This window comes from Paenibacillus tundrae, assembly GCF_030812775.1.
Lineage (GTDB): Bacteria > Bacillota > Bacilli > Paenibacillales > Paenibacillaceae > Paenibacillus > Paenibacillus tundrae_A.
Genome location: NZ_JAUSTI010000008.1, coordinates 173,015 through 230,685 on the forward strand (window position 1 = coordinate 173,015; position 57,671 = coordinate 230,685).

50 protein-coding genes (2 of these 50 running past the window's edge) are annotated in these 57,671 nt (G+C 44.7%); 10 read left to right on the top strand and 40 right to left on the bottom strand.

Annotation, left to right across the window (positions count from 1 at the left end):
- The 8 genes from J2T19_RS15945 to J2T19_RS15980 all read right to left on the bottom strand — a co-directional run.
- Window positions 1-1,520: the 5' portion of a rhamnogalacturonan lyase gene (locus J2T19_RS15945; protein WP_307217666.1), read on the bottom strand. Its footprint begins 817 nt before the window's first position; only the first 1,520 of its 2,337 coding nucleotides appear in the window; the start codon lies at window positions 1,518-1,520; its stop codon lies off the left edge, out of view.
- 447 nt (window positions 1,521-1,967) lie between these two features.
- Window positions 1,968-4,415, bottom strand: a complete 2,448-nt coding sequence (locus J2T19_RS15950) for a glycoside hydrolase family 6 protein (protein WP_307217394.1) — start codon at window positions 4,413-4,415, stop codon at window positions 1,968-1,970.
- 856 nt (window positions 4,416-5,271) lie between these two features.
- Window positions 5,272-6,348, bottom strand: a complete 1,077-nt coding sequence (locus J2T19_RS15955) for an efflux RND transporter periplasmic adaptor subunit (RefSeq protein ID WP_307217396.1) — start codon at window positions 6,346-6,348, stop codon at window positions 5,272-5,274.
- Between the two features lie 64 nt (window positions 6,349-6,412).
- The gene (locus J2T19_RS15960) at window positions 6,413-7,780 is read right to left on the bottom strand and encodes an ABC transporter permease (RefSeq protein WP_307217397.1); all 1,368 of its coding nucleotides are present in this window, start codon (window positions 7,778-7,780) and stop codon (window positions 6,413-6,415) included.
- A gap of 17 nt (window positions 7,781-7,797) precedes the next feature.
- Entirely contained in the window at window positions 7,798-8,481 is a 684-nt protein-coding gene (locus tag J2T19_RS15965) for an ABC transporter ATP-binding protein (protein ID WP_307217399.1), read from the bottom strand.
- A 242-nt stretch (window positions 8,482-8,723) separates the two neighbouring features.
- Window positions 8,724-9,881 (bottom strand): hypothetical protein, encoded by a 1,158-nt coding sequence (locus J2T19_RS15970; protein WP_307217401.1) that lies wholly within the window; start codon window positions 9,879-9,881, stop codon window positions 8,724-8,726.
- Window positions 9,878-11,344: a sensor histidine kinase gene (locus J2T19_RS15975; protein ID WP_307217404.1), complete on the bottom strand. Its 1,467-nt coding sequence runs from the start codon at window positions 11,342-11,344 to the stop codon at window positions 9,878-9,880. Before J2T19_RS15975 ends, J2T19_RS15970 begins: the two co-directional genes overlap by 4 nt.
- Window positions 11,341-12,054 (bottom strand): response regulator, encoded by a 714-nt coding sequence (locus tag J2T19_RS15980; RefSeq protein WP_307217405.1) that lies wholly within the window; start codon window positions 12,052-12,054, stop codon window positions 11,341-11,343. Before J2T19_RS15980 ends, J2T19_RS15975 begins: the two co-directional genes overlap by 4 nt.
- A gap of 375 nt (window positions 12,055-12,429) precedes the next feature.
- Here J2T19_RS15980 and J2T19_RS15985 point away from each other — a divergent pair, with 375 nt between their 5' ends.
- Both J2T19_RS15985 and J2T19_RS15990 read left to right on the top strand, forming a co-directional pair.
- Window positions 12,430-12,906 carry an RNA polymerase sigma factor gene (locus J2T19_RS15985; protein ID WP_307217407.1) on the top strand — a complete coding sequence of 159 codons (477 nt, stop codon included), beginning with the start codon at window positions 12,430-12,432 and terminating at the stop codon, window positions 12,904-12,906.
- A 367-nt stretch (window positions 12,907-13,273) separates the two neighbouring features.
- Window positions 13,274-16,081 (top strand): DUF5689 domain-containing protein, encoded by a 2,808-nt coding sequence (locus J2T19_RS15990; RefSeq protein ID WP_370874890.1) that lies wholly within the window; start codon window positions 13,274-13,276, stop codon window positions 16,079-16,081.
- 122 nt (window positions 16,082-16,203) lie between these two features.
- Here J2T19_RS15990 and J2T19_RS15995 read toward each other — a convergent pair whose 3' ends face one another.
- From J2T19_RS15995 to J2T19_RS16025, 7 genes are all read right to left on the bottom strand, one after another.
- Window positions 16,204-16,464, bottom strand: coding sequence for a hypothetical protein (locus J2T19_RS15995; RefSeq protein ID WP_307217409.1), 261 nt, complete (start codon window positions 16,462-16,464; stop codon window positions 16,204-16,206).
- Window positions 16,465-16,489: 25 nt separating this feature from the next.
- A complete protein-coding gene (locus J2T19_RS16000; RefSeq protein WP_307217411.1) occupies window positions 16,490-16,879 on the bottom strand; it encodes a hypothetical protein in 390 nt (129 codons plus the stop codon).
- Window positions 16,880-16,908: 29 nt separating this feature from the next.
- Window positions 16,909-17,406 (bottom strand): hypothetical protein, encoded by a 498-nt coding sequence (locus tag J2T19_RS16005; RefSeq protein WP_307217413.1) that lies wholly within the window; start codon window positions 17,404-17,406, stop codon window positions 16,909-16,911.
- A gap of 520 nt (window positions 17,407-17,926) precedes the next feature.
- Window positions 17,927-18,733 (bottom strand): phosphonate ABC transporter, permease protein PhnE, encoded by an 807-nt coding sequence (gene phnE, locus J2T19_RS16010; RefSeq protein ID WP_307217415.1) that lies wholly within the window; start codon window positions 18,731-18,733, stop codon window positions 17,927-17,929.
- Window positions 18,730-19,587 carry a phosphonate ABC transporter, permease protein PhnE gene (phnE, locus tag J2T19_RS16015; protein ID WP_307217417.1) on the bottom strand — a complete coding sequence of 286 codons (858 nt, stop codon included), beginning with the start codon at window positions 19,585-19,587 and terminating at the stop codon, window positions 18,730-18,732. The genes phnE (J2T19_RS16010) and phnE (J2T19_RS16015) overlap by 4 nt, the downstream gene beginning before the upstream one ends.
- Complete coding sequence (phnC, locus tag J2T19_RS16020) at window positions 19,584-20,381, bottom strand: phosphonate ABC transporter ATP-binding protein (RefSeq protein ID WP_056694609.1); 798 nt, start codon at window positions 20,379-20,381, stop codon at window positions 19,584-19,586. The genes phnE (J2T19_RS16015) and phnC overlap by 4 nt, the downstream gene beginning before the upstream one ends.
- Window positions 20,382-20,576: 195 nt before the next feature.
- Entirely contained in the window at window positions 20,577-21,563 is a 987-nt protein-coding gene (locus tag J2T19_RS16025) for a phosphate/phosphite/phosphonate ABC transporter substrate-binding protein (RefSeq protein WP_307217421.1), read from the bottom strand.
- A 284-nt stretch (window positions 21,564-21,847) separates the two neighbouring features.
- Between J2T19_RS16025 and J2T19_RS16030 the strand changes: the two genes are divergently transcribed.
- A complete protein-coding gene (locus J2T19_RS16030; RefSeq protein WP_307217423.1) occupies window positions 21,848-23,608 on the top strand; it encodes a bifunctional metallophosphatase/5'-nucleotidase in 1,761 nt (586 codons plus the stop codon).
- 153 nt (window positions 23,609-23,761) lie between these two features.
- Here the strand turns inward: J2T19_RS16030 and J2T19_RS16035 are convergent, their stop codons facing one another.
- The 6 genes from J2T19_RS16035 to J2T19_RS16060 form a co-directional block, all read right to left on the bottom strand.
- Window positions 23,762-24,076 (bottom strand): hypothetical protein, encoded by a 315-nt coding sequence (locus tag J2T19_RS16035; protein ID WP_307217425.1) that lies wholly within the window; start codon window positions 24,074-24,076, stop codon window positions 23,762-23,764.
- A gap of 255 nt (window positions 24,077-24,331) precedes the next feature.
- Entirely contained in the window at window positions 24,332-25,639 is a 1,308-nt protein-coding gene (locus J2T19_RS16040) for an MATE family efflux transporter (RefSeq protein ID WP_307217670.1), read from the bottom strand.
- A gap of 234 nt (window positions 25,640-25,873) precedes the next feature.
- Entirely contained in the window at window positions 25,874-26,296 is a 423-nt protein-coding gene (locus tag J2T19_RS16045) for a MarR family winged helix-turn-helix transcriptional regulator (protein WP_239290482.1), read from the bottom strand.
- Between the two features lie 467 nt (window positions 26,297-26,763).
- Window positions 26,764-28,602, bottom strand: a complete 1,839-nt coding sequence (locus tag J2T19_RS16050) for an ABC transporter ATP-binding protein (protein WP_307217427.1) — start codon at window positions 28,600-28,602, stop codon at window positions 26,764-26,766.
- Window positions 28,583-30,388 (bottom strand): ABC transporter ATP-binding protein, encoded by a 1,806-nt coding sequence (locus J2T19_RS16055; RefSeq protein WP_307217429.1) that lies wholly within the window; start codon window positions 30,386-30,388, stop codon window positions 28,583-28,585. The genes J2T19_RS16050 and J2T19_RS16055 overlap by 20 nt, the downstream gene beginning before the upstream one ends.
- Before the next feature lie 247 nt (window positions 30,389-30,635).
- Window positions 30,636-31,739: a CotH kinase family protein gene (locus tag J2T19_RS16060; protein ID WP_307217431.1), complete on the bottom strand. Its 1,104-nt coding sequence runs from the start codon at window positions 31,737-31,739 to the stop codon at window positions 30,636-30,638.
- Window positions 31,740-31,977: 238 nt separating this feature from the next.
- Here J2T19_RS16060 and J2T19_RS16065 point away from each other — a divergent pair, with 238 nt between their 5' ends.
- On the top strand, window positions 31,978-32,817 hold the full coding sequence (locus J2T19_RS16065) for a hypothetical protein (protein ID WP_307217433.1): 840 nt from the start codon (window positions 31,978-31,980) through the stop codon (window positions 32,815-32,817).
- Between the two features lie 344 nt (window positions 32,818-33,161).
- Here J2T19_RS16065 and J2T19_RS16070 read toward each other — a convergent pair whose 3' ends face one another.
- From J2T19_RS16070 to J2T19_RS16120, 11 genes are all read right to left on the bottom strand, one after another.
- Window positions 33,162-34,817 carry an extracellular solute-binding protein gene (locus J2T19_RS16070; RefSeq protein ID WP_307217435.1) on the bottom strand — a complete coding sequence of 552 codons (1,656 nt, stop codon included), beginning with the start codon at window positions 34,815-34,817 and terminating at the stop codon, window positions 33,162-33,164.
- Between the two features lie 59 nt (window positions 34,818-34,876).
- Window positions 34,877-35,746 carry a carbohydrate ABC transporter permease gene (locus tag J2T19_RS16075; protein ID WP_056694637.1) on the bottom strand — a complete coding sequence of 290 codons (870 nt, stop codon included), beginning with the start codon at window positions 35,744-35,746 and terminating at the stop codon, window positions 34,877-34,879.
- A 17-nt stretch (window positions 35,747-35,763) separates the two neighbouring features.
- Window positions 35,764-36,681 carry an ABC transporter permease gene (locus J2T19_RS16080; RefSeq protein WP_239290830.1) on the bottom strand — a complete coding sequence of 306 codons (918 nt, stop codon included), beginning with the start codon at window positions 36,679-36,681 and terminating at the stop codon, window positions 35,764-35,766.
- A 269-nt stretch (window positions 36,682-36,950) separates the two neighbouring features.
- Window positions 36,951-38,051, bottom strand: coding sequence for a response regulator (locus J2T19_RS16085; RefSeq protein WP_307217438.1), 1,101 nt, complete (start codon window positions 38,049-38,051; stop codon window positions 36,951-36,953).
- Window positions 38,052-38,056: 5 nt separating this feature from the next.
- Entirely contained in the window at window positions 38,057-39,877 is a 1,821-nt protein-coding gene (locus J2T19_RS16090) for a cache domain-containing sensor histidine kinase (RefSeq protein WP_307217440.1), read from the bottom strand.
- 196 nt (window positions 39,878-40,073) lie between these two features.
- Window positions 40,074-40,955: a hypothetical protein gene (locus J2T19_RS16095; protein ID WP_307217442.1), complete on the bottom strand. Its 882-nt coding sequence runs from the start codon at window positions 40,953-40,955 to the stop codon at window positions 40,074-40,076.
- Between the two features lie 357 nt (window positions 40,956-41,312).
- Complete coding sequence (locus tag J2T19_RS16100; RefSeq protein WP_307217444.1) at window positions 41,313-42,038, bottom strand: nuclease-related domain-containing protein; 726 nt, start codon at window positions 42,036-42,038, stop codon at window positions 41,313-41,315.
- A 307-nt stretch (window positions 42,039-42,345) separates the two neighbouring features.
- The gene (locus J2T19_RS16105; RefSeq protein WP_307217446.1) at window positions 42,346-43,236 is read right to left on the bottom strand and encodes an NAD(P)-dependent oxidoreductase; all 891 of its coding nucleotides are present in this window, start codon (window positions 43,234-43,236) and stop codon (window positions 42,346-42,348) included.
- A 227-nt stretch (window positions 43,237-43,463) separates the two neighbouring features.
- On the bottom strand, window positions 43,464-44,048 hold the full coding sequence (locus J2T19_RS16110) for a hypothetical protein (protein ID WP_307217448.1): 585 nt from the start codon (window positions 44,046-44,048) through the stop codon (window positions 43,464-43,466).
- 15 nt (window positions 44,049-44,063) lie between these two features.
- Window positions 44,064-44,408, bottom strand: a complete 345-nt coding sequence (locus tag J2T19_RS16115; protein WP_307217450.1) for a hypothetical protein — start codon at window positions 44,406-44,408, stop codon at window positions 44,064-44,066.
- A gap of 57 nt (window positions 44,409-44,465) precedes the next feature.
- The gene (locus J2T19_RS16120; RefSeq protein WP_307217452.1) at window positions 44,466-44,834 is read right to left on the bottom strand and encodes a hypothetical protein; all 369 of its coding nucleotides are present in this window, start codon (window positions 44,832-44,834) and stop codon (window positions 44,466-44,468) included.
- A gap of 101 nt (window positions 44,835-44,935) precedes the next feature.
- On the opposite strand from J2T19_RS16120, the gene J2T19_RS16125 reads away from it, so the two are divergent.
- Window positions 44,936-45,472, top strand: coding sequence for a hypothetical protein (locus J2T19_RS16125; RefSeq protein WP_307217454.1), 537 nt, complete (start codon window positions 44,936-44,938; stop codon window positions 45,470-45,472).
- 94 nt (window positions 45,473-45,566) lie between these two features.
- Here the strand turns inward: J2T19_RS16125 and J2T19_RS16130 are convergent, their stop codons facing one another.
- The gene (locus tag J2T19_RS16130; RefSeq protein ID WP_307217456.1) at window positions 45,567-45,848 is read right to left on the bottom strand and encodes a hypothetical protein; all 282 of its coding nucleotides are present in this window, start codon (window positions 45,846-45,848) and stop codon (window positions 45,567-45,569) included.
- A gap of 156 nt (window positions 45,849-46,004) precedes the next feature.
- Window positions 46,005-46,211: a hypothetical protein gene (locus J2T19_RS16135; RefSeq protein WP_307217457.1), complete on the bottom strand. Its 207-nt coding sequence runs from the start codon at window positions 46,209-46,211 to the stop codon at window positions 46,005-46,007.
- Window positions 46,212-46,823: 612 nt separating this feature from the next.
- Here J2T19_RS16135 and J2T19_RS16140 point away from each other — a divergent pair.
- The gene (locus tag J2T19_RS16140) at window positions 46,824-47,036 is read left to right on the top strand and encodes a hypothetical protein (RefSeq protein ID WP_307217459.1); all 213 of its coding nucleotides are present in this window, start codon (window positions 46,824-46,826) and stop codon (window positions 47,034-47,036) included.
- Window positions 47,037-47,058: 22 nt separating this feature from the next.
- Window positions 47,059-47,400, top strand: coding sequence for a hypothetical protein (locus J2T19_RS16145; RefSeq protein WP_307217461.1), 342 nt, complete (start codon window positions 47,059-47,061; stop codon window positions 47,398-47,400).
- A gap of 95 nt (window positions 47,401-47,495) precedes the next feature.
- On the opposite strand, the gene J2T19_RS16150 is transcribed toward J2T19_RS16145, so the two are convergent.
- On the bottom strand, window positions 47,496-48,791 hold the full coding sequence (locus J2T19_RS16150; RefSeq protein WP_307217463.1) for a galactokinase: 1,296 nt from the start codon (window positions 48,789-48,791) through the stop codon (window positions 47,496-47,498).
- 357 nt (window positions 48,792-49,148) lie between these two features.
- Here J2T19_RS16150 and J2T19_RS16155 point away from each other — a divergent pair, with 357 nt between their 5' ends.
- Both J2T19_RS16155 and J2T19_RS16160 read left to right on the top strand, forming a co-directional pair.
- Complete coding sequence (locus J2T19_RS16155; RefSeq protein ID WP_307217465.1) at window positions 49,149-49,637, top strand: hypothetical protein; 489 nt, start codon at window positions 49,149-49,151, stop codon at window positions 49,635-49,637.
- A gap of 159 nt (window positions 49,638-49,796) precedes the next feature.
- A complete protein-coding gene (locus tag J2T19_RS16160) occupies window positions 49,797-50,309 on the top strand; it encodes a DUF2268 domain-containing putative Zn-dependent protease (RefSeq protein WP_307217467.1) in 513 nt (170 codons plus the stop codon).
- Between the two features lie 1,505 nt (window positions 50,310-51,814).
- On the opposite strand, the gene J2T19_RS16165 is transcribed toward J2T19_RS16160, so the two are convergent.
- Window positions 51,815-52,147, bottom strand: coding sequence for a DUF3139 domain-containing protein (locus tag J2T19_RS16165; protein WP_307217469.1), 333 nt, complete (start codon window positions 52,145-52,147; stop codon window positions 51,815-51,817).
- Window positions 52,148-52,219: 72 nt separating this feature from the next.
- Between J2T19_RS16165 and J2T19_RS16170 the strand changes: the two genes are divergently transcribed.
- Window positions 52,220-52,825, top strand: coding sequence for a C40 family peptidase (locus tag J2T19_RS16170; protein WP_307217471.1), 606 nt, complete (start codon window positions 52,220-52,222; stop codon window positions 52,823-52,825).
- A 650-nt stretch (window positions 52,826-53,475) separates the two neighbouring features.
- On the opposite strand, the gene J2T19_RS16175 is transcribed toward J2T19_RS16170, so the two are convergent.
- From J2T19_RS16175 to J2T19_RS16190, 4 genes are all read right to left on the bottom strand, one after another.
- Entirely contained in the window at window positions 53,476-53,958 is a 483-nt protein-coding gene (locus tag J2T19_RS16175; RefSeq protein WP_307217473.1) for a copper amine oxidase N-terminal domain-containing protein, read from the bottom strand.
- Window positions 53,959-54,332: 374 nt separating this feature from the next.
- Complete coding sequence (locus J2T19_RS16180; RefSeq protein WP_307217475.1) at window positions 54,333-54,998, bottom strand: hypothetical protein; 666 nt, start codon at window positions 54,996-54,998, stop codon at window positions 54,333-54,335.
- Window positions 54,999-55,192: 194 nt separating this feature from the next.
- Window positions 55,193-57,646, bottom strand: coding sequence for a DEAD/DEAH box helicase family protein (locus J2T19_RS16185; RefSeq protein WP_307217477.1), 2,454 nt, complete (start codon window positions 57,644-57,646; stop codon window positions 55,193-55,195).
- A protein-coding gene (locus tag J2T19_RS16190) for a nucleoside triphosphate pyrophosphohydrolase (RefSeq protein ID WP_307217479.1) crosses the window boundary here: on the bottom strand, window positions 57,630-57,671 show its end. Its footprint extends 285 nt past the window's final position; 42 of the gene's 327 nt are visible here — the last part of the coding sequence; the start codon falls outside the window, past its right edge; the stop codon is at window positions 57,630-57,632. The genes J2T19_RS16185 and J2T19_RS16190 overlap by 17 nt, the downstream gene beginning before the upstream one ends.

A 57,671-nucleotide genomic window follows, 5' to 3' on the forward strand; every position in this document is an offset into this window, starting at 1 on the left:
TCAGCCACACTGAAATAGTGCGCACCTTGCGTCGTTATTTCACCATACGTTGGATCTGTACCATCTACGCCATGAGGCCCATCATTGAATGGATTTTTCATTGGCGTCCAGCCACTATCTACCTTCCACTCACGTTTGAGCTTCTTGCCATCCCAATTATAAGCAACCATCGTGGTGCGGGTATAATACCCACGCGCGAAGATCGCAGATGGCTTCTTCCCATCCAGATACGCGACACCTGCCAGGAAACGATCTACACGGTTTGCCGGTTCGATGCGGTTCATCGCATAATCTCCCCACATCAGACCATCATCGTGACGTTCCGGTTCATAAGGGATCGTTTCCAGCTCTTTGCCTGATTTCCCTTCAAAGACCGTTACATACTCGGGTCCATCCACTACGAATCCTTCAAATTTGCGCAGCTCATTGCGGTCACTACGGCTTGGCGCATACACATCAATGAAGTAGTCAGCGAGACTCTTCGCATCGGCTTCAGAGAGCGGATAGTTATACTTTTTCTCTATACCAAATGCCTCTTCCAGCGTAGCAGGCCAGTTGCCTTTGACCACTTCTTCGTGCTTGTGCCAGTTCTTGAACATGTCTACAACATGATTGTAGTAGTCCGTTGCACTCATACGGTAGTCATCCTCGTGGGAATAACCTGCTTTGCGATCCTCTTTAGGCATCGTAATAAACTTCTCGGATGTCACTTTTCCTTTTTTGTTATACTTCAAAATCTTCGTACCTGGCGCCGTCTTGAACATCAATTCAGCCTTACCATCCCCATCAAAATCATAAACCAGCATCTGCGTATAATGGGCACCTGAACGGATGTTAACCCCGAGGTCAATGCGGTATAACAGCTGTCCATCGAGCGTGTAACAATCGACATAAGTATTACCTGTATAGCCTTTTTGGGATACGTCCTTGGAGTTGGATGGGTCCCATTTCACAAAGAACTCATACTGCCCGTCCCCGTCTACATCGCCAACGCTCATATCATTAGCCGAATACGTGTATTTTTCTCCAGCAGGAGTAACCCCATCGGCTGGTTTTTGCAAAGGTAGATCCACATAACCATTCGCCCAAGGCTTAACCGATGAACTGCGTTTACTCTCTTTGCCTTTGGCATTCACTGCGGCAACTTCATAACGAGAAGAAGCTTTGCCTGACTTATCTACATAATTAGTGCTGTCCGTAACGGTAGCGATTTTCTTCCCATCTCGATAGACGTTGAAATTAGTGCCTGTCAGTCCTTGGTCACTGTAACCCGTCGCTTCATCCCCAAGCAAACGCCAACTGAGAAAAACCCCTTCCGAAGTCGATGCCGCCACGAGACCGCGATCCAAGTATTCCAGTTGAATATCCTTCACATGCCCGCCTCCCTTACTGGATTGCAGACCTACCTCTGCTGAACCTGCTCCGTTTGCAGCAGCAGTTGTCCCACCGATTCCGGCCGTTCCAGCAAAGAGCAACGCCACACTAAGTGCAGAAGAGAGCACCTTTGCCGCGAGTGGCATGCCCGTTTTTTTACGGTTGCCATACTGCCCTGAAGCCGATCTCTGTTGCACCTGCGTTGTTGTTTCTGAGTTCATCCACATTCACTCTCCTCAAGACAGAATAGTGACGCCAAAGAAATGATTGCGCTTACAATAATTGGATCAACCTAGCCCTTATCTGACTTAATTCAGCACTGTCCCCCTTCGATCTCATCAGTCAGGAGCAGTAAGATCCTGCCATCGGGTACTATTATAGACATCCTATCGTTTCCACCATAGGTAATTATCCGTTGAAAATGATCAATATTCAGTGTTTTTTAGCCAAGAGTTGGACATATGTATTGACCGTTCTAATATGACATAGAGAAAACCGCAATCCTCCAACGCTCGGAGAATTGCGGTTACCCTGATTAAAACAGTTGTTTCAGTGCGTGTTCATAAAGATGGATTTTCATTTTCAACAATCTCTTAAGGCTCGATTCCCCATACCAGGTTTCCACCTTGATAGAGCGTTACCTTGCTCCAGTCCTGATACGATGTTTTGGTTGGATCAAAGGAATAATCGTTAGATTCGTCAAAGCTCGACCAATCCGTCTTATACATCCGAAGTTGAATCTCTCCGGATTGTCCACCAGGCTGGATGCTTCCAGCTCCTGATGTGAAGCTGAGCTCCACATAGGAATCCGTGAAGGTGCGTTGAATGTTGGATGCACCGATCTGTGCCCAGTCAATCGCGGAATCCATCGCGGCTGTACCCTCTTTTGAGAAGTAGTAACGGATCTTCAGATCGCTCAAGTCCACAGCGGTTGTACCCACATTTTTGATATTAAAATATGGCTTGATCTGGCTGTCTGTCGCATTCGTATCCCCTGCACGATATTGCAATACGAGATCACTTGTTGGCACAACTACACTCTGAGGTGTAGCAGAAGCCGCAGCTGAATTAACACTTTCACCTGCTGTATTCACAGCCGTTACCACATAATGATAGGTTGTCCCATTTATCAGCCCTGTGTTGGCGAATGAGGTTCCGCTCACATTAGCTGCAATGGTAGTGAATGGGCCTGCTGCACTTGTTGCGCGTTTCACATTGTAGCCTGTCGCTCCTGCAGATGCCGTCCACGTCAGGTTAACTTGTGCGTTGCCTGCCGTTGCGGTTAAAGCTGTCGGCGCTGCAGGCGTTGTCACACCCGCTACCGGAGTAGCTGTAGCTGTCGTAGAATTAACACTTTCACCTACTGCATTCTTGGCGGTCACAACATAATAATACGTTGTTCCGTTGATCAGTCCAGTATTGTTGAATGATGTTCCACTTACATTCGCTGCAATGGTAGTGAACGGTCCGGAAGGACTTAGCGCACGCTTCACACTATAACTCGTTGCACCTGCAGAAGCAGTCCAAGTCAATGACACCTGAGCGTTACCCGCAGAAGCAGTCAATGCGGTTGGCGCTGCCGGAGCTGTGTCACCGCCTCCTGGAGGGTTACCTCCACCATTACTTGCAGGCAGAACCGGGAATGAATTTTTCACCAAGGTTACGAATTGATCATGGAACCAGTGACCCGAGACTGGAGCATTAGGTAATGCACCTGTTAATACGCCATCCCGCGTGATGAAGGTAGGATCACACATGCGGTCGAAGCCTTTGCCTTCATTATTCGGAATTTCGGAACTGGAGCCATCCGATTCACCTGGAGGTTTCACCCATACATAGGCATCCAGATGTGCCGGACCTGGAGCAGCTTTAGGTGCTTCCCCTATACCTGCGCCACTGTTATTACACCAGTTGCCTCGGTGATCACGACGATCGATCCGTCCAGAATTCACATAGTCGTTGATGTTGCTGCCTGTAGCCGATGTTGGACGGTTCACCCCGCCCCATCCGTTACGGCTGGTATCAATGAGGAAGCCTGTGCTGGTCGGCCATCCTGCTTGAACGAATCCAGAATAGAGCGCTGCAGTGAAGTCCGTCTCATCAAAGTACGGGTTCCACTCATAGAAACTGGAGGATCGAATCGGTTGTCCACCAATGTTCAGATCCGGATTAGGCAGATTTGGTTCATGCAGAGGTGTTGTATTGGCTGTATTCGTGATGAAACCATCAGCACTTTGCAGACCTGCTGCTGTATCTTGTACTACACTAGTGTAAAGAGCGATGGCAGGTGCACGATTGGTATCCCATCCAAGCCAGCCGGAATGTCCGATATCCAGATAATTGTATACGTTTGGAATGGCATGCAGCTTGTCCAGCGCATATTTGATGCCATCTTCATAGATACCTGTTGAGCTCGCTTGAGCACAGGCTGGTGTACTCAGGTTCGTTACAAGGTTTGGCAAGCTATCCGGTTCAATAATCGCAACGATTCGAATATCCTGATATTTCGGATCTGCGAAGATATCTGCAATGACATCGATGTAATCCGTCTTATATGTCTGTAGTGCAGCCTGTGTTAGGGGAAGTTCTCCGTTAGATGCAAGGGCATGACAATCCCGGCCTGGCAAGTTATAGATAACAAAAGATGCTGTTATAGGTACACCAGGTTGCTTCTGCGCAAGGACGGCATCCAGATGCTGCTCGATGCTTTTGCGCCCCGCGTTATCCGCACCACCATAGATGGCAGCAATCCGGTCGATCCAGACAGCCGTTGGGTATGATTTGACGGTTTCCATCTTCGCTTTTAGCGTTGCATCATTGGTCAGGGCAATGGATGTATCCACGAGAGCCGAATAATCCTGATTCAGATAAGCCGTCGCTCCAACAAACGGGTTGTCCACACGCGCCTCTGCCGCCTGAGCTATACCCGAAGACATCCCAGGGAATATGCCCGCTGCAAGCAGCGTAGCTGCGAGCATTTGTTTTACACCCTTGCGCAGCGCGTTCTTACCTCTCGATTTAGCTTTCAATTTAGTCTTCATAGTTCCACCTTTCCTTTAGTTAGATTTGTTCAACTAAAGAAGACATACACTAACCATTTCGATGACAGAATAACCTTCTGATCGCTGTTATCCCCAGATTTTTTGATTCCCTTTTCTAAAGGGAAAATCCGGTGATAGCTTATGCTTCCGATGTAGCTTCCTTTCAGAAAGCTTTCAGCCGACCACTTCGCTTCTTCACGTTATTTCTGTCCTCTCCATTAGCGTGTAAATAAATTTAGTTGAACCTATACAAATTGGTTTATACTCATTTTCTGATCCTCTGTGTTAGCATGATGCATAGCACGTAGAGAACGTTCGGATGAGCTGAAATACACCTCCATGCAGAATTCATTCATGTTGAAATACAACCAAGGCCATAGCCAAGGAACGTAGAACGTACCATAAACTTAATCTTAAACAGAATTCAAAGGTGTTTGTCGTAGGTCGGAATGACTGGAATTGTGGGTAACTAAGGATGTGTGGGGTCGAACCATGTGGTCATCATGTGGGTGATGTTGATTGTGTGTGTATAGACGTAACGAAGATGAAATGGTGTGACGAACAGACGAACGAACGAGCCTACTTCATTTTAGTAAGCGCTTACTTATTGAGGTTTTAAAAAAGGCTCATCGCCTGCAAACCTCCCATCGCGTGTTCACCTCCTTATAGATTGATTATACGACATGTAAATATTACTGTAAATTGAATTAACTAAAATTAATTATATTTTTTTCCATAAATTTGGCAGGAATTCGAGAATCCCTTTCCCAGAGCCAATAAAAGGCTCATCATGGCCTATTTTGCCACAATGAACCTCTCATTGGAACACTCCTCTGTCTAATAGTAAGCAATTTTCCTAAGGGATAACTACAACATCTCCCGGTTTTAGACCGCTGAGCACCTCTGTTTTGTCACCTGACTCCATCCCGGCTTTAATCGTCAGTGGCTCGGTCTGTCCATTTCCTTTGTCGAGTAATACATAAGGCTCCGCCTGATCACGCATAACGGCTATGCTGGATACAACCGTGGCATTGTCTTTGCGCGTTGTCTCAATATCACCCTCAAGACTTACCCCGCCAAACATTTTTGCGTCTGGCTTCAAGTCAATCACCACATCGAATTGGGAAGCTTGTTTCAGATCTGTATCCGTACTCTTGCGTGCAAATTTGGACACTTTGCTTACCTTACCCGTAAATTGGAGATCTTTCTGTGCTGTCATGCGTACCTGAACGGGCATACCTACCTTGAGCCGGAACATCTCTTCTTCTCCAACGATCGTCATAAATTTCAGCTTGCTCGTGTTCGTAATAGACCCGATCAGTTGCCCCTCTGTCACTGCACGTGTTTTGCTGTCCTCGTCATTCATCTGGAATATACCAGACGCGGAAGCATAGACAACGGCTTTGCTCATCACATCTTTCTTCTTCTGGATCTCCTGCTCCTTGAGAACTAATGCTTTCTGACTCAACTCGTTTGTCAGGCGTTTGCCCTCCCGTTCAACAAAAGCCTTCTTCCGTTCTTCCTCGGTTACACCAAGCGTTTCCATCATCCCTGTTTGCTCAACGCTAACCTGATTGAGTTCATAATCTAACCGAGCCTTTTCCAGATCGCTTTCCAGTTGCTGAACTTCTGTTTGTTGCGCTGTAGTATCTAACGTGAACAGAATATCTCCCTTCTTCACCTGATCTCCACTTTTCACGTGCCATTGCTTGATGCTCGAAGCGTACGGAGCGAATACATCCGTCTGGTCGGTATATACGGACTTTCCCTTCACCTGAATGGTCTGCGTCATCGTTTCCTGTGTCACGTCAAACGTAATTGGCGGTGGAATCTCTACTGGTAACTCCGGCTTAGGCTTGTACTTCTCATATAACCAGTAGCCAACACCTGCTAATAGTGCGATGGTGATGATGATTTTAATCCATTTCTTCATGTGCCCATATTCCCTTTCGCTGATAAAGTTTGGGGAGTTTCTCTCTCCTTATACAAGCTGTGTTTCACATCGATTTGATTACGCTCAGTGCGTTCGTTCGGGATGCGCTAATGGCTGGATAGATACCGGAAACAACCCCAACCAGTACAGCAAAAACGATGCCTAGCGGCAGAGCAGACTGCTCAATAATGACCGTCATTGGCCCGTTCTGTTGATCTGCCATCTGGCTTGCCAGCAAACTATTCACACCGTCTAGGGCAGCAAAGGCAATACCGACACCAGCAACACCACCCATCAACCCAAGCATCGCTGCTTCAGTAATAAACATCTGGCGAATCTGCCATAGATTCGCACCGAGCACCTTCATGACACCGATCTGTTTGCGCCGCTGATGCGTAGACATGATCATGGCTACAATAATGGATAGGGAAGCCAGCAGCATAATAAATCCGCCAATGCCCATAGCAGCCTTTTGATACATCGCTAACTGACTCGACATCGCTTCCTCTTGAAACAGATTACTCTGTGTGTTTAACGTCAGCTTCTTGATCTGTTCCTCAACCTGAGAGACATAGCGTTTATTCTCCACCTTGACCAGAGCCGAGTTAAGACGCTTTGCAGCAGAATTATCAGTCTGTTGTATGCCTAGCTCATCCTGCAATGCACGAACGGTATCCAGTGGCAAATATACTTTTTTATCATTTTGGGCAGTAAAATCATCCATATTAGAAGGCTTCGTCAATTCTCCAGATACAGTCACAGATCCGCTCAGTTTGGTTTTGCCTGGATTCGTGTAATCTTCATATCGAAACTGAACTCGCTGCTGTACCAGCTGATCTTGCTTAGATGACATCTCCATATACTGCTGCAAGAGATCGTTATTGTATGGATCGGCATTCAATTGTTCAATTAACTTCTGAGTTACCTTGGGATCAACTAGACCAAACGCAGCCCCATAACTCGTCACCGCAATTCGTCCATCCTCAGCCCCGCGTCCTTGCAAATAGCTGTATCCGAATCCTCGCAGTGCTTCAAGCTCTGTTCCAATGACTTCAACATACGTACTGCGTCCGTCTGGCAGAACCATTTCTAATGTTTCCAGCTTCAACATCGGTGCGACAGCAACCACATGTGGAAGTCTTTGAATGATCTGAATCTTCTCTAACGTCAGAGCTCCCCGTTCAAAATTAGACTTCTGCCCTCCACTACCGCTGCCGGTGCGAATACCTTCATTAGGCGAAATCGTTATCTCATCCATCTTATAATTGGCATTTAACGTTTGCTCGCTAAAGGTCTGTACGGATTGCCCTACACTAAGCGCAATAATCATTGCCGCCGAGCCAATGGACAGACCAATCATGCAGAGCAGCGTTACCATCTTCCTACGAATGATCTGTCCCCAGGCCATACGTAATACATCCAGTAATCTCACAATTTCTCTCCTCTACCTCAAGCTTCTCGTGCCGTCTCTTCAACCAGCACACCCTTATGTAAGGTAAGTACAACCTGCATCTGCTCAGCGACCTCTGCTTCATGCGTCACAATGACAAAGGTGGTGTTCATCTCCCGATTAAGCTTCTGCAAAATCGCAATAATCTCTTCCTCGGTCTCCGTATCCAAATTCCCTGTAGGCTCATCCGCGAAAATAACCGACGGCTCGGTAATGAGGGAGCGCGCAATACTGACCCGTTGTTGTTGACCACCAGATAATTGGGAAGGGAACAGATTCACTTTCTCACCTAAGCCCACCTGCTCCAACAACTGAAGCGCCTTCACCTTACGCTTGGAGGGACGAACGCCCATAAATACCAGTGGCAGCTCTACATTTTCCCGGATCGTAAGATTGGACAATAGCTCATAGGATTGAAAAATAAAACCAATATGGCTGCGACGGAACTCAGCCAGACGATTTTCGCTGAAGCGAACAATATCCTGATCATTGATGAGAATCCTCCCTTGATCCGGCTTCATCAGCCCAGCCATTAGATTAAGTAGGGTGGACTTTCCTGAACCTGAGCTGCCCAGCAGAGCAACCATCTTGCCTTTCCCAATCGTCAGATTAATATCTTGAAGCACCGGCACGCTTCCCTGTGCGTTGCGGAACGAGTGGGATACATGTTCAACTCGTAGCATTCCTTCTTGTCTTCCTTTCAAGCTGCTGATTATGTATAGCTTCAATAATAAAATAAATGTTCAAAAATTCGGTTTTCAGTAGCGGCGACTTTTTGAACTTCCTTTAAATTATAGGATGGAGATGTATCTTAGCCGTCTATAGTTGTATCTAAGTTGTAAAATGTGGCACAAAAAAGACCTTGTCCGCGGGTGGGCTACAACCACCTTTGTGCAGATCAAGGTCTTACAGAGGTTAATCAGAACTACCAGGCTCTGAAGCTAAACCGATATAACTCACTTTTATCTAACGAGCTGCCTACTACGAATAGTTCATCATCATTCCACTTCAGCTTCATAAAGTTCTCAATATTACGGTAGATGACCGTATCCGAGCTTAATTCATTATCATTCAGATAAGCAATATGCACTTCATTGTTCTGATTGTCCATCGGGATGACGTAGGCCAGACGGGATTCGTCTGCATCCAGATCGAAGTTCCAATATGTCCCCTTTAACAACAGATGCAATTGCCCTTGCTCCGCGCTGTACCGATACAATCCCTGCACATTGTTGTCCTCACCTTGGACAATCATATCCCCATTTTTCAACAGCCTAAATTGCTGAATGTCTTTCATTTTCATAACCATGGTTACTTCATGATCATCTTCAAGAGAAATACGATAGATCGCGAAGCTGTCTTTGAGCATGACGAGGATATAAGCTTGCTTCAAATCCGGACTCACTTCGAATGCATCCATCACGATAAACGTGTCACTTGCATTCTTCACATCACTCGCATCCGTGAGCATGGACATTAACTCTTGGTGTGTGTATATCACACGAGCCTTACCTGTACTCATGTTCATCTGGCTAAAGGCAAGCTCATCCTGACCGATATAGGTGTTGTTTCCCACAAACATTCTGTAATACGAGTTATCCTGTCCAAACTTGCTACGCTCCCCAGTACTCAGATCATAGCCAAATGTAATGCGCTGAACCTGACCTGAACGGTACTGTGAATAGACTAGCTTCTTCCGATCTGGACTTAGGAAAACGCCATAGTCGGTATTGCCGCCAATATCCTTCACCTTATTATCATCCAGAGATAAGAGAGACAATTTCAAGCCAGTATAGGACTTCTCCGGACCATTCACGACCAACGTATTCCGATCGACCACGTCAAAATCATAAATCCCAAAGTCATTCGGAATCTTCGTAGCAGATTCAATCTGAATCGTACTGCTCGGGGGTGGTGCCAGAGCGCTATTGAATTGCTCACTCGGCAGAATTACCGTTCTGGGCTTAAGGTTTCCTATGCTAAACAGACTGCCAATACCGAAAATGCCACAAGCAAATACGATCAACAGCCCGAACAGCATCAATCTATCACGGTGATTACGCCAAAATCCTGAAGGCCTCATGCGTTCCTTTCCCCCGGAAGACGGATATGCACTTGTGTACCTTCATGTATGATGCTCTTCATTTCTACTGTTCCCCCATGACGCTCAACGATGTTTTTCACAATGGATAATCCGAGTCCAGCGCTTCCTTTCTCCGTGCGATTAATCCCTTTATCCTGATAGAAAGGCTCGAATACATACTGGAGCGCTTCCGCACCAATTCCCTCTCCCTGGTCGCGAATGACAATATCGATACTGTCGCCTTGACGAGAGGACTGTACCTCGATAATCGAGTTCACATCGCTATACTTCACCGAGTTATCCAGAACGTTGAGAAATACCTCCTTGAGCTTGTCGCGATCTCCGTGAAGGTAGAGCTCTTCCTCCAGCTCATAGTGGATACCAATGTTGTACTTGCCTGCCTTGATGGACATGTCCTCACAAGCTTCGCGAATAATATCGGATACTTCGATGCGCTCGAACCGATACGCCTGAATGACTGCTGATGACACAGAGACCTCCAAAATATCGGCAACCATCGTATTGAGACGTCGGCTTTCTTTGATGATATAGTTCATCCCTTTATCGAAAAAAGCCTGATCCGTAAACCCATTATCCCGTAAGATCTGGGCGTACCCCAGAATTGTCGTTAAAGGCGTTTTTAACTCATGCGTAACATTATCAAAAAAAACTTTGCTTCGTGCCTGCACTTGTTTCACTTCGTCCCGTTCTCGCTCAATGACATCAATCTGCTCTCGAACTCGGTCAATCATGACTGTAAAGCTTGAGGCCAGCTCACCAATCTCATCCTTCGTAGTAATCTGAATATCTGCATGGAGACTTCCTTGCGCCACTTCAGCAGACCGTTTCGTCAATACACGGATCGGTTGCGTGATTTTCCGGGAAATAAAGATCGATGCGATAAATATAAATACGAAAATAGCCGCCGCAAATAACTTAATCGTATTTTGGAAACGGAGGTTCCGCTTATACAGATCGGTATAATCCTTCTCCAATTGCACAATGCCAATCACTTGCTGACCTGATTGAATCGGAAAAGATAAACTTGCGGTCACTTGACCTTGATCCACCACTGTTGTGTAAGCAATCTTAGACTGCATAGCCTGCTCAACATCAGGAATGTCAGTTCGCCTAACGACGTTAACCCCGCTGTTCGCAGCGCTATATAACGACGCATCCGGACGGTAGACCGTAACTGTTCCACCAACCGCAGAACCGATCTGCTCTGCTAGCTCGCGGCTTCCAGCTTCGAGCGTATCCTTGCTCATTCGTTTATTATGAATCAAGAAATACTGATTCAGCGCAATATCTAGGTTTTTTTTCGATTGAACGATATCCTCATGCACTTCTCGATACATATTCTCCTCGGCTACCTTGCTTGAGAGAATCAAGAGAGCAGCGAATCCGATGAACACGATGGCTGAAAATAACACCACCATTTTGAACTGAATCGTCCACTTCATGTCTGCACCTGAATATTCAATTTGTATCCTACGCCAAATACCGTTTCAATCATCGAAATCCCTTGTGCTCCGCTATCAAGCTTCTTGCGGATTCGTTGTACATGAATGTCCACCGTTCGGGTATCTCCAGCGAATTCAAATCCCCATACCTTGTCCAGCAGCTCGGAGCGTGTATGCACCTTGCGGTGATGGTTCACCAGAAATAACAGCAGATCGTATTCTTTATTCGTTAGGCCTGCACGTTCCCCGTCCTTCCACACTTCACGCTCATCCTTGCGGATCTCGATATGTTGGCCTAACCTTACAACCTCATAAGACTGATTCTCCAGCGTTTCACTAATCAGGTCGATCCGGCGAAAGATAGCTCGAATACGTGCAACAACCTCACGGATATCAAACGGTTTAGTAATATAATCATCTGCTCCAAGCTCCATGCCGAGCACCTTATCTAACATATCGGACTTCGCAGTAATCATGATTACCGGAATTTTGGAATTTACAGATAACTGTCTGCACACATCAAACCCGCTCATGTCCGGTAGCATCAGATCCAGCAGGATCAGATCGGGCTTCGAATGACGAAGCAGTTCTAGGCCTTCTTTTCCAGAAGCGGCTTCCTTCATCTCAAATCCTTCTTTACGCAACGAATACGATAAAATATCTCGAATGGATTCTTCGTCCTCAATAATCAAAATCTCTTTTTGTCTCATGATCCTCTCGTAATCTCCCTGCTCTATGAATTTCCTTCTGTTGCCTCGGTCGTGTCTGAAAACTCGCTGAAGTGCATCTTTTACCGCCTTTTCGCCCCCTACTGCGCCACTTTCCCTTGACGTGCCCCGGCACGCCTACGGAAAACTTCCTTGCTTGGAACGAAAATTCAGCAAAATCTGCTTCCTTCGGAGTTTTCAGTCACGCCCTATTTTGTATCGCAAATTGGCTCCTTGAACAGAGGAATGCGAGAAATGTTACAACTCCGATACAACTCTGAACGGTTTGGAAACAACCGCCCGATATACTTGCATCATAAGCAAGAGTAACCAGACCGGAATCAAGCCTGATCTGTATCCAAGGGGGATTCACATCATATGAACAACACACAGATAAATGATGCGTACATCAACTATAAATCAGAAATTACAAGGTATCTATCTCACATCCTCAAACAACCACAGGATGCCGAGGATCTAGCTCAGGAGTGCTTCATTCGGCTCATGAAAGTGACTGATCCCATACCCGAAGATCGACTTCTCTACTATCTCAAGCGTATTGCTCGCAATCTAGCAATGGATAGCTTCCGTAGACGTACTCGTACGTTACGGCGCGACAGCCGACTGGAAGTACCCACACACCATGTAGACACACTAAGTCTTGAAATTAATGAAGGTGTTAATGATCTTGTCTCCCATATTAACAATACCGAGCATCGTAAAATATTAGAGCTACGCCTGATCCATGGATATTCTATTAAAGAAACAGCCGAGCTGGTCAACCGCAGTGAAGGCATGATTAAATCCTCTGTCTTCCATGCAGTCAATCGAATCCGAGCCAAAGTCATCTCCTAAGAGATGGCTTTTTTATTATGAAAATGAACATATTGTAGCACACGGAGAAGCGATTATATATACCTAAGACCTATACTAATATGTCATAATACCCAATTTTACAAATATCGAGTTAATTTTTACAATTTGGTATGACTATGTTAGATTTTGGTATGGTAGAATATGGACGAACTTATGAATCAACTAGGGCGGGGCTGAAAACTCCGAAGGAAGCAGATTTTGCCGAATTTTCGTTCCAAGTCAGGAAGTTTAACGCAGGCGTGCCGGGGCACGTCAAGGGAAAGTGACGCAGCAGGGGGCGAAAAGGCGGTAAAAGATGCACTTCAGGGAGTTTTCAGGTACGCCCTAATATTTGGGAGGGATTTGGTTGGGTAAATTGAGAGGTTTGCGGGGAGTTTGGTTAAAATCACTCCTAGCATTGTCCATGGCTTTGCCGCTTCAGATTGGATTGTGGAACGGAGATGCATCGGTACATGCGGAAGGGCCGACAGATCCGGCACCATTCATTCAGGCGAAGATCGTTAACGAAAATGCTGGCAAAAAGGTATTGTTCGACAACTCACACGGTCAGACGGCAGGAGCCGCAGATTGGGTAATCGACGGAGGTTTCTCCGACTTCGGAAATGCGTTAGCGAATGATGGATATTACGTAAAGGAACTGCGCAAGACAACCCCATTTACCTATGAGGATCTGAAAGAGTATAACGTATTCGTTATTGCAGAACCTCAGATTCCTTTCAAAACTTCGGAACAAGCAGCAATGAAACAATACGTTGAGCAAGGCGGCAGTATCTTCTTCATCGGAGATCACTATAATGCCGATCGCAACAAAAACCGCTGGGACGGTTCAGAAGCCATTAACGGTTATCGCCGTGGGGCATTTGAAGATCCAACCAAAGGTATGAGCACAGAGGAACGTAACTCTGAAGCTATGCAAAATGTAACGAGCACAGACTGGTTGTCCGAAAACTTCGGCATCCGTTTCCGCTACAACGCACTTGGTGATATTGACGCCAACATTATCGTACCGGCTGACCAATCCTTTGGCATCACGGAAGGTGTATCATCCGTAGCGATGCATGCTGGTTCTACACTGGCGATCACAGATCCAACGCTTGCGAAGGGTATCGTGTATTTGCCAAAAACGAATGCGAAATGGAACAACGCGGTTGACCAAGGTGTATACAACGGTGGTGGAATCGAAGAAGGACCTTACGTGGCTGTATCCAAGCTGGGTGCAGGTAAAGCTGCCTTCATTGGGGACTCTTCCCCGGTGGAAGATGCATCGCCTAAATACTTGCGTGAAGAGACAGGCACGCGCAAAACAACCTATGACGGCTTCAAAGAAGCTGATGATGCGGTATTGCTCGTGAACACAGTGAACTGGCTCGCGACGCAAGAAAACTATACGAGTCTGACTGAAGTGGCTGGACTGGAACTGGATAGTCCTACTGCCCTGTTGCCATTCGAAGAACCAGCAGCTTCTACAGAACCACAAGCTGAACCTTGGGCGGCACCTGCTGCCGGGTACAAGTGGTATGATCGTTCCACATTCAAACCAGGATCATATGGTGGACCTACATCTAGCGCCAATGCTTCTTACAGCTTCGTGAAACAGGATACACTTCCGAATGCGGAAGACTTCCAGGTACGTGTTGTAGTAGAGAACATGCCTCCAAATACAACGGTATCAGGCTATAGCGCAGGGATTTATCTGACGGGTGGAACCCAAGTAGCTATGATCCAAAATGACAGCGGCACATGGCCAACGTCATACGGTTATAGCTCTGCTTTTAGTGTAACCTCAGACAGTAAAGGTCGCGCAATCAAAGACCTCAACGTTCGCATCAAACCAGGTACAAACGGCAATGCAAGCTTGCGCCTACGCTTGAACGGCAGCAACTTGATCACCAATGCCGTAACTGTAGGTAACGTACCAGCTACGCCGCTGCCAGAGGAAGAAGGGCCAATCCCAGCAACAATTACGGTTGCTGAAGCTCGTACCAAAGCAGTTGGTTCAACGGTAACCATTGAAGGTGTAGTTACAACACAGCCAGGTGCATTTGGCGGACAAGCCTTCTATCTTCAAGATGAGACAGCTGGAATCTATGTATTCCAACATACTAGTGGCTTCCAAGTTGGCGACAAAGTGAAAGTTACAGCACCAACAACGATCTATAACAGCGAATTCGAGCTTACCGATGTTGTAGCTATTGAGAAGACGGGTACGGCTTCCGTTCCTGCTCCAGCGTTAGTAACAAGCATCAGTGATGCCAACCAAGGCCAACTGGTTCAATTGAAAGACGTTACCGTTCAAAATGTAATCAGCGCTACTCCTGCTGGATCATTTGAATTTGACGCCGTAGCAGCGGACGGAACAAGCACACATGTGCGCGTGGATACACGTACAGGTGTAACTGAAACATCCTTCCCTTATGCTGCAGGCGACAAACTGGACATCACAGGTGTATCGGCTATTTTCAAAGATGTATATCAACTGAAGCCTAGAAGCTTGAATGATTTTGTTGCTGCCGAGGAACAAGGTGGAGGCGAAGTGCCTTCCACTCCAGCTGTGGGAGCACCGGGCAAACCGGTGCTTTCTTCCGATAATGGCTATACAACAGGACTGTTCGGCGGTTCTTACAACGTAAGTATGAATCTGTGGTGGGGCGAAAACGGCTCAGAGTACAAATTGTATGAAAACGGCGTACTCGTTGACACACAGAAATTAACTGAAGCTACACCTTCTGCACAGTCAACCAAAACTGCGATCGCAGACAAAGCCAATGGCACATATACGTATGTAGCCGAGCTGACGAACAGTAAAGGCACTACACGTAGTGATGAGCTGATCGTGCAAGTAACCAATGCATCACCAGGTAAAGCTACGCTCTCCCAAGATAACTGGGACGGCGATGGCAACTACAGTGTAACGATGAATCTCTGGTGGGGTACCAATGCTACAGAGTACCGCCTTTATGAAAATGATGTACTTATCGATACACAGGAATTGAAGGCTGCAACACCAGCATCTCAGCGTGCTGTAACCAATCTGTCTGGTCGTGCCAACGGAACGTACACGTACCGTGCGGAATTGATCAATGCAGCAGGTGTAACAAGCACTGAGACCATTACGGTTCAAGTCACTAAAGCAGCTCTGCCATTGGCAAGCTAATAAAACAAACCAAAAAACCGAAACCACGAGTAGCCTGGATGGGATCAATCCCCACGTTGAGCTACCTGGATTCGGTTTTTTTACATATATTCATTAATTCGTTAGTTCATCAATTCATTTGTTCATGACAAGCGCTCCGGCTCATTGATCTTTCTGGTTAACAGCATGCCGTTCACTACAGCAGAATACGCTGCGATGGCAATAATGGCAAAGAATACGATCTGGTTCATCTGTATTGAGGAATTGTTACTCCACGTGAAAATAATCAGGATTCCACTAAGTCCGATATTCTCTCTGTTATGCTCCTTAAACTTCTGAAAAATCATTCGATATAGCAATATGACTAGCACAAACACAATCCAAATAATAGTAAATGTCTCCATGTGCTTCACCTTCTTTCTTCTTAATTCACTCTTCATCACTAGATATCGCTGTGTCAATCTGAGAACGGTACTTATCGAGATTACCGTCATGTGCGAATTGAATAATAATGACATTATCTTTGGTATACTCACCGACCTTGGTTAGGAGCGAGATGTTAAAGTTCGCTTTTACCAGCGCTTGCTTTGCTTGTTCAATAGAATCCGTAAAAAAAATAAATACGGTGTCGCTATCCTCCCCATCATGAGAAATGCTGAATTGATGAGGCATCAGACCTTGCATATCAACACTGGATGATGGCTCCATGAACTTAACCTCCAGCCCCTGCTCTTCAAGTGAGGTTTGGAATTGATGTAGAAACTCGTTTGGATCAATGCGCTGATTCTGCCCTGTACAGCCGGTAACAAATGTCAGCAAAATTATGATTAAAATGGTCGCAGTTCTCATTACTTCCCTCTCATCTTCTCTTGAATCTCCACAGCTTCTTCGTAATTGGAAGCTCCTGTAACCACATGCGTTTGTGTTCTCTCATCCCCAGTAGATCCAAGAAACATACTGATCTCTCTCCAATCATCACTGAAATAAATGAGACCAATCAAGCTATAATCGAAAGGAGTTTCCATTTTATTGTAAGTTAAGCTACCTTTGTTAACATGGTTCTTCCTCTCAAGTATATAAATCGTCGACATATAATCCTTCTGGGTTAGATCAATATGATCTACAGACACGTGGCCTTCAAAGGATGCCTGACGAAAAAGAGGACGAACCATCCTTCCTTCCACCTTAATCTTTGTAGTTACTGCAGATACTGGATCATCTTGAGTATATTGAATAGCCTGCCGCTCAATATAAATATCCTTAGGAAATGGATAGAGCCATACAACCAGGCCAACTCCAACTAAAACAGCAATAATAATGAACAAACGTAATTGTGTTAACCTCAACCTAAAGCCCCCTCACTAGATAAGTGAAAGTGAATATATTGAAAATGATACTTTTCAAACATGTATTTATAAAGAAACTATACCACAATTTACATGATGAACTTATCAATAACTAATAATAAAATCTCTCACACAGTAATACTCATGACATGAGCGTGTCTGAAAATCTCTGGAGAAGCAGCATTTGACGATCTGAAGTCACTTCCATTGATCCTTGCACCTTCCATCCCTAACGAACTCAGTCGGCCTTATTTGGCGGAAAACTGCTTTCAGGAAATGCTAACGAATCGTTGACACGTTATTATGCCTTTTAGGTGCACGAATGAGGTCTAGACCGTGGCATTTCGTAATATAACGTTTCTCCGATTCGTTACCCTCTCCATTCGCCGTAAACCGGCCAAATAAGGTCTCTCCGATTCGTTAACACCAAGTGATAGCACATCATCACGTCCTAGATACACACAAAAAAAGAAGACCACTAAATGCTGTATCATACTAGCACTTAATAATCTTCTCCTCATTATACAAGCTTCTTCCGAATATACCCCGAGATCAAGTCAATGATCGTAATCATCACAATAATGCCTAGCAGGATAATACCTACACGCGGCCAGTTCCGGGTACTTAGTGCAAAGATCAACGGTGTACCAATACCCCCTGCTCCAATGACACCCAGGATGGTCGCAGACCGGACATTGATTTCGAAGCGATACAGGGTATAGTTCAAGAATCCAGGCATGACCTGTGGCAATATAGCGAACCATAATTGCTGCATACGATTGGCTCCAGTAGCGAGCAACGCTTCCGAAGGGCCATAGTCGATATTTTCAACTTCATCGGCGTACAATTTACCGAGCATGCCGATGGAGTGTAAACCAAGGGCAAGTACCCCTGCGAATGATCCAGGGCCCACAGCTTTGATAAACATCAAAGCCATGATGATCTCAGGAAACGTACGAATGAAGCTAAGCACCATTTTACCTGCACCCGAGATCGAGCGATGCCCACTCATATTACGTGCAGACCAGAAGGCAAATGGAATACATAATACAGCAGAGATCACCGTACCGAGTACAGAGATGGCGAGTGTATCCAGCAATCCACGCAGCAGATCTTCTCCTTCAGGCAGATAAACAAAGTCCCAATCTGGTGAGAATATACCAGCGATAATCGCCTTCATAATCTGTCCAGCGGTTTCCTTAAACCCGGTAAACGGTACACCGGCAAGAGCCCATGCGTACACCAGAATCAGCAGGATAACAATAACCCAGCGAAGCGGGTTCTTCCGTGGTTTCGGCCGGATGCGGCTTGTTTCATTTTTCATCATAGCAATTTCTCCCGCAGCTTAGTACTTACATAATCGATAATCAGGACGATAGCAAGGGTAAACAGAATGATTACACTGGTCTTGTCATACTCCAGAAATCCAAGTGTAGCTTCATAATAAAGACCAATCCCTCCGGCTCCCACCAATCCCAGAATGGCAGCAGCACGCACATTAATCTCAAAGGCATACAACACATAGGATGTGAATTGAGCAGCCAGCTGTGGCACAACACCATACACAATGAGTTGGATACGGTTCATGCCAACAGCCGTCATCGCCTCCAGCGGCCCCCGATCAATCGTTTCTAACGTCTCATAGGTGAGCTTCGCAATTAGACCTACGGAGAATACAGCCAGTGCCAGGATACCCGGAATCGGCCCTAGGCCAAACACCGCGACAAACAATGCAGCAAGCAACAGATCCGGTACTGTCCGAATCAAGTTAAGTACAAAACGTGCCGGGTAGTAAATCCAGCGGCTAGGCATCAGGTTACCCGCACAGATAATCGCCACCGGAATGGCAATGATCGCACCAATGGTTGTACCAATTAACGCCATGCGAATGGTTTCCAGCATACCTTGAACGATATTATCAAAGTAACTCCACCGGGGTGGAAACATTTCTTTTAGCAGATCCCACATGTTCGGCAAGCCTTCAAAAAGCTCCGTAAAGCTAGCATCGGTCTGCTTCGCACTCGCCCAGAGAAGAAGCAAAATAATGGCTAACGTGAGTAGATGCTTCGTGCGTCCAGGTGGTTTAGGACGCTTAACAACCTGACTCGGGCTGGAACCAGGTTCCTTACCTATGCCTGGCTTGCCTGAATTCTGGAGTGAAACATTGGATTGTCCCTTCATACCAGAACTTCTCCCTGCTCATGCACAGCCTGCTTGTCCAGTAATTCGTCAGCCAGGATCGGTCTGCCGTAAATTTCAGCGAATCGCTCATCCGTTGCCTCTTCGACTGGACCGTCGAATACAACTTTACCTGCCCGCAATCCCACGATTCGGGTCGCATACTCTCTCGCCAGGTCGATAAAGTGGAGATTGACGATTGTCGTAATGCCTAACTCCTGATTGATGTGTTTCAGATCATCCATAACTTGCTTCGTCGTAAGTGGGTCTAGTGATGCCACTGGCTCATCAGCCAGAATGATTTTGGCTTCTTGGGCAAGTACACGCGCAATCGCCACACGCTGCTGTTGTCCACCAGACAATTGATCTGCACGGGAGTAAGCTTTCTCCGAGATGTTAACCCGATCTAGCGCGGTAAATGCCAATTCAACATCCTCTTTCGGGAAACGACCCAGGATGGTTCGCATGGTGGAATGATATCCAACACGTCCACAGAGCACATTACGGAGAACACTAGAGCGTTTCACTAGGTTAAAACTTTGGAAGATCATGCCGATATCACGTCTGATCATGCGCAGACGTTTGCCCTGCGCCTTCGTAATTGAACTTCCATTGATTTTGATCTCGCCTTCACTAATATCATGCAGTCGATTAATGGAACGTAAGAGGGTTGATTTCCCTGCTCCAGACAAACCAACGACCGCAATAAATTCACCTTGCTCAAACTTCAGATTAATATTATCCAGGCCTTTTGTGCCGTTTGCATACGTTTTGGTGACGTTATGAAGCTCAATCATGGCAGTAATCCTTCTTTCATTCGTAATGATCATACAGGTGGAAGCCTTGCTATAATGGCACAAGCCAGCGCAGCGTAGATCACGCTGAACTGGCCTGCCCACTCTGATACGATATAGCTAGTCCCATCAAGAGAGATACGTGAAGCAACAAGGTTGTAAAACGACTTCTAGAGTTGTAGTACTTCTAAGCTACAATTACTCGCCTTTTACTTTTTCGCCATACTGACGAACGATCTCGAACTTGCTATCATCGGACTCTACATAACCTTCATGCGTGTAGATCTCTTTAATGATTTGGTGGCCTTCTGTGTCTTTACCGATATCGATGAAAGCTTGTTTGATCTTCGCAGTCCAATCTGCATTCATATCTGTACGAACAGCAATGGTATCGTTAGGAATTGGCTCAGTGAACGCCAGTACACGTGTATCTTCAAATACCGTTGGGTAATCTTTAGCTACAGTGTTACGAGCATCTTGGAATATAGCTGCTGCATCAACGTCACCGTTCAGTACAGCAATAACACCTTGGTCATGACCTTTCAATGTTACAGGTGATACGTCTTTCAATGGGTCAATGCCATTGTCAAGCAACAAACCTGCTGGCCATACATAACCAGCGGAAGAAGTTACGTTTTGGTAAGCAATTTTCTTACCTTTGAGATCTTCGATTGTTTGAATCGGTGAATCTTTTTTCACGATAAACATCGATTTATAAGAATCAGCCAATTCTTCTGTTGGAGCACCTGTCTCATCATTTACGCCAAAGCGTTGAGCTTGCAAAATAACTTGAGCTGCGCCTTTTTCTTTAGCCAGTACATAAGCTGTCGGAGGCAAGAAACCTACGTCCACTTTGTTGGAAGCCATTGCTTCAATAATTGTGTTGTAGTCTGTGGATACGCTGACTTTAACCGGGATACCCAGCTTGTCCCCCAGCAACTTCTCCAGTGGTTTCGCTTTAGCTTCAAGCGTGTCTGCATTTTGGGATGGAACGAATTGAACCGTTAGTTCTGTTGGTACATAACCTTCGGCTTCTTTTTCTGTTTCTGCCGTTTCGGTAGACGTACCGGACGCATTCGAACTCGTATCAGCCCCGTTAGACGAACCTGTCGTAGCATTAGACCCACATGCACTCAGAAACAGAACCAAAATCAACAATGGTAAAAATAAAGCGGACTTCTTCAAACGAACACCCTCCAAAGAGTTTCTATTTTTCAATACTTATCTACTATAATTGGCAAATATTTGCGCCATGTGAAACGAAATTTGGAGTTTTGTAAAGTTTCTTGTCATGCTGTCAGGGACGATTTCATCTGTTAGAATAGGCTCATTATGGTTGAGAATTGAAGAAGAAAAGCATGGAAAAGGCACGAATATCAGGCATGCATCTATTTCTTCCATTCTTTCTATCGTTCCATTTTTTGGGTCATTCCATATATATAAACTTATATATTAGAGGAGATTGTAAAATGAAACCTACTCACCAGACGACAACCTTCGATATCTTGTTCACCAGTGATCTGCACGGAGCCATCCGTCCGATACATTACAATACCAATGCCTATCGCCCAGCCGGGCTTGCCTTGCTAGCTACACTCATTCGTAAAGAACGTGAGCGTTCACCCGAATTGATGCTGGTGGATAATGGTGACTTACTACAAGGCTCTCCCCTGGCCTCCTATGCGGCTGCCAACGTATCCAAGCATCATATTCATCCTTTCATTACCGTGTTGAATGAACTCGGCTATGATGCAGCAGTCATGGGAAATCACGAGTTCAATTATGGGCAGGAGCTGCTCCATGAAGCCGTTGAAGGCTCTACATTCCCATGGTTGTCTGCTAACATTGTTCGGACTCGTCCGCAAGAAGATCATGAAAGATTACTAGAAAGCGAGCAAGATGCTGCAGGGGAACAGCCGAGCTTCATGACGTATGGGGATGAATCCATTGTGATCCATGCTTACGGAGAGAATTCCAATGAAGATGCCAATGAAGGAAAGCATCCCATCGCACCATTGGCTGCTGGAATTCCTGCATTTGGCTCTCCATATCTGGTTAAGACGTTGTCTACAGGTGTCAAAATTGCTTTATTAGGTGCGACTACACACTACATCCCGAACTGGGAGCATCCCAAAAATATTGAAGGATTACAGTTCCTTGATGCGTTAGAGACCATTCGTACATGGGTTAATTACATTCGCGAAGTGGAGAAGCCAGATGTGCTTGTGGTTAGTTATCACGGTGGATTCGAAAGTGATCTAGCGACTGGGGAACCGGCCGAACGGTTGACTGGAGAGAATCAAGGGTATGCGATCTGTCGAGATATCGAAGGGATTGATGTGCTTCTCACAGGACATCAACATCGCCAGCTCACTACCGAAATCCATGGTGTAACCGTCATTCAGCCTGGATTCAGTGGAAGCGGCATAGGGCATGTATCGGTTCAGTTACAGCAAAATTCGGATGGAGCATGGCAAATTACAGATAAACAGGCTAAGCTGCTACGCTTGGATGAACAGCAAGAGCTGGAACCCGATGATGTGATCATGAAACTTACGGATGAATTGGAAACTCAGGCTCAAGCCTGGTTAGATCAACCGATTGGCCAGGTATCTGGTGACTTGTCGATCTCCGATGCGACAACGCTCCGACTTCAGGCACATCCATTCATTGATTTTGTTCATCAGGTACAGATAGAAGCAACGGGAGCACAGCTCTCGAATACGGCCATGCTTAGTGAAGAAGCTCGCGGATTCGGAAGTCAGATCACGGTTCGGGATGTGTTATCGAATTTCATCTATCCTAATACGCTTACCGTATTAGAGCTGAGTGGTCAGGATATTCGAGAAGCGTTGGAGCAAAGTGCACGCTACTTCGAACTAGATTCCTCAGGAAATGTTATCGTTAACCCGGCCTACATCGAACCTAAACCACAGCATTACAATTATGATATGTGGGCAGGCATTGAATACGAGCTTGATATCTCTCAGCCTGTAGGCAATCGAGTCGTGAAGCTAGAGCGCAATGGCACACCGATTGCGATGGATAGCACATATTCTGTGGTGATGAATAGCTACCGTGCTGCTGGGGGAGGCGATTATGCTATGTATCCAGGTAAAAAGGTGCTGCATGAAGGAGCCACGGATATGGCTGCATTAGTGGAAGATTATATTCGTAGACATCAGCCGTTGAAGGTACAGCCTGCGAATAATTGGAAGGTTATTAACTAGAACGAGAGTCTTAACTTCAACTGAAAAGATTACAAAGACCACTTGGAGGTTAGAAAACCTCTACCAAATTAATATAGCCTATGAAAGGTTCTCTATTCAGAATCTCTCGTAGGCTATTTCATCTTATGATCGGCCAATCATTCGCCTCAACCTCTAAAAAGGTAATATACTGTTCACAATGAGCGCGAGTATAAACAGAGCAATCCATACCAACAACAGGTTCGCCATAGCTATAGCCCACTTATACTTCCGTTTATGATAGAATCCCCAACAAGATAGTGATCCTAATACAGCAATTGGATAAGACATCAGTAAAGAAACGGCAGCATAGTTTGATGCATAGTCATATGAAGTTGGGGCATCAAACATAAACACGCTCATCATCAGCACGATTGGATACGCTAATAATGTTAATAAATATAAACCATTAAATAAAAAGAGCCATGTTGCAATTGTTGAGTTTTTCAATGTTTCAGACAACCTCCATTACCTATCTTCCCTTATACGAGTATACGGGGTTTGTGAATAAGCCCTATTATATCCACTTTGTGACATAACGTCATGGTTACCACTTCCATATTTAACCTGTGAAATATCTGATAGTTTGGAGTGGATACTGGTAACACACACTCCGTATGCAGGCAAAGATTAAAAATAGAAAAGAGCAGGATCAGAGTGTCTCCCCTACTCCATCCCGCTCTAATATCCAGCCTACGCCTAAGTTTAAGCATTGACTACAAGCTGATTGTTTTTTTGACTAATACGTCTGTAGTGGAATACAAACAGGATTAGCCCAAGAACACTTGTAATAATTTCAGTTATAGTCATAGACCAGATCACGCCTGTGAGACCAAAGTAATTATGGAAAATAATGATCACTGGAATGAACAAGGTTCCTTGGCAGATTGCCATCACATTGGTTGGAATCCCCTCTCCAGCAGCTTTGAATATACCAGTAAACAGTCCAGTAAGCCCGGTGAACAGCGCTGAGATCAGCATCGCAATTAGGATAGCGGTTCCGGCCTCAAGCACCGATGAATCAGATGAGAACAGACGAATGACTTGTTCTTTAAATACATAGACGATGCCGATAAAAATCACCGCGATCCCCGCAATATATAGCGTCGCCTGTTTATACGTGGCTTTTAATCGAGCAAAATTCCCACTTGCAAAATTATGCGCCACGAGCGGAATAATTCCCATGAAGATCCCCATCGTTAGAAACTCAGGCAACTGCACAATCCGTAGCGCAATACCGAAGCCAGCGACAATATGATCACCAAATGTCATTGCATAGTGGTTCAACAATAGAGTTGATACGATCAGGAATGACGTTTGCAGTAGTTCGGATACGCCAATCTTATACACCTCTAACTGATCTTGCAGGTTCAGCTTCCAGTGCTTTAAGAAGCCTCTAAGATTCTCACTGCGATATGATAAATACCAGATATAATAGGCTGCTGAGCAAGCATTCGCCAATACGATGGACAGCGCAGCACCGAATACATGCCAATCGAAGATAAGAATAAATAGTACATCCAATAAAATGCTGGCAACGATGCTAATGAACATACCATACATTGATTCCCTCGATGCGCCTTCTGACCGAACCAACTGTTCCAGTGCAAAGTTCACGATGACAATCGCTCCACCTGCCAATAAGGTCATGGCGTACTGACTCGTGTATGCATATACAGCCTGATTGGCGCCAAGTCCATGAACAATCGGGGTAATGAACAACCAAGAGATGAGGGCAATTAATAGACCAGCAGCTAAGCTGAAGTAAAGCGAGTAACCTGCAACCTTCTTCGCCTTCTCCCCTTCACCCGTAGCCGTTAGACGTGTAATGAAGGTGCCGCCACCGACTCCAAACATATTGCCAAATGCCATCAACACAGTGAAGATTGGTAAGCCGAGGGTAATCGCACTGAACATGCCTGTATCATGAACTAGACCAATGAAAAAAGCATTGATGAGGTTATACAACGTCCCCGCAGACATGCCCAACATCATAGGAATAGACAGATGCATAATGGATTTGTGGACAGGGGCTGTGCTCAGATAATAGGAGTTTGAATGTTTTTCTTTCAACGGAATTCCGCCTCTCTTTCAATTATAACAATTAGAAATCTAAGTTTTTAAACAAAAAATAAATATCGCTGCATTACCAACCAACATTGGTAAACTGATCAATAGAACATAAACTGTTCGAATTCTAACTATTTAGATATGAGCAGTTAATCCTGCTCAGGTGTCTCCATCTTCTTAGAGGTTCTGATTAACCTTGGTCAATAACTGCATCAATGTTGCCTGTTCTTCTTCGGTCAAGCTTGCCACAATCTCGTGCTCAACCTTGGCAAACATCTGGGCTACATCTTGAATCACTTGCTCACCCTTAGGCAAGACGTATAAGTTCTTCTGCCGTTCATTATCCGAAGGAATCTTCCGCTCGATATATCCGTTCTTCTCCAGGCCCTTCAGCATACTCGTAATCGTTGCATCCCGCCGGTTGAACGCCTCGGCTAGGTTTTTCTGAATCAACCCGTTATCCTGATGTTCATAGATATATCCGATGATTCGACCTTGTTGAGCATTAAGTCCTAACTCGTTCACTTGATCGTCGGCTTTGCGTTTGATCTTGATCCCAATCGTTTGAAATAGATCCGAATATGGCGTATCTTTCCGCATGAGTACTCACCTCTCTTTTGTATGACTCTTTAAAGTTAGACATCTAAGTGTTAGTGAGCTAAATATACATCCACCTCGTTACACTGTCAAGCATCATAATTATTACAATCCCGTGAATGCTGCACTACTCATGATATGGCTGCCTAAGTGTAAAAAACATGACGAGGCCATGTTGAACAGCTCATCGGTGTAATCAAATCGCTGCCCAACCACCCTTCTCATGAAGCAGGGCACCGCCTGTTAGGCAGTATCATAACAACAAAGTACATTATTCAATTCATGCAAAAACGGACAACCCTATAGATCAATGTCATTAAGTTTAGCTTATTTTAATGACATTGCCCTATAGATGTCCGTTTTTTTGTATTCCCTATTTAATTGCTATCAACTGGGTTATGAATTCATCTCGTTCAACACCTGTGATACCGAGGAGACGTATCCGAGAATGCCAATGACTCACCCAGCCATTATTGTGCTTTCTTGCGTAGCTGACTGTAATACAGCTCGCTGTAGAAGCCACCTTGTTCCAGCAAGACGTCATGCGAGCCTTGTTCCAACAGATGTCCATCCTTCAGCACGAGAATCCGATCTGCTTGGCGGATCGTGTTCAGCCTGTGAGCAATGACAAAGCTGGTACGCCCTTGCATAAGACGTTGCAGTCCCTCTTGAATTTTGATCTCCGTAACGGTATCAATACTACTTGTCGCCTCATCTAACACAAGAATGGATGGGTCGGCCAGAATCGCGCGAGCGATGGCAAGCAGTTGCTTCTGTCCTTGACTGATGCCGCTGCCATCGGCCTGAAGCACTTTGTCATATCCACCCTTCATTCGCGTAATAAAGGAATGCGCATTGGCTAGTTTGGAGGCAATCTCCACCTCTTCGTCTGATGCATCCAGACGCCCGAAGCGGATATTTTCCCGAATCGTCCCTTGAAATAAGAATGAATCCTGAAGAACAAATGCCATATGAGAACGCAGATTCTCTCGGCGAATGGTTGTGAGATCCCTTCCATCCACTGTCAGCGTACCCGCCGTTGGATCATAGAAGCGGGATAATAGCTGAATTAGCGTCGTTTTGCCTGCACCAGTTGGACCCACTAATGCAATCATCTCTCCCGGCTTCGCTTCAAAGCTAATTTCATGCAAAATGTCACGACCTTCATCGTATCCAAAGGAGACCCGGTCGAAGCGTACCGCTCCCTCTACCTTCTCAAGCGATACTGCTGCACCTTCATCCTTCGCTTCTTCATCTTCATCCAGCACTTCAAATACACGCTCTGCTCCGGCTATTGCCGACAATAACGTATTCCACTGATTCGCAAGATCGTTCAGCGGACGTGTGAATTGACGAGCATACTCAACGAAAATGATGATGACACCGACGGTAACCGTACCCTGAATTGCCAGAATACCGCCGATCCCTGCTACGATGGCGAAGCTCAGGTTGTTCAGTCCGTTCATCAGCTTCGGTATAAAACCAGAGATGGTCTGCGCCCAGAAGCCGGAAATCCGGATTCGAGTATTTCGCTCCTCAAACCCACGAATAACCCGTTCCTCTTGAGAAAATGCTTTAATGATGCGCTGACCAGATAACGTCTCTTCAATATATCCATTCAGTTCACCCAGATTACGCTGCCGTTCCTTGAAGAGTGGCCCTGTTCGACGCGTAATCCAGCGCATGCCAAGAGCCATAAGCGGTACGACGATAAATGTAAGCAAGGTCAGCAATGGACTCAGCCAGAGCATGACACCAAACGTTCCCAGTAGCGTTAATATACTTGAAAAAATCTGGATGGCCGAGCTGTTCAATGTACCGCTAACATTCTCGATATCATTCGTAACCCGGCTCATAATCTCACCCTGCTGACGCTTGCCGAAGAATGGAATAGGCAATTTGTGCAGGTGGGAGAACAGGTCATACCGCATACGATATACCGTCTCCTGTGCGATTTCGATCATCCATATGTTTTGCAGCCAAGATGTTAGGGAGAACAATACATACACCGCAACCAGTCCAAGCAGGAACCTGGTCCAACTAGCGCTGGTTGATTCTCCATCCATAAAGCTATCTACTGCGACGCCCACCATATACGGCCCAAGCAGCGCAAGTGCTGAGCTTGCAAATACCATCAGTAGCACCAGTGAGAGCTTCACTTTGCGGCGTGCAAGATACGTCCAGATCCGCCCCAATGTGCCTGACCAATTCTTCGCCCTTGCCTTCGGCTTAGAGCCGCCGCCTTTGAGCGTTGCAGGATCAAGCGGTGGTGGCGGTTGACGGAAGGGTTCAATGAATGCTTTGAACATGCGGCGTGCCCTCCCCATATTGTGATTGATAGATACGACGGTACAATTCCGATGAATCCATCAGGTCCTCATGTTTACCTTGCCCGATCAGACGTCCATCATCCAGCAGCAGAATTAGATCGGCCGAGGTTGTAGAGCTAATCTTCTGTGTAATGATAAAGGTTGTGCAAGATAGTTCCTCCAGTGCATCCAATAACCTTGCTTCTGTTGCCACATCCAGTGCACTTGTACTGTCATCCAGGATGAGAATGCTCGGACGACGGATTAATGCCCTTGCAATGGATAAACGTTGCTTCTGTCCACCCGACAGATTCACGCCGCGTTGGCCTAACTGTGTATCATAACCATTCGGCAGCTTCTCGATGGTCTCATGAATCTGAGCACGCTTCGCCGCTTCCTGAATCTCAGCCAGGGTTGCATCCTCTCGGCCCCAAGCGATGTTATCTCGAACGGAGCCTGTGAATAAGACGACCTCCTGAGGGACATAACCAATTGCCCCACGAAGCAACGAGGTATCCAGACGCTCTGCGTTGGTACCGTCAATCCGAATCTGACCCGTGTCCTCTGTGTATAGCCTTGGAATTAACTGTACAAGTGAAGACTTGCCTGAGCCTGTCGCTCCCATAATAGCAATGCGCTCACCTCGACGAGCAGAGAACGAGATATTTTCAAGTACCGTAATATCACTGTTCGGATAATGAAAGCCAACATTCTTGAATTCAACGGCACCTTGTATTGATTGTTGTTTTGGAGTCAACATGGATGTTCCTTGTTCTGCTGATGGTGCAGACTGTCCTGATTCTGTAGAAAATGAATTCGCTGACTTCTGAGCCGACTCTGAATCGTCCTCAGTTTCAAACACTTCATTCAGCCGCTGCGCTGAAGCGCTTGCTCGGGAGAATGTCACCAGAATCCAAGATAAAGCAGACATCGCCCCAATGGTACGAAGCAGGTAGTTAATGACAGCGACTACTTCACCTACCGTTGCACTGCCCGAGTTAATATCTGCTCGCCCGAACCATAGCACAGCGATAATGCAGCCGTTCATCATAAGCAACATGAACGGCATCGTCGTCTCCGTCAGGCGTAGCGCGGAGATCGTACCTTTCATCAGCTTGCCGCTGAAGCCGGCAAAGCGTTCAATCTCATGGCCCATCCGCACGAAGACACGGATCAGCCGAATGCCTGTCAGATTCTCCTGGATGACTCCGTTGACGGCATCCAGTCTGCGCTGCACATTGCGGAACAGCAGCGCTGCCTTTTTAATCATCCAAACCACGACAATAAGCAACACAGGCACCATAACGACCAGCAGTAGACCTAATCGCGGATTCACAACCACAGCCATAATCATGCTACCAATCACGACCAGAGGTACACGTGTCATGAATCGCAGACTCATGAAGACGGTATCCTGAACCTGGGTAACATCCCCTGTTAAGCGAGTAATGAGCGATGAGGTGGCGAAACGATTGAATACGGCGTAAGAGAACGCTTGCACTTTATCATACAGCTTCTCCCGCAGATCGTATCCGAATCCTAAGCTCGCATGGGAGGCAAAAAACGAACTGGCAATGCCGGCAGCAAAAGCAACAACCGCACTCGCCACAAGCACTCCGCCCCATAACCAGACGACGGACAGATCGCCTTCCTGAATGCCGTTATCGATAATCTTCGAGATGAGATACGGCTGAGCTAGCTCCACTGCAAGCTCAATCAACATCATAACCAGAGCAGCAATGGCGGCAACTCGGTACTTCTTCAAGTAGTACAACAGCTTGATCATAAGCATTCCTCCGGCTCGGAGCGCTCTAAACGTATATTTTACTCCAGTTCAGAGCCTCCCTTAGACATGTTGTTTTCTCCACTTTGCCCACTATGTAATCATTTCCTATGTACATATATGGTTATTATAACGTATTTTACAATCCTGCTTCTATTCTTATTACCCTACTTTTCTGCAAGAAATAGTCTTCCCCTCTTTTTTAACGCAAAAAAAAGGAAGGTATGCCCTTCCCAAGCTGTTTGGATGCTCACAACTGATGTAGCTTCTGATGAAGATATTCCCGGCGTTCTGTCACGTAGGTACGAATTCTCTCGGGTTCACCAGCGAACACATCCATAGGCCATTTCATATAAGGGTCTTGCTCGACCTCATTGGAGATGTCATGATGTAGTCGATTCACAATCGGCATGATCTTCTGCTCTGTAAAAGCAGTCTTCAGATGATGACGCATCAGTTTTTTATATTGCTCGCGAAAGCGGCGAAAAGCTAACATTTTCCCGGTCAGTTTATTATACCCTTGAATCCGAACAAGACTGGCATCCACTTGAACACCATAACAATTTCTCCCCCAGGTTCCTTCATAATCCCATGGAAGAATGCCATATTTGCGAGTTTTCGTTTTCTCATACCACGTATAATTCTGATCGAACCCATCGTAGTTCCCTGTAAATACAGCCCCGCATAACCAGCGCAGGTAATTGTCTATATCCATCCTTGTCTGCAAAAATCGAAATAGATCCAATCTGGACTTCGCGTTCAATTGTTGGATAAACATACGCAGCCTCGCCTTATCCACTTCCTTGCCACGGATCAAGCTATAGCCAGACAATAGATTCGTTCTCGTATCGGTTGACGAAGAGTCCGAATGGATTGCAAATCCAGCATGGTCGTTAATGGCGTAAAAGATACTACGTACAGGAATTTTCCTTTGGCGAAAAAAGAAAGATTTCACACCTTCGATTCTTAGGTATACCCCCAGAAGCTGTCCGTTCAAATATAACACGCAGTGCTTGGTAGATGGCGCATGCACCCGGATCGACTCAAAAAAGCGAAAAGACAGCGCATTGCGAATGAGCGAAGGATCATCGTACTCTGCATTAAAGTGATATGTGCGACTAGATGTCCGAATTTCAAAAGACTTTTTTGGATAACCGCGCGTATGCCCTCCCCGATAACGAATCCGAATTGGAATCCGCTTGCCGTCCATCTGCATAGAGCCCTTCACAAATTGTTCAGACCATATATTGGATGTTAATTGCTCATATTCGTAAGAAGATATGGTGATCCGGTAAACAGGTAACCCCATGTTCATCCGCCTTTCAGAAGACTGTCGATTGTCGTTCAATCCCATTCTTTCTGCATCCTATGCAAACACACAGTTAACCGATACTTCTCTATGAATATACAAATGATCTAATAGATGATAGCCAAATTCATAACCAAATGGTTGATTGGCTAGACCCTCTATGAAACACGAAACATATGATTACATTACAGACAAACTTGAATGCAGATTAAGAGAGTAAGACAACATCAATCATCAGTCATTTCAGTTGTTCTGAACTTATGTGATGGAAGGGGTAAGTGCAATGTCTATAAATGGTCAGGGCGTAAAAGGTTTAGTCGGAAGAGAAGTCAAGGTTAATCGGGGTGCAGAAGCCGTTCAAGGTAAAGTGGTTGATGCACGGAGTGATTACATGGTACTGATCTGTAAGAAAGGATTCGTGTATGTAAATGGGCTAAATATCAAAAGTATCACTGATACAGGTCGTTCCAGCGGTAGCAGCACGCCATTGAGCAATCCTATACCATCCAATTCCTTCATGGAGGTCTTACAGGCACTTCGTTTCCGTCGTGTACAGATTAATCTGGGCTGCCGTGATGAGGTTGAGGGGATTCTCGCTGAGGTTAATCAAAGTCAGATCATTATTACGACTGACCGTCAGGAGATCATTCGAATCCCAATCTATCATGTCAAAACAATCTGCGTAGTTCGTGGCGGTCATAAGTCTACCGGACATAAATCTAGCGGAACAACATCACACCCTGACAAATCCAGTGGGCATAAATCTTCGGGACATAAATCCTGTGACAAACATCCACACAAATCTTCCGGACACAAATGCTGTGACAAGCATCCGCATAAATCTTCCGGGCACAAGTGCTGTGACAAACATCCGCATAAATCTTCCGGGCACAAATGCTGCGACAAACATCCGCATAAATCTTCCGGGCACAAGTGCTGTGACAAGCATCCACACAAATCTTCGGGACACAAATGCTGCGACAAGCACCCACACAAATCTTCCGGGCACAAGTGCTGTGACAAACATCCGCATAAATCTTCCGGGCACAAATGCTGTGACAAATATCCGCATAAATCTTCCGGGCATAAATCAATCGGGTACGTCTCTGGACGTAGAAAATAAATTCCTGTTGCATAAGCTTAACGTTATCTGCCAGTTTACATGGGAGAATGCTAAGGTGGTTCTTAAAGCACCGCCTATTCTTCTCCCTCTGGGAGATATCTACAAATAACATATGAACAATACACTACATATGACACTTTATGAACGGGGATGATCTGCCTAAATGTTCGTAAACTAGGCAACATCGTCATATTAGTTGTACCTTAAACCTACTATACATATTGCTAGTCAATTTAATACAAAGAACCAGAACAATGATGTTCTGGCTCTTTCTAAGCTCTTTTTTCAGCTACTAGCATGTTTACGTTTTCAAGCTTGGCTGGCATGTTGTCCAGACTGTACTTTTACTCTGATTTCTCAAAATCCGCCTGTTGCTGTTCATAGATTTCATAGAAATCTTCCCAAACTAATACATTGTCCTTTTCCTTACTCCACCAGTCTTTGTACCACGCTTCAATCTCTGGGCCGCCACCTTGCTCCCACTTCTGCTGCGCTTCCGTCGCAGCCTGTTCCACCGTATACTTACTGCCGCCAATAATGGAACGAGTGTAAATATCATTGATGGCTGTCGTTACATTGGTCAACTTCACTTGCAGTTCCTTCGGCAGTTGTGGCATGTGCTCTGAATGAGTAACCCCTTCTCCCACAGGAAGATCCGTCATATATACCTCTCGCGCTTCCTTGAAGAGACGGAGCCCCTCCTTCTGAGATGGAATTTCTTCACTGAACAGCATTTCAGTGTATCCGCATTTGCCTTCCTCCAGACGACTGTACAGCATCGCATAATCACCTGCCCAGCTTACCTCTTGTTTATATTTCTCCTGATCGGAAATACGCGGACAGCCTTGATCATTCAACGTATAATGCGTGCCTTCAAAGCCATTTTTGAAGGTTCGTCCTGTCTCAGTTTTGGTTAGAAAATCAATATACTGCATGGCTGCTTCAGGATTTTTGGCACGAGCATTAATGGCGGCTGTCATCTGAACGGGATTGTTCCACACCATGGTATGCTGTCCTACCGAAGTCATAGGCAGGGCAATAACCTTTAATTTCGCTTCGGGAACATTCTGCATCAGCGTATCCAGTTCCTTAGCTGCAAATCCCGTATAATCTGAAGTCATGGCAGCATACATGCCTATTTTTCCATTCAAGAAATCCTGTTTGGCCTTAGCCCCATCCTTGTCGGTCAGGAGATCCTTATCTACGACGCCAGCTTCATATAACGCACGTTTGAAAGCTGTTGCTTCCTTCATATTGTTCGGCCCGACCACAACCTCGCCGTTCTCCACATTCACCCAGTTGGCGTTGTACATATAACGGAATAGACCTGCTGTATCGCCAAACTGAAACCCGCCGATGCCGTATGTATCGTTGGCTCCATTACCATCCGGATCTTGTTCCGTGAAGGCTTTCGCGACTGCGAGCATCTCTTCTTCATTGGTCGGCACTTCTAGATTCAGCTTCTCCAGCCAATCTTCCCGAATGAAAAAGCTCGTCAGCGGAAACACCTCATTCATACGCCCCACTTCATATAACTTGCCATCACTTTTGATGCCCGCTTTCTTAAGCTGGGGATACTTCTCCATCAGTGCCTTGTATTCCACACTGGAGTTCTCGATCAGATCATCTAGCGGCATCAACTGTTTCTGATTAAACAACGTATTTCGGATCGGTGTACCGAATTCAAAGATAAGATCGGGCGCGCTGCCAGAAGCAAATAATACATTCAGCTTGGATTGGGATTCCCAGCGGGGAACTGCTGTGTATTTTACATTTGCCGGGCCATTCTCATTAATCCACTTGGACCACATATTATCTTCAATTGTGCCCATTCCGCTTGGGACAGCTCCTCGATCATAGATCGTTGACGTGATGTTACCTCTATTACCTTCGCCCTCAGCCTGTTCACTTGAACCTCCCCCAGTGCATCCAGCCAATAACCCACCAATTAAGCCCAGAACGAGACTCGACTTCATCCATGCCTTCATCGTTAATGCCATAGATAAGACCCTCTTTCTCCCTATATTATGAACTGATGCGATGTGACCAACAGCCTGCCTTACCCTTTAATGGAGCCAAGCATGACCCCTTTGACAAAGTACTTCTGCAAGAACGGATATACCGCCAGAATAGGTATGACCATCACGATGACAGCCGCTGCTCGGATGCCTTCCGGAGTCAGGTTCGAAATCATTGTTGGGTCGGTAAAATCCTGTACATTCAGATTGGACATAATCATGTTTTGGACAAGTACGGTCATGTTGTATTTCGACGTATCATTGATATAGATCATCACACTCATGAAGGAATTCCAATAGCCTACACCGTAAAAGAGAGCAATCGTTGCCAGCAATGGTTTCGATAAAGGCAGTACGATTCGGAACAATAGCCCAAGTTCTCCACACCCGTCGATGCGTGCGGCCTCGTCTACTTCCCCCGGTAGATTTTCAAAATAAGATCGCATGATCAACATGTTATACGTGCTCACAAGACCCGGTAACCAGAGTGCGCCATAACTGTTCACCAGACCGAGATTCTGCACAACCAGATACGTTGGAATGAGTCCACCGTTAAAAATCATCGTAAATACCATCGCCATCGTAAAAAAGCGTCTGTGATAAAAGTGTCTGCGTGATAGCGGATAAGCCGCCATAATGGTTACGGCCATGCTTAGCCCTGTACCGATTAAAGTAATCTCCACACTGTTCCAAAACGCATTCAGAATCGGCGTCCCCGTAATCAGACTGTGGTACGAGAACCATGTAAAATCGACCGGCCATAATCCTACCTGACCAGAAACAACAGCCCTTGCATCACTGAATGATAAGGCGACGATATTCAGTAGAGGCAGGATGCAGCTAATCGCTACCAATGACAACAATACATAATTGATTAGGTAAAAGACTTTTTCTCCTCTAGTTTTTCTCATGCCGCTTCTGTTCCTCCCTACCACAAACCTTCGTTAAATCGACGTGCAATATAGTTCGCGCTGAAAATGAGGATAAAGGCGACCAGTGACTCGAATAGTCCCATTGCTGTCGTCAGGCTGAACTGTGCTCCCTGAAGACCAGTGCGGTATATATACGTACTGATGACATCCGCAATCTCGTTAACATTGGAGTTCTGAAGCATATACACTTGGTCGAATCCAACCTCCATCACCCGTCCCATCGACAAGATCAGTAGGAGGATAATCGTAGAGCGAATGCCTGGAAGGGTCACATGCCAGATCTGACGCAGCTTACTGGCTCCATCCATCTGCGCAGCCTCATATTGACTCGGATCAATCGTTGTTAATGCCGCGAGAAAAATAATAGCGTTGAAGCCCATGTCCTTCCAGATCCCTGACCCGACAAACACCGCAACCCAGGAACCCTTGTTATACATAAACGGATAAGGTTCTCCGATCCAGGCCTCAACGAAGCGGTTTACGATTCCATTTTCTAACGAGAAAACCGTCATGATCATCATCGCAATAATGACCCAAGAGAAGAAATGCGGCATATAGACCACCGTCTGTACTGTCCGCTTGAAAGCCATGTTCCGCACTTCATTCAGCATAATCGCTAGAATAATCGGAATGGGGAATCCAATAATGATGCTTAATAAACTGAGGAACAAGGTGTTACGAATAATCTCCACCGTACGTGGATCACTGAACAATGTCTGAAAATGCTGCAAGCCCACCCACGGACTGTTCCATAGACCGTCGTAAAAATTGTAATCCTTGAAGGCCATGACTAATCCCCCAATAGGTGCATAACGAAAGGTCAGATAGAACAAAATTACCGGAACAAACATTACCATTAACGGAATATTCATCTTGAATCGTCGCAGCCGTTGCTGCCGAATACGCTGCTTCATTTCATCGTCCGGTGGTTGGAAACCAGATGGCGAACCTGCGGTCAGTTCCCCCTTCATTTGCATCACTCCCTTCTACTGCTGATGTACTATAGTTGTATTTTAGATAAAAATGAAAGCGTAAACATTTGATATTTAACGATTCTTTTTTAAATTTCTACACAAAAATAACCCCACATGCCATCGTGGGGCCATCCTTGATATTTGCCGCTAGGGAGCGGGTTTCGTTCGAAACGATATACATTAAATGAAGCAGGCTGTTTATTACATGGCTACTTGTGAGGGATTCCGCCTATTTGACTATCTATCTGTTCGCCTGTTTGCTTGCGGTATTCCCGGGGCGAGACACCTGTCATTTGTTTGAATACCGTCGTGAAATAACTGGAATTATCGAACCCGGTTTGTTCCGCGATCTCCGCCATGCTCTGCCGGGTACGGTGAAGCAGCAGTTTAGCTTTCTCAATTCGGCGCCTACTAACATATTGACTAAAGCCCTGTCCCGTCTCTTTTTTGAACAAATGACTCAAATAATTGGGTGTCACATGAACATGCGTGGAGACTGATTGCAGTGTGCAACTTCTGGAATAATTCATCTCAACATACTGCATCACTCGTGTAATGACATGATCCTGATGTTCCTGAGTTAACCTTCTTAGCATATCCAACCACTCTTCACTCTTGCACCGAGCCCAGGCGATGACTTCCGGTACGTGATGAACCCATAGCAGTGGCTCTGGACCAAATTGTACCGTGCTACTGGATTCCTGGAGGTGAAGCTGCTGTGCCAGCAATTCAGTCATAACCTTTATCAGCATATGTACCTCTTCTTTGGCTCGTGGCAGAGTCATTTGGGACGCTTCTTCCAAGAGTCCATCTATGCGATGAGTCATCGCTGCGAATTGATGGTGAAGCAATAGTGAGTTCAGTTCCTCTCTCAGTCTTTCCGTTCGGTTGACCTGACTGTACTGTGCCCTAATCTGATTGTCGGACTGTTTCTGGCGATATCGTTCATGTGCCTTACGAAGCACCTGACATGCTTCGTCGAGGGAAAACGGCTTCAGCAAAAATTCGATCGCTCCGTAACGAATGGCGCGCTGCGCATATTCGAATTCCCGATACCCAGTCAAAATAATAATCATGATGTCGCGTCCACTATCGTGTATACGTTCAGCCAAGTCCAGACCGTCCATTATAGGCATGTTGATATCCGTAATAATCAGATCAGGTGTGCAGTTATCTACAACTTGTATTGCTTCTTCTCCATCTGCTGCTTCCCCAACAACTTCCCAGCCAAGAGGATTGTTACGAATCAGATGGATCAGTCCTTGACGAAATAACGTTTCATCATCCACTACAAGCAAACGTCCATTCACAGCACCTACTCCTCTCTGTTATCTGAATGTTCCGAATGGGAATTTTCACCCAACTGATAAGGCAAACGAAGTCGTACAAGCGTACCTTCATCTACCTTTGACTCGATCTGTACACCATAGGGTTCACCATGAATAAGCTCAATTCTTCGAAGAACGCTCTGCATTCCTATATGTTGACGCTCCTCATCCGCAGGTGCCATGGGTTCCATAATGCGTTCCATCACTGATGTATGCATGCCGCAGCCATTATCTGAGACTTCTATGATAAGCATGTCCGGTAGCTCTTCCTGCCCACGCTGGTGTGAGCAACGAATATGCAGATGGCGGTTATTCCTCTTGTCTGCAAAAGCATGAACAAATACATTCTCCACAATAGGTTGAAGCAGTAAGCGGATCACTTGGCAACGAAGCAATTCTGGAGGAACGGAAATTTCAATCGACAATGCTTCCTGATAACGTGCTTGCTGGATCTGCAAGTAATGTTCGATCTGGTTCATCTCGTCTTGTAAGGTCGTTAATCGCTGTACAGGTTCAAGCGTATATTGCAGCATTTCGGACAAGGCAGTGACCAGGCGAGCTGATTTCTCGTCACCAAGCATATAGAATTTCCAGAAAAACATACTAAGTGTGTTATACAAAAAGTGAGGGTTTAGTTGTGCTTGAATTGCTTTGAGCTCCGCTTCTTTCTCGCTAAGTTCCCGCTCGTACACCTCATGAATCAGTGTATCGATCCGGGAAGCCATCGCATTGAATCGTTCACCGATGAAACCTAGCTCATCCCGGGTCTCAATCTGTACCCGTGTATTGAACTGTCCATCACGCACTCTTTTCATCGCATTGACTATACTCGCCAGCGGACGCAACAACCTACCACTAATGATTGTGATAATAAGCCAGGAGCATACTATGCTAGCAACCGCAGAGAAGACAGCGACTTTTACGATGATCTTCCCTTTATTCTGAATCTGAGCTAGTGATACTTTGCTGACCAAGGTGAAATTAGCCTTATCTGAGGTTTGTTTGGTATACAAATGAGTCGTGCCCTGTTCATCCCTGATCTCGGTTGCCCCTATACTCAACTCCTTCAAGGGCGGTGGATCAGCATCCTGATTATGAAAGGCATATAGAAGCTCGCTATTGGCATCGAATAGATACACCGCAACTTCATCATTAAGCCGCAGGTCTTTGAGATACGATTCAAACAGCGAGGTGTTAAACAGAATTAACATCACACCATAAGTCTCCAGATCAACAGAGCGCATTAATCGTCCTGCTAAGATCCAATTGGTCTTCTCTTCCTGTATAAATGCATCCGAATCCAGACGATTCCAAACATATTCGCCGCCTGTTCCTTCTAATCTATGAACCATCTCTGCCAGATAGGAGGGATTCATCTGTTGAAATGAACCAGCAAAGGCTCCGAGATTAAACACATTTTCTTTCAAATCATAAATACGGAGACCCATAATCTCAGGTGCATCCAAGCGTACCTGGTACAATTGATCATCCAATTCATCTTCCAGCTTCATCTGATCATAGGAAGAGATACCTGCTTCTTGTGCCTTAATGGCATTTTTAACTGAGGGATTCAGGGTGATATAATCGGTGACTTTATACATATCATTGACCCGGGAATCTAGACGTGCAAGGATCTGTTCTGCGGTAAGGCTGTACTGGCGACTCACTTCTTCATTAAAAAGGTCGATATGTATGCGATAGGTAATTAGCCCCGTAATTCCTGAGATGACTACCGTGGCCGCCGACAAAAACAAAATGAGCTTCGTTCTGAATTTAAAGCGTTTACAAATTTTATCCCACCACTTCACATACACGCACCTCACTCTTACTCCCTTACCAGTTTCTTGTAAAAACATATCATACCCCTATGTGAAAAAACAGAAAAAACTCTGACAACCACAGAAGCGGCAATCAGAGTTTGAACACATTTGAATCCGTTGCATATTGCAAATGAAGTAATGAAATTGTACAACCAGACCAGACTTGCATTTGGTCAAGCTGTCATTATTCCTTGTAAATTTCTTTGATTCGCTCTTCCTTGTTCGTGGACAACAAGACATTCAGGAATCCCATCGCATTGTTTGCCTCTGTTCTCGCTGCCTTGTACGCTTCGGTAAATGCTGCTTCATCCTGCGCTGGATCGATCTCCGCTAGCTTGCCCCATGAGGTACGAGCCTTGTCATACAACGTGGTCAGTGTGATGTCATCCGTCGTTTGTGCAACAGGTGCCATCGACTCAAACTCGGAGGACTGTTGGAAGAAACGCATTGTATTAACGAAGGATGGAGCACTATAATCCTTATTATTCATCGTATCTTCGGTGATTAACAGACCTTCTCGAGCGATAAACAGCGTTTTGACCATAGCACGCTCCAGGTTAGTCGCTTCCTCCCACGTTATGTAGGATACATCAGGTGTTTGAGTTGTCGTAAAGAAAGGAAATGCATCATCAATTAATTGCTGTGAATCCGCATGAATTGGAGTGCCCGTATTCACATCAACTACAGCATCACTATAGTTGGCAATATTCACGTTTTTGGAATCTTTCTCACTTACACGGCGCACCGGATGGTCATCTAACGGAATGCGGATATATCCCACGTTGTCCGCATACTTCTCAACGAGTTCATCCATCGTTGAATCAAGACCGATCTGCCCCTCTTTTACAGAAGAATCTGTCTCGCTTGTGTTGGAATCAGATGAAGTATCGGCATCCGAACTAGCTGCTGTCTGATCTGCTGGCGTTTCAGTTGCCGCCGTTACTTGAGTGGAGTCCTGTGTCGGCTCCGCCGTCTTCGCTTCCTTTGCTCCTCCGCCACAAGCGGTCAACACTGCCGCCAAGCTAAACAATGCAACGAACATTTTAATTGAACGATTCCAACTCATTGTGTGATCTTCCCCTTATCTTATGATTGTCTCTGAGATTCATTAACCTGTACATCAAAGAATGAATAGAACTTCCGAACGCAATCCATTCATATGAATTAATTACGTAACGCACGAATTTGATTCACATAACATGCATAGTTCACAATTACATATGGTTTGTATTTTAGCATAAGTTAAATCTTGGTTGTATACGTCGATATACCTGTGCCATGTGGGTCTTCAATTCCCCTACCAATATCGCGTCGACAAATAAAGAAACACCATCATCTATTAGAAGATAACGGTGTTCATAAATGCCGATTGAATTAAGGTCAATCACTTGTTACTTGTACAGCTTATACAGATGGCTTGAATCTACTTAATCCCTTTCGCCTTCTCCATATGCTCTGCTCGAATCTGAGAGTCTGTCGAATTCGCGGAGGATAACATCTCATAGATGGCTTGAATGTCCTGCTCCTTGTATACCGTCTCCGGGACTTCTGACTCAAGTTTCTCTGTCTTACGCAGAATCGTCTCTACGAGTTCATGATCATAGATGATCAGTTCATCCGATTGAACATAGCGAACAGCAGGATCGACGCTAATTCGGCAACGATTGGTGAACGTCACCATAGAGATGAGGCGAACCCTTTTGTAATCCCCAAGATGTGCTTGAATGGCCTCCACATGTCCGCGATGCTGCATTAACGGATTATACATCTTAATTCGGCTGCTGCTAACCGTCCAATTGGCCTCTCTTCTGCCCCCACGAATCTCTCCTGTGGTTAAATTACGAGTCTCGATTACGAAAATCCCTCTTGGTCCGATGACCACATGATCAATCTGCGAGTAACCTGAGCGCGATTTGGGATTGGTTACAAGTAAATCATGTAAACATTTGTACGCTGAGGGGAGACGGTACAGTTGCTCCGCCGTGCTTGGTTCCTCTGGTTGCTGGGTCCAGTCCCCTTCCGTTTTGCGACGACTACGAGCCATCCGTGTCCGACTTGGGATTGTTGCAGACATCGGCGGGGCTGAAGCAGTAATCGAGTTTGCTAGCTCTGGCTGTGACTTGAACAGAGACATTATTTTTTTGAACATGGGCAAGCTCCGTTCTATTTAGTGTAGGTTTACGGGTCTTTGCGGGAAAGCGGCACAATATCCATTGGAGGATGATGAACTTGATTATGTAAACTTCTATTACTTATGTCGGATAAAAAGCAGGAGAATTAAAGGGATGTACGCTAAAAATTCAAGATTCACTTCCATTATACATGGATATTTAACCAATACTGTGACTTTAGACGCATAAATATGAGGGGATTTTGTAAGAAAAACTTAAAAAAAGGCAGTGTGCCTCTCTCCAATCGGAAGAAAAAAGAACACACGACCTTTGTCATCATCGTTATTATGCTTGTAGATAATAGGTGTAGAGTACTTGCGTACCTTTCTCATCGAATCCATTCTCGGCAATCTCTTGATATAGCGACTCTGCAAGTGCCAATCCAGGTGTCTTCATGCCCATAGCTTTCGCTGATTCTAAGGCAATTCCCATGTCTTTGATAAAATGTTTCACATAGAATCCTGGCTCGAAGTCGCCAGCGATCATCCGCGGTCCGAGATTACTAAGCGACCAACTGCCGGCTGCACCGGTGGCAATGCTCTTCAGCACACTCTCCGCGTCCAATCCCGAAGTCTTCGCATAGGCGAGTGCTTCGCATACGCCCATCATGCCAGAAGCAATTGCAATCTGGTTGCACATTTTGGTATGTTGACCAGCTCCAGCTTTACCTTGCAGTACGATATTGGTACCCATCTGCTCAAACAAAGGACGTACAGCCTGAAACGCCTCCGCAGATCCACCAACCATAATGGAGAGTTTGCCATCACGAGCGCCAATGTCACCGCCTGATACCGGTGCATCTAGGGCGTGCAGCCCCTTCGCTTCAGCCGCTTCATAGATCCGTGCCGCCAGCAACGGACTGGATGTTGTCATATCGATCAAATACGAGCCCGGTTTCGCATTCGCCACTAATCCGTCCTCACCAAGATAGATTTCTTCCACGTCTTTCGGATATCCAACCATGGTGATAACTACATCACAAGCAGCCGCGAGTTTGGCAGGTGAATCATGCCATACCGCACCTTCCTTTACCAAAGCTTCTGCTTTGGCTGCCGTTCGGGTGTAGACATGTAACGGATATCCAGCTTGCTGGATATGCCCTGCCATGCTTTTGCCCATCACACCTGTTCCAATAAAGCCAACATGTACTTCTCCTGGTACCTTAGATAGTGCCATCGTAGGTTTCCTCCCTTAACGATCTCTATTTCTTCTCGTGCTATCTCAAGGATCGTGATACGTATCATGTTAATCCTTTCCGACGGGTTCGTCCATCTCGATTGCAGCTTTCTATTAAAAATACTAAAAAATAACCATTTATATAGATGAAGATATAAAGTTGGAACATACATGCTGATGATTCAGCTCTGTGCGGTACCTCAATTGAATCTTCTTAGATGCTCTCTCTAGATCTCGGCATCTCCATACGTATAGATTGTATCTCCAGCTTCGTTTAATCCAACCATGTTTAACTTCACTTCTGTTAAAGGTTCTGTAAGAATAACGTACCAGAGCCTGTCCTCGTTCGCTAAAGGGGCAATGTTCGCTTCAATTGGAGTTGAGGCAGAGGCTGTATCATAGCTCACTCTTAACTGTGTGATGTCCGGATCATGAATTTTTCCATACAGGATGGTGTTATAGTCTGTATCCGACCACTTTAATGCAGAGATTCGGGTATTTACCCTTTCGCTAGGGTCGTCATAGAGAGAACCTCCAGTTAACTTTAACTCAGAAGACCATCGCTTCTGCTGTGCAAAAGCAAGGGAAAGCCCCTCTGTAGCATAGTTATCATAAAAAACGAGTTGAGTTCTGGAATCAATATCTGCCACGACCTTCACTTGCTCAGACTGAATGTTATATTTCGTAAGCATCGCATCCAAATCTCTGGAAAAACCATATGTATTCAATAGTAGCAATAACATCGCACTAACTAACGCGGCAACGAACAAACCTAAACCTATTCGTATCCCACGCTTTCTCATATGAGTCATATACTTCTCCCCTTGTTAACCCAAAAAATTTAAATACTTTCCAAAGCTCTGAACAGTAAAGAAGGCAATAATCCACAATAGAGGCAGTTGCATCATCCAGTAAGGAAAAATATACCGTTCTGATCGATATGAAGCCCATCCTCCGATGATAGCCACGATCACACTTATTGGATATGAGACTACAATTTTACCCATCCAATCCGATGCAACTTGAAATTCTACTGGCGTTGGTGCCCCAAGAGACATACCAATAGCAAATGCAACGAAAGGCCATGCTAGCAACGTCATACTGTATAAGAAGGTAAATACGACAATATATGTATGACTCGTTTCTTTGTTATTCAAGATTTGTTTCTTCAATCGTAGTCCTCCCCAGATGTGTGCTCTATATAGTTAGTAGCGGATGACCTACCCTGGTCATTTGGAATAATACAGCATCACCCGCATTCGTGTTGTGAGAATAAGCATCTGAGGTAGAAACACAACGCACATATAAATAACAAGAATGATCCATACATGTGCGGCAAAATTGGCAGCAGTGGCAGATGGATCTGGACGCGCGACCCAAAACCACCAGCTTGGAATAGCAACGAGCCAGGTTAGCCCTGTCGAAATAAGCATTTCCTTCACACCTGCCCATGCCATGCAAAAGAGAATAAGAATAAGTATAAGTATGGTCATCAACCAGGAGTTCAGTGGCGATTTCCAAGTCATAACGCTAAACCAAAAAATCGGATACAGGACTGTAATCGCCCATTTCCAGATCGGATTCGTATATATGTTCATGATGTCTCCTTGGTTCTCTGTAATAAAAGTAAAATAAATAGGCATTATTTTCATTCTTCTAGCTCATACTACCTTCAGGAAAATGTTGAAGGAGTGACAATATGCGTTTAAAAAGCATCGTTGCCGTTGGAGCAGTTCTCGCCTGCTCATCTCTGTTATGGGGATGCGGGAACGGAAATAATAATCATACCACCGAGACTAATGACACCGTTCAATCTCAAGGCTTCGGTGATCCCAAACGACTGGAAGCCTCTCACCTAGAAGCCTTGGAGCGGATGGAAAAAGACCACATTCATCGTATGGTTTCCCTGAGTGCAAGTACCGATGGGGATAAAGTGATGACTACACTTGAGCGCTCCAGTCAGAAACTGGAGGAGATGAGGCCCCTTGCTGAGATGCTTCAATATGGAGGACATCCGGCACTTTTACAACGAATTCAAGAGATGTCGATTGACATTCAAGGCTCCAAATCCGTGGTAGCTCAGATGAAAGACCATCCTAGTGATGGGAAGATCAAGCTGCAATCCGCTTCGAAATCAGATGCCTTGCATCACATCAGCAGCTTCCGTGAGTATCACCAATATATGCAAAACTACATCCAGTCTCAAGATCAAGACCACAGCCAAAAATCACATTAACCTATTTCCAAATCACCAAGTGATCACCTAAAAGAGCAATCGTTAGCTTGGAAAGCTTCTTTCCCTGCTACCGGTTGCTCTCTTAATAACGACATCATTCAACCCATAGCGATAACCATATAAAAATGCTAAACAATACAATAGGAGTAAGTGCTCCAGTCGTAATTATGATTCCAAGCTGTGCGGGTCTAATATGGGAGAAGGGATAATTGTCCATGTTCAGCACTTTCTTCCGCCATCTGGCGTTCCGGAGCTGTTTGATCATACGATTCAACATCTTTCTCCGTTGCTCCTGCCCCTCAGCCTCTTCCACCAGAGACCTTAGCTCCTTGTACATTCGTTCCTCTTCCTGATCCCATGAAGTGCTTGTACTCATTCTGCGTTTTCTCCCCTCGTATTGAAAATAAACACAAAATTAGCCAACCTTATATAACACGACGATGCCATCTATTCACATCTACTCATAGACCCTACTTCATCAACACTTCCAAAGTAGAAGAAGTTTGCTTTTTTTCTACATACTTACCTGCACTTAAGTGGATAGCATCTCAAGCAAATGGCTCCCTGCCCACAATAAATAACCTGCTTGCGCCACAACAACCAGCAACGATTCCCGTATTGTTAGTGCGCGCTCTCTCTTAACCTTACGAAGATGCATCAAATAAAACGCGTTACCCACTAACAACAAAAGGATTCCAATCATATTGATGTCCTGCAAAAGTGGTGTAGTTATAGACAAAAGAAACTCACTCTCCTTATCACGATTGTAAATTGGATGCGATATGCTGAACGCGATGTATATGCTTCTATCTTAAGCTGCAATTGCCTAAATCCTTTGAAAGGAAAGTTTACCTTTTTTACTCAGATCAAACAACCTAAATTTGGAAAATTATCTCTTGCTAAATAGGTATACGTGTGGGATCAACAGGCTCCTTATTCATACGAAAAAAGCCCGGACACATTGTCCAGGCTTCTCTTCATTTGTATTGCTACGATACGTTCTTCTAGTTTTTGTTTGGTGAGAGTTCATGAACAGATAATATAACAAATGCTAACGCTATCTTTTCCTTCATCACAAAAGTCTAATAAAACCAGCGATCCATGAAGTCCAGACTTTCTATGCATGTGCAATTTTGCTCCACCTGGCTCAATTACATTCCCATGAACGCTGTTTACTGAGTTAAAAAGTTAACGTATATTATTAAGTATTCATTTCACATATATGGGAGGCTAAAATATTTTTATAAAAAAATCTCAATTTATATCCATCACTTTCTTATTCTTCATCTTCATATTAGCAGGATGCAATTCAATTCCCAATCAACACAAGGTTATTGAAGAAACCACTCAAGTGGGCCATCAATACTTTATTGATCACTATGATACTGAAGTGGAATTTACTGAGCATAAATTCATGCCAAAGGATCTGAGTCACAATATCAGTTTGAGTGGACATGTTAAAAATAACAAAGAGACTACGATTACGATCCTGATTGATTATGATACGTTAGAAGTTCAAACAGCCGTTGTACCAAAATCGTTATTGGACAAAAAAATCAAGTGATTTCCAGCAAGGAGTAGTAGATATGCTTGATCATAAAAGACGGTCACCTCTAGCCGTGTTATTCACGTTTAGTTTAATCATCGTTTTATTATCAGCTTGCATGCCCAGCGAGCAAAAAGAAATTGTTGAAAAAGCTGAAATCGCCAGCCTAACCTATTTCAAAGAGACCTATGGAGTTGATGTGGAATTCACAGGCCACCGATTCATTCCGTCTGACTTATCCCATACCGTATCACTAACGGGGCATGTTAAAGGGAATAAATCCCAAGAAATATTTGCAATGGTCGACTATGATACATATGAAGTCAAAACAGGCTCAGTACCTGATGATATCCAACCTCTTAACTCAATGTATGAGGACTAAATCCACTTTATTGGCCTACTCAAAAAAGCAGCGTACACACCGAACATCATGTTCAGGTGCATCGCTGCTTTTATATATTAATGATGCATGCTCTCTTAAGCCTTGTTCAGTTCCGCATTCAGGCAGATGGAACCATGCTGACGTACGTTAACCACAATTACTGGTGTATCCAGCATACCGCGCATCCAGTTCATGTATTCTTCTGCTTTCTCGTTCGGTACAATCGCCAGAATTACGCCAGCAAATCCACCGCCGTGTACGCGACATGCGCCATCGCCGAGCTTGCTGAGATAGTTCTCTGTCAGCGCGAGAGCCACCGAAATTTCCTGTGCACGGGAAGCTCCGCTCTGATATACGTTCTGGAGCCATTTCCATGATGAGTTACCGGATGCCGTAATCAGGGATAGGAAATCAGCAAAACGTCCATCACGCAGTGCCTGCACCTGTCCATCTACGCGTTGGTTCTCAGACAAGAAATGAAGTGCACGCAGCACCGCACGATCTCCAGCCGCTTCGCGGATCGCTGGCAGCTTCGCATAAATATCTTCTTCCGTAATTTCACGAACATACTCCTTACCAAGCGCCTGTGCGACTGCTTTCATCTCGTTCGGCACCGAAGCATAGTCTTCGGTCAGATCCGCATGGTTACCACCCGTGTTCACGATGACCAAGGAATATCCGTTTTCTTGGAAATTCCATTCCACAGGCTCAATCACAGGTTCAGCTGGATTAGCAAAATCGATGGAGATCAGTCCGCCGTAGGCACAAGCCATCTGATCCAGAAGACCGGATGGTTTATTCCAGAAGTGATTTTCCGCATATTGTCCAATCTTCGCCAGCGTCACCACATCCAATTTACCCTCATTGTAGAAGTGGTTCAGGATCGCGCTAATCAGCATCTCAAAGGATGCAGAAGAGCTCACGCCAGAAGCTGCAAATACGTTACTGGAGATGTCTGCCTTGAATCCACCGATGTTGTGTCCCAATTCCACGAGTCCAGCAGCGATACCACGGATCAGTCCAGTTGTACCGTCATCCTCCGCGTTCGGCTTCAAGTTGGCAAGATCAATAACATACTGTTTGTCGTATCCTTCGGAATAAAACGTAATCACATTATCGTCTGTCGGTACAGCTACCGCGATGGTGTCAAGCGTGATGCTACCCGCCAAAACTTTACCATGGTTATGATCCGTATGGTTACCACCAATTTCGCTACGTCCCGGGGAGCTGAACAATTGAACCTGCTCCTGCTCACCAAAGTGCTCACGGAACGAAGCATCCAGCTTCACATAACGCGCACCCTGCTCTTCGACATGCTGTGGCCCGTACATTTGCGCGAGCAAAGCCTGTCCCTGTTTTGATTGAATGAGTTCTGTTACCTGTGTGGTCATCTCTATTCCTCCCATTTCATATGTAAGCGGTCTAGTAACCGCTATCTCTGATATAGCCTAAATGTCTGCATTGATTTAGCCTTCCCCATTATCTCAGCTTCCGAGACGAAAAGGTAGGGCAGAATTGAAATTTTGTAAGCGTTTTTTGAAATATTTAAGTCTATTCACCTCTCCAGCTGGATGGCGATTTTTCTATGTCTAGGGATATCAGAAAAAGAAACGCAATATCTTACATATACAATTTATGGTTTCGATTCAGTTTGAGATGAATTATACTACAAGGATATCCATTTTTGGTGACAATGTACTCTCTAATCTGAGGAACGTTGAAATCATTATAGGAGGTCTTTTAGCAAAATGGTGAAAACAAGAAAAACTACTCCAAAGGCAATTTCCTTCTTAGCTCTGGTCTATCTCATTCTAATGGCGTTCGTCTACGGTGCATATATCTGGATTGAACAGTACCGCCTAGATCAATCTCAGTACTGGCTCTCCTCAAGTCAGTTATCGCAGGAAGATGTGATACCCATTCAACTTGTAGGCACTTGGTCAACGACGACCGAAGTGATATTCTATGCGTTATTCGGTTGTGCATTCCTTTTGGGTGTATACCGCTCTTGGCGATTGGGTTCGACGCCAAAGTCTTTCCTTATTTGGAACACCGTACTAATCGCCACCATTGGAATTGCCGGTTATATGGTATCTCGATTCTCCGCCTTGTCGATTGGTAATCTGTTGCAGCCTCTTCTATTACCAGCGAGTGTACTCGCCGCACTATTCTTGTATCAAGTTTGGGGCTACATGCGATCAAGCCGTAATCGTACCGTACGCGGTAAATTGGAGTAGTTAGAAGCCTTTGATCGTGAACTCCGGAATTGTGGAGTAGATCAGAGGTTTTTTTGCCATATAAGAACATATCTCAACAAGCTAATAATCCATCCTTGACTGTAACGTAAGGTCATCCTTGATAATAAGCTCTAGCTTATCCAAAAGGAGAGATGACTAATGCAGATTACCGCTTTGCGTTCAGATCAGATTTATAAAACGATAATGGAAGCCCCACCTGATGAAAAGTTAGAGCTGTACCGTCAACTTATGATGGAGCCTTTTATGAACAAATGGAACATTCAGCAGATCCCATTTCGCGCGAGTGAGCCACATGGGTTTGATGTTATTATGATGAATAATTTCATGAACATCTCCCCTGAGGGTATAACCGCTGAGATCTGCGAGCCGTTAGCAGCGATTTCGTCTGAAGCATTTTGGCAAAAGTGTCATGAAGCCGTTACTAGGAGTCTATCTACCTTTAGGGAAAGCGGGATTACGTTATCTGTCTCCGAATATCTATATACGATTTTATTAGGGGACAAGAATAGTCCTTCCCTAATGATGAACGAAGGTATTAGCGGAGATGGTGGCATTCCAGGGTATATTATTGCGAACCTCATCCCCAATAGCTATACCCTACCTCGCATCCAATCCGTTCTTGTGATATTCCCATATCTGACGATGGCCTGAATATTTTATTCTTTTTAATAGCTGCAACTTTCTTCTCTTCCGTACCCGGCATTTCCAATAACGCTTTTCCGTCTTTTGCCCAAGCATTTCTTCAGATGACCGAGATAAGGTTTCAGACATTTGGTGTATCCATGGGGCGATAATACGTACTACAGCCCCAGAACAAACTGATTTACCGTTCCAATCTCTATATTTTATTTATACCTCAGTTGACCATTTTCGCATGTGATCTTCCTTCATTCGCTTAAATTCAGCACCAGATTGGTTTTAGTTTAAATGTTGTGCTTAGCGGCGGTTGGCAGCTGATACTCTTTCTTTTGCAACTGTGGCAGGAAGTCTTTGCGCAACTAATGCATCATTTTTTTATATTTCGCTCTTCGTTTTTCATTCAGATTCCTTGTAATTACTTAATGGCTTGTTACAGCTTGCCGCAGTAAGCCGAGGCTTCGCCAAGTTCAGGCAGGCGGTTTCCAGTGTACAAAGCATCTTCTTCGTTTTGAACCTTCAATGGTTGAATCAAGGTATGTATTTTCCCTTATAGCCTGGTCTGATGCTTGACGACAGCTTTATTCCACACACAAGGGTGCGACAATTCCCATTCTCTTCGAGCTTGGTTCTGTCCAAAAATAGTGATTTAGGGATACTTATTGCTCCTGAACTAGCAGTTTCAGTTTATAGATAAACACGTTTCCAGTCTCTCTTCAATCCGCTCCGAACGGAAATGATTATTTCTGGAATAAATAGGCGCCCGGCTTTGAAATCCATCTTCCATTTCCGTGCATATTTAGATTGAGCTTTTTAGATACTTTACCAAGGCTTTCAATTAAACAATTTCTTCTAAATTACTAATATGCTTCTTTGTCCAACGTTCCCTATATCTCTCCGTTTTGGCTTTCCTGAGCCCATGTGATAATAATTTGGCTCTCTCTCCTCACCCCAAACCTCTACATGATCTGACTTTTCGCCTAACCTCCTTCCGTTGGCAAGCGAACAGCACCTTTGTTCGCTTGCACAGCATTCCTCCGGTATCCAGTTTTGAGAAGTTTATCTTAACATCTCCTCTTTTTTCACTGTCTACCCTGAGTGGGGGAATACCAAAGTACTAGGCGGCCTCATTTCCTTTTTGGATGCACCTAAAAGCCCAGACATGCATTTGAGTGCGTGTTTGGGCTTACTAATTACGTTTTGCTATGCTGAATTGCTGCGGCTACCTCTGGCCACGCCATGAGATCACCACAGATCCCGCTAATGTAGCTGCTTGCTCAAGGTTTTGATACATTACTACACACAAGTATACACGAGGATACATTTTAAAGGGAAGATAGATCACATCCCTTACTATTGACTCACTGTCTCATTAATTTAACTAAGTATGGTCCTGTTATTCCATTACAAGAGCACAAATGCTTGAAGCATTTCCAGATTATCTGCCGAGTGTTCATGAAAACTCGTCGTTTTTTGTTTAACTCTCTGAGTTTGAGCAAAAGTCTTGTACTAATTACTATTTATTTTTCCAGATGTTTAAAATCTTGGTTCTTATCATTATAATTTCTTGATCCATTTACGAGGGGTGTACTAAACTGTTTAATTTCACCTGAATCTTTCAAATAAAAATATTCAACATTTTCTTCATCCGTAAATACAACTCTAGCAGAGAAAAAAGGCATCCTTCCGAAAAACGTATTAATTGACATTATATCAGAAGTTTTATAACCGTTTTGAAGTAAATAGTCATTAACTTCAGTTTTTAATTGTTTCTTTTCTAAATTAACAAAGAGAATAAAAAGCAAAGATACTAAGATAATTAAACAGATAGTTATTAATAACTTTTTTTTCATTTATTTTCCTTCTTTCTTATGATATCATATTTTTGAGATTAAATCCCAATTCAAAGGAGACTGAGAGATTCTATGAAAAGATTACTTGGTGTAACCCTGGCATTATTGTTATCAATCACTTTAATTGTATCTGCTTTCCCGATGAATGCAAGTGCAGCATCCGTAAACTATCCTGGAACTAATTTTCCAGTAACACCTGGTGACGTGCTATATAGTAGCAAAGGATGGGATACTGGATTTGTTGGACATGTTGCTATAGTAGGTGATGATAAGAAAATTTACCACTCAACCCCAGCAAATGACGTTCCTTCTGGTGCAACGGGTGAGTCTTTATCCTCATATTTGTCCCGTTTCCCGGCCTCTTCTCAAATTAAAGTATATAATTACTTCCCTGATGGACAGATGGGTCCTTTTCTAGAACCTGTAAAAGCTGGGAAGTGGGCAAGACTTAATTATTCAAAAGTTCAGAAGTATACGATAGCTAGCGGATACAAGATGAATGATATAACCAAGAACTATTGCTCAAAGTTCTTATGGCAGGCTTATAAACTTGGAGCGAATGTTAGTATTGATAGGCCTTATATGGGTCATTACATGAAACCAGATGCACTAACATTCTTTGCCCCAGCTGAAATTAATTTTTCAATGTTCAGTCACGTAGCAACTATTAGAAAGTAAAATTTAGTTTCCATAAAATTCAACACTACCAGATACACAAGCAAAAAAATATGCGCGCGCGCCCATACTTAATCGTGGCGCGCATTTTCGCATATTCTGAAATATCTGTTGTTTATAAAATTTTGATTTCGTGATATGCGCAAATAGCTTTGCAAAACCAATGAAACGACTGTCATCCCCCTTGTAATCCATATCGAACTGATCACCTCTTCATCATTTACCACCTGAAAGATATGCATTTCCTGTTTCCTACCACTATCAATTCTTATTAATTGATACATAAATCACTCATATATACCTCTAATTAATTTGATTGCTCCAGCACGCCACAAGCGTCTAATACGGGCAAAACCTTCTGAGTACATGCCACATCTTGAAAAAGTAATCACATACGGCAATTACCTCACTCTATTCTCTGCACCTGTTAAATTCAGTACAAAACGAAACAACAAGGGTCTGTTTCTTTACAGGAACTTCATAACGCTGATGGAGTAGCCCTCAAACTAACTATACATATGACAAATCAAGCCTCGTGTAAGTAAGGAATTCATTTTATATATAACGACAAAAGACCTTTACGACTCGCCTCCCTATAGAGGCTGCAAGTCATTAAAGGTCTTTCTGTGGTAGAGCTAGTACAGACGTCAATTTTATTGAATCGACGACATCTGAGCCGAGATCGAAACGCTGCCTTCTTTCACCACAACTTCATTGAAGAAAGTTTCGAAGAACGAAGCTGGCACATACATCGTGCCCTTCTTGGTCTGTGCAGGAACTGGAAGCTCCATATCCTGACTCAGGTTGATGATTTTCAGCTTGCCTGTAAACTTCACTTGGGTACTGCCGTTCTTCACCAGAGCAGACTGTATGCTGTCTTCGACAGATACGGCCTTTTCAGCAGCAACCCAGCTGACTTTGTAGCCAAGTGCTTCCGCCGTAGCACGTAATGGCACCAAGACGGTTCCTTTTTGCTCATAAGGCATCAGCTCAGATTTACTTACTTGCATCGGTTTTCCATTCACGGTTAACGTATACGTTGGAGCCGCTGCGCTCACTTTGCCTGCCGAAGCATATAAAGTCCCTGCAACCGTGACTACGCACAGCGCAGCGATGAACATAACCACCTTTTTCATTAGAGCGTCATCCTTTCGTATAGTTGATCGGATATATTCTTCTTTTCAGACGTCATCAGTGCTGCTAATGTTCCTCAACTATTTAAATTCTACCACAACCGGGTTTCTATGATTTCGGATTAGCGTCCAACATGATCTGCTTTCTTGTGATTGACGTCCCGACCAGCCTTCCACAGCACCGTTGTCATATGTGTATCCCTTCAGAGGATCAGGGACAGTATTTTTTCTCTCGTCGAACTTTCTCCGTTTACACTTTTTGTGCATAAAAATATCCCCTTCAAGTGTCACTTGAACCACCAAAGTAACATGATGATTTTATTAAGTGTCTACTTAAAGGGGATGAAGCCACTCTAGTCTCTACTTCTCAAAAAAACTTACTCCCAAGTATACCTAGGGTTTAATGAATCCTTCCAAAATTCATCTTCTTTAAAGTTGATATCTTGTTCCTGAAAATAAACTTGTGTCTCATTCTCAATATCACTCAAAAATTGTGGCCACTCTTTAACAGTAATTTCTGTTGATTCGATGTCTCCAACAATCTTTAACCAACGGCTATTAAGTTGTTGATATTCCTTTATTCGCGCTTTGGATTCGGGCGTTAAGGGATAGCTAGTGTAATCTAATCTTTCAAACGTCATTCTCATCCGCAATAGCGTACTTGGTAAAATAGTACTCTGATCTAATGAAACTATTAATGGTTTAGCGGGCTTGGTTAATATATTTGTGTTTTTATTAAAGCTTTGATTCATTAAATTGTACTTATCTAAAATTTGCATCATCTCAGTCAGATTATTAGTTACCTGCTCAGCCTGTTCTCCATTTTGTATGATCTGGTTAGTTATTTTGCCACTAGTCAGTATGCTATCAAAGATTATTTCATTGTTATTAATTGCACTCTTCATTTCAATTATATCTTGAACCACATTAGAAGTTAGATAATCTTCGTACATACTTCTTTCTTTATAAAAGCTATAGGAGAATATAAGCACTATTACCAAAGCTAAACATCCGAAAAGTAATAATATTTTATGAGATTTCATTTGGATTGCTCCTTTCACATTATTTTAATACTATAGTGATCCTTATACTCTCTCTATAAACTATGGAACTCAAGAAATAAATAAAAAAATAGAAACCAGACTACATGTCATTAAACCGTGTGAGTAGTCTGGTTTTCGTTTAGATCATCCTACTTGGTATATTCAATTACATTCTAGATAGGATTTTTTTATCCTTAATCTTTTATACTAAAGTTTCCCCGCTCGAAATATGCATGCAATCTGTACAGACAGATTTCTTTTGTCCAACGATATAACAGCGATCGTTCCTCTGCATCCTGCACTTGTACATTCAGTGAAAACACTCCGTCCACGAAACGAGTCATACTGCCCTTCGCTCCGCTCCACATGGACATCGGCATGTCGATAATCAACTTTTCAATCTCAGATGCCGTCTTCTCATTCCAGCCCCAGAGCTTGAGCTTACCTTTATCCGAAAAGTCTTTGTGTTTCCGATATGCCTTCTCTGTCAGGTATGTATGGAAAAAGCTCGCCATCTCGCTTGGTGTTACTGACTCCATCCAGTGATCCTCTCCACGTTCCAGCATGTAGAGTAGCACAACCATCTTATAGCTTTTGTTCATGATCGTCTTCTCCACATCTCGCAGCCACGCTTCCTGACGAATATAAACTTCGCTCTCATACGGTGACAGTAACTGTGCCCAGTATAAAAAACCAATATACGATCCAAAGTCGCTTCGATATCCAATGCTTTTGGAACGTCCCATCAGATGCAGCTCCAGATATGTCGGAATACGTCCTAATTCTCTCTTCACATCCAGAAAGTCCTGATGCAGTTTCTCTCGACGAGGCATCCTCTTCCGGCTTAATTCCTGTAGCAGGTTTATGACCTGGGTATCCAGATGAATAGCACAGTTAGCGGGAACCTCAGGCACAGAAGAATCGTTTCTTTTCCCACTTGTTTCTTCGTGGTCACGCATATCCAGTAAACTCAGCTTGATATCCGCATTCCGATAATTCCCGATGAGGTCGATGATGACACAATGAGATTTACCTTCCGCTAACCGAAGACCACGTCCTAACTGTTGGGTGAACACCGTAAGAGATTCCGTTGGACGCGCGAACAACAACGTATCCACACGCGGAATATCTGTCCCTTCGTTGAACAGATCCACCGTTAAAATAATCTCTAGTTCGCCCTCATCAAGCCGCCGAATAGCTTCTTCACGAGACATCTCCGATGTACGCGAATGTAGACTCAGCACCTTCACTCCCTGACTGCGAAAATACGCAGCCAGATAATCTGCCTGACGGATGGAGGAGCAGAAGCCAATCGTACGTGTCTGCTTATGCTGAAGCCATGCGGAATAAATTTTCACCACATGCTCCTCATGCAACTGTGCTGCCATGAGCTGTTCTTCATCATATTTGGTGCCCATCCAGCGTATCTGCGAATAATCCGTGTCATCAAATACACCGTAATATTGAAATGGGGCAAGCCAGCCTCGCCGAATCGCATCAATAAAATGCATTTGGTACGCTACGTTCCCATCACACAGGGCGTATACATCCTTACCATCCAGTCGATCTGGCGTAGCCGTAATGCCAAGCAGGAACTGGGGCTGAAAATGCTTAATGACTGACAGATACGACTTTGCAGCAGCATGGTGAAACTCATCTACGATAATGAGATCAAATGCATCAGGCGTAAACACATCCCGATGTCTCTGTAAACTAAGCGTATAGATCGAAGCAAATACACAATCTGCCTCTCCATCTTTGTACTGACCGTTATAGATACCGAAGCTACGTTCTGGCATGATGCGTGCAAAAGACTTTTTCGCTTGGAACAAAATCTCTTCCCGATGTGCAATGAACAGTACCCTTCTAAAGCGACGAGCGAAGAAGCCAGCCAGATACGTTTTACCAAGTCCTGTCGCCATCACAACCATCGCCTTATCATACTGCTCTTCCAAAATGCCTTCGAGAGCTTCCAGAGCTGCCGACTGTGCCGCCCTCGGTTCAATCATCTCCGTAGATAATTCGGAGGTTATTTCCTCCGCATCCTCTGGTAGTCGGTTCCCAAACTCTGCTTCCTCTAGCTCCGTAATCCGCTGAATTAGTTCAGGATTCTTTTGATGATATTTACGGTACTCTCCTTCGTACAGAGAGATAGAATCTGAGTTAACAGGTAAGGTTGTTTCATGATAGAAACTCTGCATGAATTTATCCAGTGCCATCTGGAATGTATACGGTTCCGCCTCAGCATTCATCGCTAGATTCCATTCATAACCTGTCTTTAGTGCAGAGAGCGAAAAGTTGGACGAGCCTACAATCAGCAACCCTTCCCCGTTATCGTAGTCAAACAAATAAGCCTTGGGGTGAAAAGACGTTCCCATACTCCTCCACAGTCGTACCTCAATCCGTTCATCTACATCGCATAATGCCTGTAGCCCTTCGGGTTGAGTAATGTATAGGTAGTCTCCAGCTAGCATTCGCACCTCGGCACCACGTTCAACTGCGCTTTTCAAATGTGGTGCAAGCAACCTTACACCCGATTGCATAATAAAGGACGTCATAATATAAATCCCGGACGCATGCTGCATCCGGGCAATGAGTTCATCTGCCAAGTTATCTGTGATGAGTTTAACGTTAAGCTTCGTCGACATCGATTAGATACACCCGTTCTTGGAA

Excerpts from the sequence above, each read along its gene's own strand:
- phnE (WP_307217417.1), bottom strand. The coding sequence starts at position 19,587 with ATGAAGGGACAATCCAATGTTTCACTCCAGAATTCAGGCAAGCCAGGC.
- J2T19_RS16080 (WP_239290830.1), bottom strand. The coding sequence starts at position 36,681 with ATGAAGCAGCGTATTCGGCAGCAACGGCTGCGACGATTCAAGATGAAT.
- J2T19_RS16070 (WP_307217435.1), bottom strand. The coding sequence starts at position 34,817 with ATGGCATTAACGATGAAGGCATGGATGAAGTCGAGTCTCGTTCTGGGC.
- J2T19_RS16170 (WP_307217471.1), top strand. The coding sequence starts at position 52,220 with ATGAAAAGATTACTTGGTGTAACCCTGGCATTATTGTTATCAATCACT.
- phnE (WP_307217415.1), bottom strand. The coding sequence starts at position 18,733 with ATGATGAAAAATGAAACAAGCCGCATCCGGCCGAAACCACGGAAGAAC.
- J2T19_RS15975 (WP_307217404.1), bottom strand. The coding sequence starts at position 11,344 with ATGAAGTGGACGATTCAGTTCAAAATGGTGGTGTTATTTTCAGCCATC.
- J2T19_RS16050 (WP_307217427.1), bottom strand. The coding sequence starts at position 28,602 with ATGTTCAAAGCATTCATTGAACCCTTCCGTCAACCGCCACCACCGCTT.
- J2T19_RS16030 (WP_307217423.1), top strand. The coding sequence starts at position 21,848 with ATGAAACCTACTCACCAGACGACAACCTTCGATATCTTGTTCACCAGT.
- J2T19_RS16110 (WP_307217448.1), bottom strand. The coding sequence starts at position 44,048 with ATGACTCATATGAGAAAGCGTGGGATACGAATAGGTTTAGGTTTGTTC.
- J2T19_RS16095 (WP_307217442.1), bottom strand. The coding sequence starts at position 40,955 with ATGAGTTGGAATCGTTCAATTAAAATGTTCGTTGCATTGTTTAGCTTG.
- J2T19_RS16125 (WP_307217454.1), top strand. The coding sequence starts at position 44,936 with ATGCGTTTAAAAAGCATCGTTGCCGTTGGAGCAGTTCTCGCCTGCTCA.
- J2T19_RS16150 (WP_307217463.1), bottom strand. The coding sequence starts at position 48,791 with ATGACCACACAGGTAACAGAACTCATTCAATCAAAACAGGGACAGGCT.
- J2T19_RS16040 (WP_307217670.1), bottom strand. The coding sequence starts at position 25,639 with ATGCATCTGTCTATTCCTATGATGTTGGGCATGTCTGCGGGGACGTTG.
- J2T19_RS16185 (WP_307217477.1), bottom strand. The coding sequence starts at position 57,646 with ATGTCGACGAAGCTTAACGTTAAACTCATCACAGATAACTTGGCAGAT.
- J2T19_RS15965 (WP_307217399.1), bottom strand. The coding sequence starts at position 8,481 with ATGCTACGAGTTGAACATGTATCCCACTCGTTCCGCAACGCACAGGGA.
- J2T19_RS16065 (WP_307217433.1), top strand. The coding sequence starts at position 31,978 with ATGTCTATAAATGGTCAGGGCGTAAAAGGTTTAGTCGGAAGAGAAGTC.
- J2T19_RS16055 (WP_307217429.1), bottom strand. The coding sequence starts at position 30,388 with ATGATCAAGCTGTTGTACTACTTGAAGAAGTACCGAGTTGCCGCCATT.
- J2T19_RS15980 (WP_307217405.1), bottom strand. The coding sequence starts at position 12,054 with ATGAGACAAAAAGAGATTTTGATTATTGAGGACGAAGAATCCATTCGA.
- J2T19_RS15955 (WP_307217396.1), bottom strand. The coding sequence starts at position 6,348 with ATGAAGAAATGGATTAAAATCATCATCACCATCGCACTATTAGCAGGT.
- J2T19_RS16045 (WP_239290482.1), bottom strand. The coding sequence starts at position 26,296 with ATGCGGAAAGATACGCCATATTCGGATCTATTTCAAACGATTGGGATC.
- J2T19_RS16075 (WP_056694637.1), bottom strand. The coding sequence starts at position 35,746 with ATGAGAAAAACTAGAGGAGAAAAAGTCTTTTACCTAATCAATTATGTA.
- J2T19_RS16105 (WP_307217446.1), bottom strand. The coding sequence starts at position 43,236 with ATGGCACTATCTAAGGTACCAGGAGAAGTACATGTTGGCTTTATTGGA.
- J2T19_RS16175 (WP_307217473.1), bottom strand. The coding sequence starts at position 53,958 with ATGAAAAAGGTGGTTATGTTCATCGCTGCGCTGTGCGTAGTCACGGTT.
- J2T19_RS15950 (WP_307217394.1), bottom strand. The coding sequence starts at position 4,415 with ATGAAGACTAAATTGAAAGCTAAATCGAGAGGTAAGAACGCGCTGCGC.
- J2T19_RS15995 (WP_307217409.1), bottom strand. The coding sequence starts at position 16,464 with ATGGAGACATTTACTATTATTTGGATTGTGTTTGTGCTAGTCATATTG.
- J2T19_RS15985 (WP_307217407.1), top strand. The coding sequence starts at position 12,430 with ATGAACAACACACAGATAAATGATGCGTACATCAACTATAAATCAGAA.
- phnC (WP_056694609.1), bottom strand. The coding sequence starts at position 20,381 with ATGATTGAGCTTCATAACGTCACCAAAACGTATGCAAACGGCACAAAA.
- J2T19_RS16120 (WP_307217452.1), bottom strand. The coding sequence starts at position 44,834 with ATGAACATATATACGAATCCGATCTGGAAATGGGCGATTACAGTCCTG.
- J2T19_RS16160 (WP_307217467.1), top strand. The coding sequence starts at position 49,797 with ATGCAGATTACCGCTTTGCGTTCAGATCAGATTTATAAAACGATAATG.
- J2T19_RS16165 (WP_307217469.1), bottom strand. The coding sequence starts at position 52,147 with ATGAAAAAAAAGTTATTAATAACTATCTGTTTAATTATCTTAGTATCT.
- J2T19_RS16180 (WP_307217475.1), bottom strand. The coding sequence starts at position 54,998 with ATGAAATCTCATAAAATATTATTACTTTTCGGATGTTTAGCTTTGGTA.
- J2T19_RS16155 (WP_307217465.1), top strand. The coding sequence starts at position 49,149 with ATGGTGAAAACAAGAAAAACTACTCCAAAGGCAATTTCCTTCTTAGCT.
- J2T19_RS16100 (WP_307217444.1), bottom strand. The coding sequence starts at position 42,038 with ATGTTCAAAAAAATAATGTCTCTGTTCAAGTCACAGCCAGAGCTAGCA.
- J2T19_RS16130 (WP_307217456.1), bottom strand. The coding sequence starts at position 45,848 with ATGAGTACAAGCACTTCATGGGATCAGGAAGAGGAACGAATGTACAAG.
- J2T19_RS15970 (WP_307217401.1), bottom strand. The coding sequence starts at position 9,881 with ATGAGGCCTTCAGGATTTTGGCGTAATCACCGTGATAGATTGATGCTG.
- J2T19_RS16145 (WP_307217461.1), top strand. The coding sequence starts at position 47,059 with ATGCTTGATCATAAAAGACGGTCACCTCTAGCCGTGTTATTCACGTTT.
- J2T19_RS16060 (WP_307217431.1), bottom strand. The coding sequence starts at position 31,739 with ATGGGATTGAACGACAATCGACAGTCTTCTGAAAGGCGGATGAACATG.